Below are 40,890 nucleotides of genomic sequence, written 5' to 3' on the forward strand. Positions count from 1 at the left end.
CAGAAAAAGGCAATAGTAAACCCTTATCGATACAGCTATAACGGAAAAGAATTTCAGCATGAATTAAGATTAAACCTATACGACTACGGTGCCCGGAATTATGATCCTGCGATTGGTCGATGGCTGAATATCGATCCGCTGGCAGAAAAATCCAGGCGTTTTTCGCCTTACGTTTATGCATTGGACAATCCGGTCTATTTTATCGATCCGGATGGAATGTTAGCTACACCACCAGGAGATTTTTATGATAGGAAAGGTAATTATTTAGGAAATGATGGAAATAAAGATGGACGTATTTATCTTATGAATGCAGGTATGAGACCTAAGTCAGAAAATAAAGATGTTAATTGGGGCGGGACACTATCTGAAGCCCATTCAAATAACCTAAAAAATAATGCAACAGAAATTGGTGGTTTAATAGTATTAAATCGTACAGAAGAAGGTAAAGACTTTACAATTGGAGAATTTAAAACAACGGGAGACAAGCCTGTCACTGGTTATACAGTAGAACCAGGTGGTCCTGCAACAACTGAAAGTGGTAAAGATAAGAGAATACCAGAAGGGGTATATGACTTATCACCTCATGCAAGTACAAAATACCCAGGTTCATATAAAGTATCAAATGAAGAAGTTTCAAAAGACCGTGCAATTTTGATTCACGCAGGGAATAATGGAGCAAATACAGAAGGATGTATATTGCCAGGTACAAATAAAACCGATAGTGGAGTAAGTGCTAGTAAACCAAAATTGAAAGAAGTTTATAACTTTATAAATGAAAACAGTAAAGAATTACCCGTAAAATTAATTATCAATGAAAAAATCAAATAGAGTAATGCAAAATTTTGGGATATTGGTATTTATACTAACTATCACATTAAGTTGTAATTCACAAAATAAGAAAATGAATTTAGGAAGTATTCTCAAAGAATGTAAAAATCATCCATCAACAGAATGTAAAAAAACTTTTTTTTACAGTTTTCCTAAAACATATCAAGAGTTTCAAAAAGTATATGGATATGACGATGTTAAAGGTGAAGCTCCTTTCTATTCAAATTCAGAAGAGCACCTTGTTTTTTTCTTTGAAACTTCATTAGCTTTAAAAAAAGAAGTATTTATTGATAGGCTTATTAGCATAAGTAAAGACGGGAAATGGGATGCCGATTCTGTTAACTCTTTTCAAGATAAAATGCGAAAATATTTTTTCGCTAATAGTGATTTATTTTTAAAGCTGCTTAAAAATAAAAATGAAAATGAAATAAAAGGATTTTGGTACTTCTTTAGTGATGAGCCTCATTTTAATAATGAAGTTTCAAAAAGAATTTTGAAAATATTGGAAAAAGAAACTCAGATGAAGAACGTATATGTTGATGTAGTTGAAAAAGTGAAAAAAGACAATATTCATTGATTTCTAAAATAGAATAATCCGTTTTCAATATCATTCGCACAAGCTATATTATTTGTAGATGGACACCATATAATTATGCCTACAATAATTCTATTTACTTTTTGATCCTGAAGACTTTGCAACCTTAAGAATGGCGAAACGGGGAGCAATATTGATGTTATTGTTAAGCTTGGTGACAATAAACGAGGCTATGAATATACGGCTGGAAGTGTTTGAATAACACCATCGATAAGAGCTGAAGTAACAATTAGTGAAACTAAAACTTGGATTTTTATACTTTAAAGTGATGAAAGATTTTGAATTAGACACAAAGCAATTAAAAAGTATAACGTCTTTTTTAGTCGGTATTTTTATTGTAGGGATAATTGCTTGGGAGTTTTTTTATAGAACTGATGATAGGTTTTACAATAATCTTTTGGAATCAATTCGAAATGAAGAGTATAAAGGAATTGTAAACGAAAAATATTATGATAAAGAGAATCATAATGATCCTACTTTAGTGTTGAAAAGCGGTGAGAAAGTTTCTGTATATGGAATTATCTGGGGGAAAATATACCTAGGGGATTCCATCGTAAAAAATAAAGGAGAAACAACGTTAAGTTCTTTTAGAAATGATCAAAAATTGATTTTTGATAATAAAAGTATAATAGATGAGATTAGAAAATCTAAATAGTTTTATAATGACCAATATTGATATAAAAAAAGTTTTTAGTCTAATTTTTTGCTTAATACAAATCTAATCCAGATGGAATTATTGTTTATAAATATAAAGTTGAATATGAAAAAACAAATACTATTGAAGAGATTGGACTAATAAAAGAAAATTCAGCTGATTCATTTCATATAATCAGTTATAAGATTGAATAATCGCAATTATTAGGATTGAATTGCTGTTTAGAATTTAGGAATTTCTATCCATTAGAATAAAGCAATAGATGAATAATGGACAAATGATAAGAAATAAAACATAAAGTGGCCGGAATTTCTCCCAGCCACTTTTACTTTTATATAGTTCATGCAAATACTATTGCACACCGCCACCCAATGCTTTATAAAGCATGATGATGGCATTGTATTGTTTGTATTTGTTATTAATCAAATCCAGTTCGCTGCTTAAAGCAGAATCTTTAGCCGTTAACACTTCTAAATAGTTAACAAAACCCTGCGTTAACAACTCGTCAGAATAACTTGCTGCTTTGCGTAAAGCATCTACCTGTTTTTCGCGGATGACTAACTTGTCCGTTTCATTTTTATATTGTGCCAGCGCATCCGAAACTTCTTTTCCGGCATTCAGCAAAGACTGCTCAAATTGTAAATAGGCTTTTTCCTGGTTGGATTTTGCTACTTCATATTTGGTTCGGATCTGACGCTGATTGAAAATAGGCTGGGTTAATCCGGCAACAATGTTCGCAAACAGGGAATTGGTACTAAACCATTCTTTTAACTGCAAACTCTGGAAACCACCGGTAGCGGTAACCGTAAAGGACGGATAGAAATTACTTTTGGCTACATTGGTCAATTCGAAACTGGTAATCAGATTGTATTCTGCCGCAATAACGTCCGGTCTTTTGCTTAACAGCTCTGAAGGCACGCCAAAATCAACATCCACATTCATTTTCTGGGCTTCAAGAGTACTTCTTTCGATTTTCCCCGGAGCCTGTCCTAAAAGAATAGACATGGTATTCTCTAACAACGTGATGTTTGTTTTTAAATCGGCAATAATCAGGTCGGTTGCATATTTCTGTGCTTCCGTTTGTTTAACAGCCACCTCGTTTACATTACCGGCATCTTTTAACGCTTTAATCGTAACAATACTGTTATCGCGGTTTAAAAGCGTTTCCTGCGCTATTTTTAACTGCGAATCCAAAGACAGCAATTGGTAATAGGTAGCAGCAATACTCGCCAACAACTGTGTTTTAACTGCCTGGTTTGCGGCTACCGTTTGTAAATAGGAAGCATTTGCCGCTCTTTTATTACTTCTGATTTTTCCCCAGACATCTGCTTCCCAGGACAGGTTTCCGGAAAGCTGGTACTGATCCAGAGAACCGTTAAAAAACGATCCGAACTGACTGTTTTTTGCCAGTTCCTGGTGGGTCAGGTTAGCCCCTAAACTCAGGGTAGGAAAGTAGCCTGCTTTTCCTTGTTTCAGATTGGCTTCGGCAGCAACAATGGTTTGTATCGCAATACGGATATCAAAATTGTTTTGCAGTCCTTTTTCAATATGTCCCTGTAAAATTGGATCTGTAAAAAGCGTTTTCCATGAAACACTCGCCATAGAAGTACTGTCTTTAGCTGCCTGGTCTGTTCGGTACAGGTTTTCGGTAGCTACTTTCGGTCTTTCGTATTTTTTGGCGACAAAGCAGGACTGCATCACCGATGCAGCTGCTATGACAACCATTATTTTATATGATTTTTGATAGTTCATGTTCATGATTTTATAGTGCAACATTTTCAGAATCTTCTTCTGCCGCTTTTTGAGCTGCTGTTTTTCCGCTCATACGTTCCTGTAATCCCTGGAAGATGACAAACAATACCGGAATAAAAAATACCCCTAAAATAGTACCGATTAACATTCCTCCAACAGCACCCATACCGATAGAACGGTTACCTACCGCTCCGATTCCATTGGCTAATGCCAGCGGTAATAAACCGAAGATAAAGGCGAAAGAGGTCATCAAGATCGGACGCAGACGCGCTTTAGCACCTTCAACTGCCGATTCAAAGAGGCTCATTCCGTGCCTTCTACGCTGGATGGCAAATTCGACAATCAGAATGGCATTCTTCGCAAGTAGTCCGATTAACATGATCAGGGCGATCTGGAAGTAAATATTGTTTTCCAGTCCAACGAGTTTTACAAATCCGATGGCTCCTGCAATACCAACCGGTAACGATAGGATTACCGATAACGGAAGCAGGTAACTTTCATATTGTGCACTTAACAGGAAGTAAACGAATATCAAACTCAACAGGAATACACCAATCGCCTGTCCGCCGGAAGAAATCTCCTCACGGGTCATACCGGAAAACTCATAATCGTAATTGTTCGGCAAATGTTCGGCAGCCACTTCTTTAATCGCGTTAATCGCATCACCGGAGCTATATCCCGGATTAGCTTTACCGTTAATGTTAACCGATTTCAATAGGTTGAAACGGGTAACCGCTTCCGGACCATAGGTCTTTTTCAGACTCACAAACTGACTGATGGCTACCAGTTCGTCATTTTGGTTCTTGATATAAATCTTATCCAGACTTTGCTCTGTAGCGCGATCTTCGGGTTTTGCCTGGATCATAACACGGTATTGCTTACCGAACCGGTTAAAATCCGTTGTGTACAATCCACCGTAATACCCCTGTAGCGTATTGAAAATATCGGATACGGAAATTCCGGCATCTTTGGTTTTTTCAATATTGATATCCAGCTGGTATTGCGGGAAGTTCGGGTTAAAGTTGGTCATGGCATACTGAATCTCCGGTCTTTTGTTTAAAGCCTGTAAGAACTCGCCGCTAACTTTACTGATTGTTCCCCAATCGTCATCGCCTTTGGACTGTAACTTAAATTCGAAACCGTCCGCAGTACCGAATCCCTGTACACTTGGCGGCGTAAAGAACAATGCTTTTGCATCTTTAAAGTGTGCCGTTCTTCCGAATAGTTCCCCCACTACGGCTTCAATGGACTGATTAGCTTCTTTACGCTGTGACCAGTCTTTTAATTTGATAACGGTAAAGGCATAAGAACCACCGTTTACGTTGTTTAATAAACTGAATCCGACAACGCTCATACGGGATTCAATGATATCCATAGAAGCTAAAATAGAATCCAGCTCGTTAACGGCTTTCTGTGTTTTTTCTAAAGTTGTTCCCGGAGGCAGGGTTAAATCACCCATGATGATTCCACGGTCTTCATTCGGAATAAATCCGGACGGCGTGGATTTGAACAACAGGAAGGTGATCCCTACAACTGCTAATAAAGCAATTCCGGTGATCCATTTTCTTCTTACCAGGAAGTTTAGGGATCTACTGTATTTATTGTTCATCGAGTCGAATGCTGTATTGAAAGACGTAAAGAAACGGTCTTTCAAGCCTTTTTTGGCATGCTCGGAATCATCGTGTGGTTTCAGGAACAAAGCACAAAGCGCCGGACTCAGGGTTAAGGCATTAATTGCTGAAATTACAATCGCTACGGCTAATGTAATGGCAAACTGCTTATAGAATACTCCCGATGGTCCTTTCAGGAAGGATACCGGTACGAATACCGCCGACATAACCAGGGTGATCGAAACAATCGCTCCGGTAATTTCGTCCATCGCAGAAATGGTTGCTTTTTTCGCATCCTTGATACCGTGATCCAGTTTGGCATGGACCGCCTCGACGACGACGATCGCATCATCGACCACAATACCAATAGCCAGAATCATAGCAAACAGGGTTAGCATGTTAATCGAGAATCCGAAGAGCTGCAGGAAGAAGAAAGTACCAACAATTGCTACCGGAACCGCAATGGCCGGAATTAGCGTTGATCTTAAATCCTGAAGGAAAACGAATACCACGATAAATACCAATATAAAGGCTTCTACCAAAGTGGAAACCACTTTTGCAATGGAAGCATCCAAAAAGGTTTTGGAGTTATAAGGAATAACATAATCCAGTCCTTTAGGGAAAGTACCTTTGCTCTCTTCCAGGATATGCATTACTTCCGTCATGATATCCTGTGCATTTGAACCGGATGTCTGGAAAATACCAACGGCAACACCCTGTTTCCCCATGGCCATATTCTTGGCGCCATAGTTGAAAGCCCCTAATTCTACAGTGGCAACATCTTTTAAACGAAGGAAATTTCCGTTTCCGGTCGATTTGATAATGATGTTTTCATATTCTGAGATCTGGGAAAGACGGCCTTTGTATTTGATTACATATTCGTAAACCCCTTCTGCGTTTTCACCGAATTTTCCGGGAGCCGCTTCTAAGTTCTGTTCCCGTAAAGCGTCCTGGATTTCAGACGGAACCACTTTGTAGTTCGCCATTTTTTCAGGGTCGATCCAGATACGCATCGAGTAGTCTTTTGCGCCAAACACGTTTACCTGACCAACACCCTTAACACGTTGTAACTTGGGTACCAGGTTAATTCTGGCGTAGTTCTGGATAAAGGTTTCGTCATATACTTTATTGTCAGAATAAAGGGCAAAGAACATCAGGGCACTCGTCTGGCTCTTGATGGTGGTAACACCGGTATTTACTACTGCCTGAGGCAATTTACTGGTTGCTCTTGCCACACGGTTTTGTACGTTTACGGCAGCGATATCAGGATTAACCCCTAATTCGAAGAACACACTGATGTTTGCCGAACCGTTATTTGCCGATGTTGAAGTCATGTAGGTCATCCCTTCCACACCGTTAATTTCTTCTTCAATAGGTGTTACCACACTATTTAAAACGGTTTCTGCATTTGCTCCGGTATAGGTAGCACTTACCTGAACGGTAGGCGGAGCAATTTCCGGATATTGCTCTATAGGCAACGACGTTAATCCCAATATCCCGAGTATGGTAATGATAATGGAGATTACGGTTGAAAGAACCGGTCTGTTTATAAACGTTTTTATCATAATCTATTTTTTAGCTTGAGCATTAGGAGCCGGAGCGGTCTGGGCATTTTTACCAGCTTCCTGAGGAATGATTTCCTGGTTGTCTGTTAATTTGGTTACCCCTTCGACAACAACAATTTCATTAGGTTCGATACCGCTGGTAACGATGAAATTCAATCCGGATGTTCCGTTAGTCTCAATAATTTTGGAATGTACTTTATTGTCTTTGCCAACTGTATATACCATTTGTTTCCCCTGCATGTCGTACACTGCATTTTGCGGTAATAAAATCACGTCTTTTTCCTCTATTGGTAAACGGATGATCCCGCTGCCGCCGCTTCTCAATACGGCCTGAGGGTTTGGAAACTGCGCTCTGAATTCGGTACTACCGGTACGGGCGTTAACCAATCCGTTGATTGTTTCAATTTTTCCTTTCTGATCATATACCGAATTGTCAGCCAAAATCAGCTCAACAGGAGGCAATGCCTTGATCTTTTCAGCAGTTGTAGCGCCTTTAAAGGTTTTGTTGAAATGGATAAGCTGTTTTTCGTTCATCGTGAAATAGGCACGGATGTTACGGATATCCGATACGGTTGTCAGCGGATCTACTGTAGTAGAACCAACAAGGCTTCCCACTTTGTACGGTATGCTTCCGATAACACCATCTACCGGGCTGGTTATCGTCGCAAAATTGATATTGGAAGCAATACTGTTGTAATTCGCTTTCGCCTGAGCTAAATTGGCTTTAGCCGTTTCAAGCGTCACATTACTGATGATTTTGCGCTCCACTAAAGGAATCAGCCTGTTTACTTCCACCTGAGCAGCGTTTACAGCAGCTTTGCTGGCGTTTGCATCCTGCGAAAGGGTGTTGGTTTCCAGTTTAAACAGTATTTGACCTTTTCGTACGTTTTGTCCTTCGTCAACAAAGATCTTTTCAATAAAACCGTTTACTTTCGGTCTGATTTCAACATTTTGCTGTCCTTGTAAATTCGCAGAATATTCTTGATAGGTTATAGCGTTCTCTTTAACTACTTTTTGAACCGGGAAGGGCATCGGTCCATTTGCCTGCTGTTGTTGTGATTTCTTGTCGCCACACGATGCCAGAATCAGTGTAGTCACCAACATGCTAAAGATTAATTTATTCTTCATAAGATAACTATTTATATAATTGTAAATAAACTTTTAAAATTCGTCTCGGGATAGGGATTCTTCGGTAATGGATTTATTCAGTAATTTTTCAAACTCAAGCAAATATTTCATATAGGTATCAATTGCTTTTGTTACCATAGGGGTGTGTCCTTCGGCAGGATACCGGACTTCATAGTCCCGGACTCTCATCAGCATTTTCTTTTCGGAGTCAAGGAATTTCAGATGGTTTTGAATGCGTTCGCTGGGAGGAGAAGGGAGGAAATATTTTTTCCGGTCTCCGGGTTTGGTATAGTAGCTTATTTTGCCCAATTTCAGCAGGAGGTTGATATTGGTAGAGATCGTGCTTTTACTGGCATTTCCCTGTTCTACCAATTCTTCAAAAGTCAGCCCTTTGGTTCTGCTGTTCAGGATCAGGATCCCAAGCAGTCGGGAAGCACAAGGGGGTAAATTATAGTAGGTTTCAAAGTGAATACCGAACAATTCGATCAACTCGTCTTTTTCTTCTTGCTGCTTATCCATAGTATTCTTTTTGTTAAATTGGTTGCAAAGATACAATTAGTTCGGTTTGAACCAAACTAACCGAACTAGTCGGCACGTTAAAAAAAGCTTAATATTTTATGGCTTGGATGGCTTGGAAAAAAAAGAATCTGAATATTAGTAAGTTACCAATATTCAGATTCTAAATTCTTTAACTAATTTACAACAAAAAAGAATTAAAAAGACATTTTCCTGTTAAGAAATTATTTAATATTACTTTGCGTGTTAAAAAAATCCGGTCAGGGGATTAGTTTGCCACTTTTATTTCAAACATTTTATCCCAGTTTTTACCGGTTACAAAAATGGTTTTGGTCTTAGGATTGTAGGCAATTCCGTTTAAAACGTCCAGATCCGGATGTGCCGTTACTTTCGATTTCAGATCCGTTAAATTAATGATGGCTTCCACCGCACCGTTTTTAGGGTCAATGATCGCAATAGCATCTTTGGTATAAATATTTGCGAATATTTTCCCGTCGATCCATTCCATTTCATTTACGGCCTTGATTTTCGAACCGGCAGTATAGACATTAATATAATCGACTTCTTTAAAATCGGCAGGATTAACAAACCAGATTTTTTCAGTACCGTCAGACATTAAAAGGTTTTTACCGTCATTGGATAATCCCCAGCCTTCCATTTGCGGTTTAAAGTACGGGAAGGTTTTCTCTTTTTTAAAGGTATCGGCATTGTAAACGTATGCTTCGTTGTTCTGATACGTTAACTGGTATACTTTATTGTTCAGTACGGTAGCGCCTTCTCCGAAAACAGTTTGCGGAAGTTCTACAATTTTATATACTTTTCCGGTTTTATAATCGGTTTTACGCAAGCTTGAAATACCGCGCAGACCGGTTCCGTTTCCGGCACCGTTTCCGGTACTTTCAATTAAAGTATCACGGTAAAATTCCAATCCCTGTGTGTATGCCTTGATATCGTGAGGGTAGGTGTTTATAATTTTATAGTCTAAAAGTTTAGGCTGAATTGCCGAAACCAGTTCGACTCTTCCGGTGGCTTCATTATTTTCGCCTTCAAAATAAACCAGTGCCTTAATATTCTGATAACCCAGTTTCTGGTCTTTTAAGGCAAAACTGAATTTACCGTTTCCTTTTACAGCGCCAACTTTTTTATCGTTTACATAGTAAATAACCGAGTCAATCGCCTTGTTTTCGATGTTTGTTATACCCAAAGGAAGGGTTTCCTGAGGCTGATAAACCTCTTTTAAGCCCGTTGTATCAATGCTGAATAAAATTTTTTCATTATTTTTTTCTTTGTCACAGGAGAAGAAAAAACTGCTTAATAAAATGAATGCTAATGCATTATAATTTTTCATGATTACTAAAATTGATTACCACAATATACGATTGTATTTTATATCTCACAATTGCCTTGCAAAAATATAAAAAGATTGTATATTTGCACCGGCAAGTCCTACACGACCAGCTCCTGCAGACTCCTCCAGGGTGGGAACACAGCAAAGGTATGTGGTTGTAGCGGTGCGATGTAGGTCGCTTGCCATTTTTTACAAAATACACGAATTATCTCCTCTATGGAGATTTTTTTGTTTTAGGCCCTTTTTGGTTTTTATAAGCGTGCGAACTTCCTTATTTTAGCATGCTGAAAAGCAAATTAAACAATCAATTACAGTTCCATGAATAAAGTGGTTTTAATTACCGGCGGTTCTTCCGGTATTGGTAAAGCAATCGGAGAATTATTGTTCCGCAGCGGATATAAAGTTTATGGAACCAGCAGGAATCCGGAACGGGTACTGCAAAGTGTTTTTCCATTGGTAGCTTTGGATGTACGGGATGCCGTTTCTATCCGGAAGGTTGTTGCCGAAGTGATTGCCAAAGAAGGCAGACTGGACGTACTGATCAACAATGCCGGCGTGGGAATCACAGGGCCGCTGGAAGAGATTCCGGCTGAGGAAATCCGCAATAATTTTGAAACTAATTTATTCGGGCCGATAGAAGTAATGAAAGCCGTGCTGCCGCAAATGCGTCAGCAGCAATCGGGTTTAATCATTAATGTAACGTCTATAGCCGGTTATATGGGGCTGCCTTACAGAAGCGTATATTCGTCGTCCAAAGGCGCTCTGGAATTAATCACGGAAGCCTTGCGAATGGAAGTGAAAAAATTCCGTATTCATATTACAAATGTGGCACCGGGGGATTTTGCGACCAATATTGCTGCCGGACGTTACCATGCACCTGTTATTAAAGGCTCGGCCTATGAACTTCCGTATGGCAATACGCTAAAGGAAATGAACGAACATGTAGACGGTGGAAGCAATCCCGGTCAGATGGCGGAAGCGGTATTGAAGATCATTCAGAACCCGGATCCGAAAATCCATTATAAAGTAGGGGCTTTTATGCAGAAATTTTCCATTGTACTCAAACGGATCCTGCCGGATAAAGTATATGAAAAATTACTGATGAACCATTATAAATTGTAATTTTGTATTCCGTTTTTTAACACAACTATTATTAAATATATTTAAGATGAAATTTTTTATAGACACGGCTAATTTAGAGCAGATTAAAGAAGCACAGGCTTTGGGAGTATTGGATGGCGTTACAACAAACCCATCATTAATGGCGAAAGAAGGTATTACAGGAAAAGACAATATCTTAAAACACTATGTGGATATTTGTAATATAGTTGAAGGTGATGTGAGCGCGGAAGTAATCGCTACCGATTATGACGGAATGATCAGAGAAGGTGAGGAACTGGCAGAATTGCACGAGCAGATCGTGGTGAAATTACCAATGACTCAGGAAGGTATCAAAGCGTGTAAATATTTCTCAGACAGAGGCGTTAAAACAAATGTAACGTTAGTATTCTCTGCAGGTCAGGCATTGTTAGCCGCAAAAGCAGGTGCTACTTATGTATCGCCTTTCCTGGGAAGACTGGATGATATCTCTATGGACGGTTTGAACCTGATTGACGAAATCCGTCAGATCTATGATAACTATGCTTTCGAAACGCAAATTTTAGCCGCTTCGGTACGTCACACGATGCACGTTGTTAACTGTGCTAAAATCGGAGCAGATGTAATGACAGGACCTTTATCGTCTATCCTTGGATTGTTAAAACACCCGTTAACGGATATCGGTTTGGCGCAATTTTTAGCAGACTACGAAAAAGGAAACAAATAGTTTTCTACAGTTATACATTAAAAAAGGCGGTTTCTTATAAAAGTAACCGCCTTTTTCGCTGATTTAGTTTGTGTATTCTCTTTATTTAAGGTTCTTTTCAAAGTCGGCATCAAAAAGGCTTACAAAAGCATTTTTGATAGTCCCGTCCGGTCGCAGCAATATTGTCCGCTGGATTTTTGTAATTACCCAATGATCTTTTAAAGCTTCAAAATTATTGGACCGCAACTCGTTTGTATCTTCATTTTCAAACTGATATTGCGCTAAAATCTGTTTCCATTCCTGTTCGGAATCGTCTACATTGATCGATATAAAATTGGTTGCCGGATATTTCTTTTTAAGGGCACTTACTTTCTTGTGTACGGTAACCATATGTGCTTTGGCGTTTGACGTCCAGAAAAACAATACGGTTTGTTTGCCTTTTGTCAAGGCAGCCAGATCCACTTTTTCACCGTTCTGGTTGGAAAGGTCGGCCGGTGGTAATTTTTTTCCTTCAGTAAGCGACTGAATCGCATCACTTATTTTTTTGATCTCGTTATGATTGCTGTTGTCTGTAGACAATTGCGAATAACGGTCAAAGAATTTCTTTTTGTTATGCATGTTCTGGTCTTCCAGCAAATACATAAAAGCGATATTGTTTAAAACGCTGTTTTTGATCTTTTCGTTTTTAAACAAGGTATCGGCAATGTTCAGCTTTTTGATATTGCTTTCAATAGCGCTTTCTTCCAGGTTGAAATGATGATTCGGGTCGGAATAAGCAACATTGTTCAGCATGGCTGTTAAATAGCGTACAAAAGGAGAGTAGTTCGTTAGCTTCGCATTGTTGAAGTTGATTTCTTTACGGAAATCGTAATACTCTTTTGGCAGCTTGGTGTTTATTTCTTCTCCGGTGCGGCGTTCGTGTGCAAACGGATAAATTTCTTTTTTGGCAAGATGATTGAATTCCAGACTGGCTTTGGCAAATAAATCAAAGTTTTCATCCCAGTTGATTTCTGTTTTCTTTCTCAGATAAAATGCTTTTTTGCGGGCATAAATGGAATCAATGCTTTTGGAGAAACTGTTGTAATCCTTATCGAAAAGATTAAACATATTGTTTTTGTCCGATTCGTTTTTAAGATACATTTCCATCAGGAAATTGTTTTTCTGATCGCCGCGTCCGCAAAAAACGATAGAATTATCAAAATCACCGGAATTGATCCGCACCATTAAACTGTCGTTTTTATCAAAATACACATACTGGTATTCCGGATCATGGCGGAAGGTGTACATACCCGGCGTTAAGGAATCGAATTTCTTAAAGAATCTGTTTTTGTCATCTAAGGTCAGGGTATCAATAACCTTATTATCTTTACAGAAAAGCACGTAACGACTAAGGGGATTGATTACTTCGCCTCCAAAATATGCGGAATAATTGTCACTCTCAAATTTCTTATTGCAAGAAGTAAGGGAACAGATTAATATTGAGGAAACCGGAAGTATAAAATTTCTTATATAGGCAAACATTCAAACAAATTTATCTCTAAACAAAAGTATTTCTATATTATAGAACAGCCTGTTAATGTACAGTTAAAATAAAGCTTTATAGATTCTAAATTAGATAGTTCAAAACTGCACTATTTTTTCTACTTTTGCAACAATTTTATAAAAAATCAATTTCAATGTTAACAGTTTCTAATTTATCGGTTCAGTTTGGTAAGCGAATTTTGTTTGACGAGGTAAATGTAACTTTTACCCAAGGTAACTGCTACGGTATTATCGGTGCTAACGGAGCAGGAAAATCAACGTTTTTAAAGATATTATCAGGAGATATAGATCCAACGTCAGGTCGTGTAATCCTTGAACCGGGCAAACGTATGTCGGTTTTAAACCAGAACCACAACATGTTTGATGAGCATACGGTGCTTGAAACTATCTTAATGGGAAATAAAACCTTATTTGCCGTTAAAAAAGAAATGGATGAGCTTTATCTGGATTATAAAGATGAAAATGCAGACAGAATAGGGGAATTACAGGTTCAGTTTGAAGAAATGAACGGATGGAATGCCGATTCGGATGCAGCAGCAATGTTGTCGAATTTAGGGATTTCGGAAGAACATCACTATACTTTAATGGGTGAAATGGATGCTAAATTAAAAGTACGTGTCCTTTTAGCGCAGGCTTTATTTGGCAGTCCGGATGTATTGATCATGGATGAGCCTACGAATGACCTGGATTTCGAAACCATCGGATGGCTGGAGAATTTCTTAGCTAATTATGACAATACGGTATTGGTAGTATCGCACGACCGTCACTTCCTGGACGCTGTTTGTACACACGTTTCGGATATCGACTTCGGAAAAATCAACCATTATTCCGGTAACTATACTTTCTGGTACGAGTCCAGCCAGTTAGCGGCGAAACAACGTGCGCAGCAAAACAAAAAAGCAGAAGAGAAAAAAGCAGAATTAGAAGAGTTTATCCGTCGTTTCAGTGCGAACGTTGCCAAATCAAAACAGGCAACTTCCCGTAAAAAAATGATTGATAAATTAAATCTGGACGAGATCAAACCGTCAAGCCGCCGTTATCCGGCAATCATTTTTGACCAGGAGCGTGAAGCAGGTGACCAGATTTTAAATGTTCAGAACTTAAGCGCTTCTATTGAAGGCGAAACGTTATTTAAAAATGTAGATCTGAATATGGCAAAAGGCGACAAAATTGTTGTTTTTTCCAAAGATTCCCGTGCTACAACGGCATTCTATGAGATCTTAAACGGAAACATGACACAGGATTCCGGTACGGTAGAATGGGGAATTACGACAAACCAGTCCTATCTTCCTGCAGACAACCACAGTTTCTTCGAAAATGATTTAACATTAGTAGACTGGTTACGCCAATGGGCGAAAACAGAGCCGGAAAGAGACGAAGTTTATGTTCGTGGTTTCTTAGGGAAAATGATCTTTTCCGGAGAAGAGGCTTTAAAAACAGGACGTGTATTATCCGGAGGAGAAAAAGTACGTTGTATGCTTTCCCGTATGATGATGTTACGTGCCAACGTATTAATGCTGGACGAACCAACAAACCACCTGGATCTGGAATCGATTACGGCATTTAACAACTCGTTAAAAAACTTTAAGGGGTCGGTATTGTTTACCACACATGACCACGAGTTTGCTCAAACGGTTGCAAACCGCGTACTGGAAATCACGCCAAATGGTGTTATTGATCGTTACATGACGTTCGATGACTATCTGGAAGATGATAAGATCAAAGAATTAAGACAGAAAATGTACACTGTATAAATAATGAATCCCGCCTTACAGCGGGATTTTTTTATAACCGGATTATCCGGTATTGTAACCGATTACCGCGATTTTGTGTAAAATGCAATTCGCCTGATTACAATTGCCTATAAATGCTATATTTGACATCTATTCCAATTTTTATGAAACTATCGTTACAAATCTGTCTGTTTTTACTTTTTTCACTCAGGGCTTTCTGCCAGGATGTTAGTATCCCTTTTCGCGAAGGCAATGCTTTTGGAATATCGGATTATCAAGGCAAACTGCTTACTAAAAACCGGTATGATTATATTGATTACCAGCGGAAAATGCCCAAAGGCTATTTTTATTTTTCAGAAAAAGGAAACAAGGGAATTCTTTACAACGGCAAGCCGGTAGTTTCCGGAGCCGAATATGATGAATTTGGTATAGAACCGCATAAATTCATTATAGCCACTTTACGTGAAAATTCTAATACGTCCAAAACATATAAGGATGAAAAGGAATACCATTACTATAAGAAAAGAAGAACCGGACAGGCAATATTCAATTTAAAAGGCGAGAATCTTTATCCGGATAATTTCAAATATATCAGGCCAATCGATACGGTAGGCATAAGTGCGATCAATAAAAAAAGAGCCCGTTATGCTCTAATAGCGGTTACTGATTTTGATGACGCCTACAGTTTGTTTGTTTACGATTGTGATAAGCAGAAAATTTCAGAATGGCTTTTAAAAGATTATTATAAAGTAACGTTAGACAGGTCTTTATCGCTTCCCGGAAGAAGTATTTATTTAACAGCTTCCCGGCAGCGGTCTGATGCAAAAGAACCTATGAAAATCATTAATGATAACGGAAAGTTTACGTTACAGAAAGTACCCGTAAAACAGGAGGATGACGGGCAGGAAGTATATAGGGGAAGCGGATATGGCTCCGGAACGGGCAGAGGCAGTGGCGACGTTAAAGTTATGGATGGAGGCGATGTACCGGAACCGTATGCCTATATAAAAGCAGATGAAGGAAGTGTTACGTCTACGCCTAAGAAAATAAAAAAATACAGTACAAACAGTTTCGAAATTAAAGACGGGAAACTGTTTTTAAGCGAACGGATTGCCGGACAAAAAGAGGCTTCACCGGCCATAGAATTTCAAATGCCGGCAAGTGATAAACCGTATGCTTTTGAAAGCATCAGCTATGGAGGTGTTATTGAAGATACCGAAGAAAAACGCGTAAACCTAAAAAATATCATCCTTTATAAATCCGGTGACCAGTACGGAATCATTCTTTCCAGCGAACAGACAATCCCAAGCCGTTATGAGAGTATAACCCCGTTAGCATTCGATGTTGCCGGAAACCGGACGCTACTGTTTATTGTAGGTCAAAAAGACGTAAATACTCCACAAATAAAATACGGGCTGATCGATAAAACGGAAAAAGTGATCATCCCGATTCTGTATGACGAACTGGATCCTTTTGCGCTGTCAAAATATGCCACAAAGGAGTTTAACGTTTATATAAAATACTGGAGGGTTAAAAAGGATGGAAAATATGGCGTGATCACACCATTTGACGGTATGGTACTCCCGGTTAGTTATGACGAGATAGAAGCCAATAAAACAAACTACCTGCGCCATGATGATGATTTTATCAGTCTTAAAAAAGACGGGTTGTATGGTTTTGTAGCCGACTGGGATTTTACTGCGGAAAAGATTATCCAGCCGGTTTTCCCTTATAAAGTAGGCTTTTATGACCGGAATTATCAAAAAGAAAAACGATTACTGCTTTTGGGACTGGTTAATAATGAAGGGAAATTCTTTTGCTATGCGCGTAAAGACGGCTTCCTGTACTATAAAGAAAAATAATCCTGATAATTTAACACGGTTAACGGTAAGGTAAATAAATAGTGTAAAAGGGTAACGTTGTTTTAAAAGTGTTTGGCGGTGAGCAGAATACTTTTGCCACGTCTAACTAAACACACTATTCATGAAAAAAATTTACTTTTTGCTCTTCCTGATGGTCGGCCTGACCGTCAAGGCGCAAACGCTGTATCCGTATTTGCAGAATGTCACGCCGACATCCATTTACGTCACCTGGAAAACCGAAAATAACACCGAATCGATTGTAGAATATGGAACTGCTGCAACCGATCTGAATGTTACCGTTACCGGAAACACGAACATCTTTACCGATTCCGGTTATCCCGGAAACTATTATTACCACAGTGTAAAGCTGATTAATCTTGCGCCGAACACGAAATATTATTACAAAATAAAAACCGGCAGCAATACTTCTGCGGTTTATTCTTTTAAAACCCTGCCCAATCCCGGACAGGCAGCTACAGCCGACGGGCATATCCGCTTTTTTATCATGGGTGATAACCAGCTAAAGGCTGTTCCCCGTTATGATTCGCTGGTGGCGGCAGCCAAAAGAAAAGTTCAGGAAAAATGGGGCGCACCGGAAGACCATATCGCGATGACATTCATGGTAGGGGATCAGGTCGATGTGGGAACACTGGATCATTATGAACACGTACATTTTAAAAAGAACCGCTCATTATCCGGTAATGTACCGATTCAGACAACTGTTGGGAATCACGAAACTTACGGAACTTTAGGAATGCAGTCTTACTATGACCATTTCTATATCAGTGAACTAACGTATAAAGGGATTGCTTCAGGAACCGAAAATTACTATGCACAGCAAGCCGGAAACGTATTGTTTATCAGCCTGAGCTCGGAACACACCGGAGCAGCACAAATGAACTGGCTGCAACAGGTGGTAACGGCTGCCAATGCCGATCCTACGGTAGACTGGATTTTTTCATTAAGCCACAGACCGTATCAGGCAGAGCAATATGTGGGTGATATCTCCACATGGGTACGAAACTCGGCTGTTCCTTTATTGGCAACTTCATCAAAATACAGCATGCACATTGGGGCACACCACCATTTGTATCACAGAGGGCAGTTAAAGAACACACCAAATTACAATATTATTTCCGGAGGAACCGCCTGGGATCAGTATTGGGGAATGTCATCGGAGCAGGATTTTGATGACGTGCAGAAAACGATCTGTAACTGGATTTACCAGATTGTGGATATTGATGTTGTCAATGGCAAAATGGACGTGGAAAGCTATTCTATCGGAAGTGTGGACCAATGGAAAAACAACCAGCTGATGGATGAATTCCACCGTTATAAAAACAAACCGGCTCCGGAAAAACCATCCATTCAGAACACCTTTACCGGAAATACAACATTGCCGGTAACTATTGAAGGAAGTCCGTATACCACAACTGCTGCGGAATTATTAAACACCAGCCAGTTTGTGATTTCAAAAACATCCGATTTTAATATCATTACCAAAGAAGTATACCGTGATTTTGAAAACCTGTTTGGAATGTACCAGACACAAAAAGATTCAACAGCAGATCGCAATCTGGGTGTGGATATCACTAAAATGACACTGGCGTCTAATTCGATTCCGAACGGACAATATTATGTAAAACTGCGTTACAGGGATCGCAACCTAGAATGGTCACCGTGGAGTGCTATTAAAACATTTACGATTACCGGTAGTAATGTAGTAAATACAACCATCGTGACCGATTCTATTGCGTATGCTCAGAATGCGCCTATTAAAGTAAACTACAGCGATGCTCCGGCAAGTACTTCCACATGGATCGGTTTGTATAAAGAAGGGCAGACTCCGGGTTCGGCTTCACCTTCGCAGACCTGGCAATATACCAATGGAAACCCGACCGGAACGATAACTTTTGCTAACGGTCTGGCAACAAAAGGACGCTATTTTGCCGCTATATTTTCAAACGGAGGGTATACCGAAATTGCTCCGCGTCAGTTCTTTTATGTAGGTCCGGTTCCTGTAGTGGCAACCAGTCAGGAAGAATATCCGGTGGGAACAGCTGTGAACGTAACATTCAGTAACGGGCCGCAATTGCTGAAAGACTGGATCGGTATCTATAAAATGGGGCATATTCCGGGTGAAGTAACGGCTACAGCTTACCAGTATGTAACAACTACTTCCGGAAGTTTAACGTTCAATAACCTGCCTACAGGCTATTATTATGCGCAATATTATCTGCAGGACGGTTATAACGCCATCGGGAACAAAGCTTTCTTTAAAGTAGGAAACCTGGTAACCGATTTATGGATCAACAAACCGGTATATGATTTGGGAGAGCAGATTGTTGCTTCGTGGACCGATGCTCCGGGTATTGTAAAAGACTGGTTGGGGATTTACCATGAAGGGGAGAACCCGAATATTGATCCGTTATTGAGCTATACTTATTTTAACGGACAGGCAGAAGGTACCTTAGCCTTGACCGGAACGGCATTGCCAACAGCAACCGGGAATTATTTCCTGGTGATGTTTACCAACGATTCTTATAATGAAGTATCCAATCGTGTTTCTTTTGAAGTAATCGACGGAACTCTGGGAACCAATCCTTTTAAAATTGACAACGGTTTAAAAGTATATCCGAATCCTACCAATAATGTCAATCAAACGATTGTACAATCGGATTATCCTATTGATGAAATCGAGATTTTCAATACGGAAGGGAAATTAATGTATGCAACTAAAAATGTGAATAACAATAAATATTCCCTGATCACTCAGGATTTACCAACAGGTGTTTACATTTTAAAGATTCATTCCAGAAAATTGTTTACAGCAAAGCTGATTGTTAAATAGTGGATTATAAAGGTTCTGTAAACAACAACTCCCGCCAAAAGCGGGAGTTTTTTTATAATAATTGCGTTTGAAAAACCAGGAGTTGCTTTTTAGTATTAAAATAATGTTGCTGTACTAAATAGAGATAATTCCCCAGAACCGTAAACAAAATAGAAATATTGGCATCGTTGTAGTTATTGTTTGAAAAATAGACAATCTCTTCTGCCAGATAAGCTGTAATGTTTTCCTTAATTTCCGGAGTAATAATGCTTTGAATTCCAGGTGCATCCGTAACTTCTTTTAATTTAGTTCTGAAGTGACTTTCATTAATCCTGAAATTTTTCATATTTCTGTTAATTGCATCATATTCTAAGGTTTGAAAAACAAAGCTAAATGAACTATAAGTTGTGGTATAAACATTTATTAATTCATCATATTTTGAATCGGCACTAAAAAAACTGTGGTATAGCCTTGATAAATTGTCTTTATTTGTACGGTCTTCAGATTTGCAATAGAAAAATCTGAAAATGGCAATATCGTTTTTCAAAATAAGCTGTTCCAGGTCTTTTTGTTTGTTTTTCAACTCTGCAACCAATCTTCGTGTATCTCTTATTTTATATTTATTGCCATCATAATCAAACGTTTTGAGTTTAATGGTATTTTCATTTTCAATTATTTCTTCTAAAGTTCCGATATCTTTTTTCAGGCTGTAAAGCGACAAAATATTATCCATTTTAGAATCGTCAAATAATTCTTCAAAGGTTTTTGTACTTTCTGAAATACTGTTTATTTCGGAATCTACATTAAATGCCAATGGATTATAATTGTCATAATAACCGTTATATACTTCGGGAAAAGCATTTTTATCAAAATTGGACTGAAATTCCTGTTCGAAAGCATTTATATTTTGAATAGCCGGTGTTTGCTGATATTCAATAACTTTAAAAAGTTTATCGGTAATCCGTTGTTGTGTCATTTCAATATTTTCAAACAAGGTATTAGCAAAATTGTTTTCAATATTTACAGACGGAATATTTAATCTGTCAAAAGCTGCAATCCGTTCCTCTGAGGATGGGTGTGAAGCCCATTGATTTTTGATAACTAATTTTGATTTATTGAATCGATCTAAATTTTGAAAAGTAACATTAGGTATTCCATGCAGGTTTTCAATTTTATTTTTTGCGGCTAAAAAAGTCATTATAAAAAACTGTTTTGGAAAAATATTATCAGTTGTAATAGCTTCAGAAATTTTACCACTGTAAAAATTGAGTACTTCATTATAGGACTCATCTGCTAAACTCATTCGTAACATTGAATTTTTCATTGGTTCCGAACCAACAATATTGGCTGCAATTTCATCGGCATGGAATTCCATTTCCCGGGATAAGCTCATATAGCTGATATTAACAACGTCATACGTTTTTCTTAGAATCCATTGAATTCCACGTACGACTGTTATGGAAATTCCCATAAAGATGATTGAATAATTACTGGTATTAGCCCATGACTGAACAGACTTTTCATAGGACTCATTGTCATACAGCATATCGTATATAATCTTATTGACGTTATATACATAACTTCCTACTTTCATGGATTTTTGAGAGAAATGACCAAATTCATGTGCTAAAATCCCTTTAAATTCCGATATAGTGGTACTATTCACCAGGCCAAGCCCAATGTGTAAATTCTTTTTTACGGGTAAAAACATACTCCAAAAGCTGGAATTGTAAAATACGGAGGCGTTTACTTCTGAAGATAAATAGATTTTTTTAGGGAAATCAGTACCAATTTCAGAGACTAATTCCTGAAGCATGGCATGTAACTTAGGTTCCGATTTAATGTCAATTTCCGTTAAATGGGAATTATCGGTTTTATTCTTTTTGAATAAAAATTTGATAAGGAAATAGAGAATAAAAACACCAACACTGGCAATACCCAATCCCAGCATAAGGGTAATTAATGAAGGCCGGATAGCCACAACGGCTATTGCTCCATATATACAGGCAATAAAGATGCCTATAGCTAAAGCTATTAATAATAAATAAACAGTAATAAAGAATAAAATGGCAAACATGGCTTTGGTTGCCATTTGCTTAAAGCGTTTAGAAATTTTGACAGGCTGCATAATCTTAAAATTAACAGCCTCAAAGATATAGGATTCCTTTGTTTTTTTAAACAAAATACATTTATGGAAGTATTATATCACAAAAAAAGCCGATTATGATAACCGGCTTTGTAAATTACTGTTAAAACAACACATCGTGAAGATCCGGATTTTTTATCAAAAACGCTTATGGCAATACCTTACCATATTATTTCTTGTTTGTTGTTACTCCAATTATTACTCCAAAATTTCCGTCAGTTTGTGTCCAACTTTGTTCAGGCAAATAAGTTCTTGAAACAAACCCGTCAAGATACAAAGCGTTCTTACAACCTAATTTTTTAAAGTAGTCAGCAAAGTCGTAAAAATTTATTTCGCTCCTGGACATTGCAAAAATTAATTTGTTGTCTGGCAAAATTCCAACACCATTTCTAATGTTCAAATTGTTTGAGCCTTCTTTAAAAGCGGAATGAATTTGTCCGTCAATAACTAACATTGGTCCTGATTGTGTTGCATATTTTATTTGTCCTGTTTCTTTGTAGTCAGAAGTTTTACAAATTTTCGGCAAGTTGTCTGTTGTAATATAAAAAACACCATTTGGCATTAAATAGAAATTTCCGTTTCCTTTTGTAGTGTCCAACGCTATAATTTGTTTTCGATTGTCAATAAAAAGTCCTTGTGGTGAGTTGTCTTTTTTAAACATTCCGCCGTTCATAGCAAAATTCAATTTTTTGTTTTTTGTGTCAAGCCAATTTTTAAGGTTGTCAATACTTTTAAAAATTTCGCCTTTGTCATTTTTCCAATAAAATTTCAGGTCTTGTATTTTTGTGTCAACTGTGTAAGAAACAAATCTCTCATCGGTCTTAACTTTTGTCTGTCCAAATAGAAAATACCCAACTGTCAGAAGGGCAATAAAAGTTAGCAATATTATAATTCTATTTCTGTTCACAGATCATTTCTAATGGTTGCAGACAACGTCCCGGAGGATTGATGAAGTTTCGCTTCGCGTATCAAGCGGATGGAATCCGCCGGGATAGCGCTAACTTACAAATAAAAAGCGAATGTGGAATACATTCGGGGGGGGGGGAGTACCAAAGTTCAATTCAGACTTAACCCCGCATTTTGCCAATGCTATCTTAGTGGTAGTTATTTTTTGTCTTTCCAATTCCGCCATTTTAGTTTTTTACTATCTTGTCGTTGGTGTTTCTGCAAAATATACCGCACACCTAAAAACATAAAGTAAACACCTCTCTGTTGCTGTCATTACAGTTTTACGTTGTCATTTTCGTCAAGTTTCCAAAACGGATTGTAAGCAACTTCAAACAAATGTCCGTCCAAGTCTTTGAAGTAACCACTATAACCGCCCCAATAAACCTTTTGTGCAGGTTTTACGATTGTTGCACCAAGTTTCGCAACTTTTTCTAAAATTTCGTCCACTTCTTTTTCCGATTTTGTGTTGTGTGAAATTGTTAGTCCCGAAAATGTTGTTGGCTGATATGTCAATGTTGTATCGTTTACAAGTTCGTGTATTGGGTGCAACGCTAAAATAATTCCGCCTAAGTCAAATAGCGCTAAACTGTCCGTACTTTTGTCGGATTTTTTCCAGCCAAGTCCATTTTCGTAAAAGTTTAATGATTTCTGAAAATCATCAGTTCCAAGTGTTATTAAGTTTAGTTTTTGTCGCATTCGTTGATTTTGTGAAGTTCGGTTGTATAATTGCAGAAACTTTGTATCCGTTCGGGCGGGATTTCCGCACAAACTTTCAAATCCCGACTTTCCCCCGCCTGACAGCAAACCGTTTGTTAACAGTAGGCATTTTGTTATGCTACTTGTTATTTGTTTTGATATGTACCTTCAAGTTTTTTAGATAAGTAAATCTGGCTTTTAGTAATTATATTGATTGTCTATATTTTTCAGTATATACAACGAAGATATTATTTTTCATTATTTTCAAAATAGCCGAGATGTAAATTTATTTGTTCAACATGCTGATATTAAAATTTACTATATTTCAAATTACTTAAACTCCAAATTGTCTCAAATGATGGTCAAAATGTTTCCATTGTACGATTGCCCATTCATTGGGTGTCAATTTTCCAAAAAAAGGATGAGGGTGTTTAGTGCATTTTTCTGGACCATTTTCATAAAACTGTTTAATAAGTAAGATTGCTTTACTCTTTTCTTTTTCAAAATCTTTTTGGTCTATAAAAGTATAGTTTTTACTTGTTGGTGAGTTTTTTGAAAATTGCTTTTTACTTACATAACGGTTTTTAAAAAATCTACCTATAATTTTCCCAATTAACATTCTTTCTTGGCAATTACTGTCCAATGCAGTTTCTATAAATGCATTTAAATGAGCCAGCATTTGCCCAATGCTCATTTTTCCCCATTTTCTTTGTGTGTTAGGTGTTAATTTTTCGACACGGTTTAAAATTTCATCAACATCTATTTTGTTATATAGGTTTTTCATTTTTTTTGAAAAATTATTATTTAGTGATATATTGGAATTGCTTTCCGCTAACACTCAAATATACGAAAATTTTTTAGCTTCAAAAAAACAGAATATACGTGTAACAATTTATAAATCAATGTTTTGATTTATTTTTAATTACTCGTAAGTACTTACAAATAACATTCAATTGAATTCACTTTATCTAAAATGTGAAAGAGGTCAATCTCGTAGAAAGTTTAGGTATCAATTTTTTTATTTTCCGTGAAAAACGAAAAGGTGTTTTAATCACAGGAAAAGATTGTGTTGTTAAAGATGGTCCTATTTGGAATCCATAAAAATTGATTATTCCAATCCGATCAACCTGATAAAATTAATTCTACAGTATACATAATAACTATTTAGACAGTAATTAAACCGAAAGATTATAGTCTAAATAATTTTAAGATAAGAGGATCTATTTTTAAATCGGGGCGAAAAATCTGGATTCCTTTAATAAAGTGCTTTTGAAGTTCCAGTTCATTACTGATATCATTCCATAATAGATTAGTCTCTATTCTTTTTACATTATTCAACCTTTGCAAGTTGATATTTGCTGCCTCAAGGTGAAAATAAATTCCTCTTTGCATCGGATTAAATACCGTAAATTCTTTTGATGATCTATAGTATCTCCTTTCCAGTTTTATACCAATATCATAAGTAAGTCCGGAGCTACATAGGCCGGTATATAATACTTTATCCACAAGTTCATCATCGCCATTATAATAGAAAACACCATTTTTATTAACAATTATTTTTTTAATCATTGGCTTTTTCTTACTTAGCTGTACTCCGAAAAAGAGTAATAGTGCAAAAAAAAGAACCAATACGATTAACCCAGGATTATAAGCTCCTATCCAAAATAGAAAAAGAGAACCAAATAGAGGAATGCCCAAAAAGCAGGTAAACATTAAAATCTTAATGCTAATATTAGCATATTTACACGGCTTTGATTCAACACTGATAAATTCTTTTCTCATAAACTTGTGTTTTGTTAAGGATTCGTGTTTCTCTTCTTCTTTTCTTTTAATTCTTTTTCAAAATCTGTTTTACCAAGGTTTGCAAACATATTTGGATGGATTTCCTCAATATTCTTAAAAAGAAAATTCACTTCATTTTTAAGGCTATCGGGATTTAATCTTTTTTCTTGAGCGTTCAAACTTTTCGCAAAAAACAAACAGATAGTTAGAATTATGAATTTTATAATATTTCATTTCAATATTTCTTGCGTTTTGTATGTTAACCTTATAGCTACCGAGCCGCAGCTTGGCGACAGTGACGGATAAGAAAGCCTAAACTTTCAATAGCGCACTAATCTAAGCAACGGCCTTTTATAAGCATTGGAGCTAAGGTAAAATCATCGGGCCCAAAATGATCATCCATATAATATAGCCTGATATGCTACCCAGAACACCGGAAAAAATAAAGGTTAATCTGTACTTTAAAGGAACTATTTTGAGTATTAAAAAGGATATAATGCATAATCCGATGCTTCCTGAAATAATAGAAAACGTTCCCTCATAGCATCCCAAATGATTAGAAATTTTTAGTTCATCTCCCCAAAAGTAATTTCCTTTATTAAAAAAGATACCGTTGATAATTCCTTTAAAAAAATTAAAAACTTCTCTGGACCAGAACAAGGACAGAAAAATAAGTCCCCATTTCATAAATGAAGTTGTATTTGTCGCTTTATAATACTGGAATAGCAATATCACAAAACCAGCTGTACCAATAAAGACGGTTAGCAAAACACCTCCTAAAGTTATAAATAGCTCATCGGTATTTATTTTTTGGATCTTTATAACATATTCATTTTTCTGTTTAAAAGGCAAATTGTTTTCAATTTCAAAACGATACCTGTCGTATGTTTTTAAAACATCGCTTTTAAAATCATTGGACCATTCCATACTGGCATAATGCAGTGTATTTTGATAACCTAAACATTTGGCAACGGCTATATGACCGTATTCATGTGTAATAGTTCCCAAAATAGTCAACAGTATAAAACAGCCTGACAAAAGAAACAACATACGTTTATAAAGAATAAACATATAAAAAGCATTATAATCAGTTAGGATAGACCGATATATCGTTTAACTTGTTCCTAATAGCAGTAACAACCGGTAACATTAACGAAATTATTTTTTTCATGATTTCAGATTTTAATTGTTAATAGCACTTACTATTTTATCTATACTGTTGCCTGTAAGTGTATTACTTAAATTTACCAGTACGAAATTGTATATTATTTCTGCTAAAACCAAAAAATCAGCTACGCACTTATACTCATACTCAATAATTATCCCGTTTTAAGTGTTAATTCGTTATTAGGTTATCTGCTTATGATAATCAATATATTTCTATTTTAAAACAGCACATCATGAAGATCCGGATTTTTATCAAAAACGCTTTTGGCAAAAGGACATAACGGTAAGATCTTAATATTGCTTTTTCGGGCAAAAGCCACTGCTTCCAGTACCATATTTTTACCAACGTTCTGTCCCTTAAAATCCGGATTTACTTCGGTATGGTCTATTATTATTTTATCAGTACCAGCCCAGCTGTAGGTCATTAATCCGGCTTCTGTGTTAGTATCTACGGCTTTAAAATAGCCTTTGTTGCTTTCGTTTACTTGTTCTATTTTCATTAAAGTATCATTTAATCTGGTTATTTTTTAGTGTATTCCATACGGTACAGATCAAAACCTGCTGCCCAATAATCTTTTACAATTTCTTTTAGCTCAAAACCGTTTTTTTCGTAAAAAGCATATACCAGTTGGGATGTTCTTACCGTAATCAGCTGTATATGGTTTAAAGCTTTCAGTTTTTCTATACGATGTTTTAAAAGCATCCCGCCAATACCTTTGCCCTGGTATTCCGTATGCAGTATATCCCAGCTGATTTTTCCGGTTGTAAGGTCTTCTGAAAAATTAAACCCGCCGGAACCAATGATTTTATTGTCATATTCCACAACAAAATACTGTTCGATTTCATTATCGAGGTAAAAAATCAGATCGGCTTCTTCTTCCGGAGAAAAATATTGCGGCGTGTTTAGCTGCAACAAGGCAATAACCGCTGGTTTATCGGTATTTTTATAATTTCGGATGCTAATTTCGGTATGCATGGTGGTTTGCCGGTTAATTTTCAAGAGTTTTTAGCTGCTTAACAGCAAGAGTGCTTCAAACGCTTCATTAAATCAAATATAAAAAAAATCTGTCAGTTTTTTTGAATCCGACAGATTTAGAATGCTGGTAAACCCCCGAATTATAATAGTTCTTTTGCCGCACTAATGATAAAATCGGCAATTTCATCCGGTTTTGAAGCCATAGAGGCATGTCCGGTATGTAACGAGATTGTTTTGGCTTTCATTCTTTCCGCAAAGAAATGCTGTGTTTCCGGCGGAATCATATTGTCGTTTTCTGAAACCTGGTACCATACCGGCAGTTTTTTCCAGCCTACTGTTGTTGGCTTTTCTTCAAAACATTTTCCGGAAGTCGGTTTTTGGGCCGCAGCCATTACCAAAGCTTCTTCTTCACTGCAATCCTGGGCAAAACTTGCCCGGAATAAATCTCTTTTAATCCATAGGAAACCGTATTTATCCGGGTAAAGACTTGCTGCGCCTGTAGGCGGTTTTGTCCTGCCTAATAGCTCCCCGAGATTTTCCGTTTCATCCGGTGCAAAAGCGGCAATATACACCAGCCCGACTACATTGGGGCATTTTGCAGCGGCTTCGGTTATGATAGCGCCACCATAGGAATGACCTACTAAAATAGTTTGTCCTTCCAGTGATTCCGCCAGCCTTTTTACGGTTTCGGCATCATCTGTGAGTGACGTTAAGGGATGTTGTGAGGCCACTACTGTATAACCGGCTTTTGCGATTATCGGGATAACTTTTCTCCAGTGAGAACCGTCTCCCCAGGCTCCATGTACCAATACGATGTTTGACATAAGTTTTATTTTAAAGTTAGAAATCCTAAGCAATATTTAGTGATGCATTCCTGCTGCAGCACTATTATCCGGGGCAACTTATTCAAAAATGGAAACTTTGTTTTTTGGAGCAATCTAAGTTACAAAAATAACGGACACTAAAATCTAAAATGATAGCAATCAGTATGTTGTAACATTTTTATAACAGGCGCTATAAAGAACCGGCCTGATTTTTTGTAAACTAGGCCGGTTCATATATTATAATATGGTCGTTGTTATGGCTATCGGATTGGATAAGGCTTTGTGAATAGGACAGCTGTCTGCAATTACCCGCAAACGGGCACGCTGCGCTTCATCAAGATTACCGGTAAATTCGATTTTGCGTTCCAGCTTAGTAATATTGGCAGGAATATCCCTTTCGAAAGTCACTTCGATTTTCACATCGGTTAAATCCCAGCCTTTACGGTCGGCATACATGCGCAGGGTAATAATGGTACAGGCGGCAAGAGAAGATGCAAACAGTTCCTGTGGGGCAAAGCCAAGGTTCTGTCCGCCCATGCTTTCCGGTTCGTCTGCTAAAAGGGTGTTCGTGCCGGCAGTAATCATGGTTTTATAAAGTTCTTTTCCGATATGTGCGTTGATCGTATCCATACGTTTAAAATTTAGGAGGTGGTGGTAAAGGGACAAATTCTGTTTCACCGGGTACTTTCGGGAATTCCTGTTTTTGCCAGCGCTCTTTCGCTTCTTCAATCAGTTCTTTACTGGAAGCTACGAAGTTCCAGAAAATAAAACGCTCTTCGGGAAATGCCTCACCGCCAAAAATATATACGGTTGTATTGGCTGCCATTTCAAATTCACACAGGGTGCTGTCTTTGGCAATCAGGATCTGTTTGGGTTCAAAAACAGTACCGTCACTGGTAATGCTGCCTTCCAGGATGTATAGCGCACTTTCACCAAAAAGGTCTTTTCCGATGTTTACTTTTTGTGCTCCGGTACTTTTAATTTCAATAAAGTACAGCGGACTGTAAACCGGTACAGGCGATTTTTTACCAAAGGCTTCCCCGGCAATCAGCTTTATCGATAATCCGCCTTCATTCCAGTGTGGCAGGTCCTCTTTGTCCACATGTACAAAAGAAGGTTCCATCTGTTCCAGATCCTTAGGCAGAGCCACCCAAATTTGCAATCCGTGCAGCATTTTGTCGGATGTTCTTAAATATTGCGGCGTTCTTTCGGAATGTACGATACCGTTTCCGGCGGTCATCCAGTTCACAGCACCCGGTTGGATTTCAATATCGGAACCCAGACTGTCTTTATGCTGTATACTGCCTTCAAAAAGATAGGTCAGCGTAGACAATCCGATATGCGGATGCGGCGCAACATCAAGATTCTGATAATCTTTTAAATGTGCCGGTCCCATGTGATCGATAAAAGCAAAAGGACCAACGGTTCGCTTTTCACGAAAGGGAAGGAGACGCCCTACCATAAAGTTGCCAATATCGGCAGCACGCTCCTCAATAATTAATTTGATGTTTGACATAGTCTGTATTTTAAAAAATTAGTCTTCCAGATACCCGAACCGTCCCATGTTTACATCTTCAAATGCCTGAATGATCTCTTCACGGGTGTTCATTACAAACGGTCCGTGAGCAACAATGGGCTCATTGATCGGTTCACCGCTTAAAACCAGTACGATAGCATTTTCAAGGGCTTCAATCGTAAATGTTTCGCCTTTGTTTTCAAACAAAGCCAGATGATCGGTAGGAACAACTTCGCTGTCGTTTATTTTAATGCTTCCTTCAATTACCAGTAAAGCAGTGTTGTAATGTGCCGGAAAGCTAAAAAGAGCTTTTCCGCCTTTATTCAGTTTGGCATTTTGCAGGTTTACCGGCGTAAATGTCGAAGCAGCACCTTTAACATCCTGATATTGCCCGGCAATAACTTCGATAATTCCGGCATTATCCGGTAATTCAAATTTATTGATGGCATCATTCGTGATCCCCTGATATTTCGGCTGGGACATTTTATCTTTGGCCGGAAGGTTTACCCACAATTGGACCATCTGAAAATCACCGCCGGTTTTGCTGAATTCTTTTTCGTGGTATTCTTTGTGCAAAACACCGGAGGCTGCGGTCATCCATTGTACGTCGCCTTCACCAATTACACCGCTGTTGCCCGAACTGTCATGGTGTGCCACTTTTCCTTTATAGGCAATGGTTACCGTTTCAAATCCCCTGTGCGGATGAACTCCGACACCTCTTGGAATTTCGGTAGGTGAAAAATGATATTTCGAATTGTAATCCATCATGATAAACGGACTCATGCGTTCCATATCCAGATGGTAACCGCTTGGGATAAAGTTGTGAACTCTAAAGCCGTCGCCCACAAAGTGCGGAGCTCTTGGCGCTACTACTATTTCAATATTTTTTGTTGCCATTTTGTTTTCTTATTTAAAAGTTACAGTACAAAATTACCATCATAGCAATTGCTGTACATTGATGTATGGTAAGAAATCAATACGGCTTAAAATTCCGTTTGGCCAGTTCTTTCCGTACACGGCTCAGGCTTTCGGGTGTAATGCCCAAATAGGAAGCGATCATCCATTGCGGAACGCGCAGCATCAGGTCGGGGTAAAGCCGGATAAAATCCAGATAGCGCTGTTCTGCCGTGGCGCCTAATAACAGGTTGATTCTTTTTTGTAAATGACGGATATGATTCTGCAGGGCTTTTTCATTGAACAAGCGAAACGACAGGCTAATTTCGGAAGCTTTATTGATAAACTCCTGGTCGAGAAAAATAAAAGTTGTTTCTTCAATGGCATCGATATAAAAATCGGATGGTTCGTTAAAAAAGATACTGCTGCGGTCACTGATGATCCAGTTTTCGGAAGCAAACTGAATAATATGTTCCTTTCCGGAATGGTCAATGGTATAAGAGCGCAACAGGCCGTTTTCTACAAAAAAGGAGTGATGGCAAATTTCTCCCGGATTTAATAAAACGGTTCCTTTGGCAATTGTTTGGGTTTTTATCGCATCGGTCAGCAATAAAAACTGATCGGCTGTTATGCCTGCTTTTGCCTGTAAATAGGTTTTAAAATTGTTGTTTGCTGGTACCATGCAGTAGGGCTCTAATAGATACTCTCAAAGGTACGGAGAATTTTCGGGAGAAAAAGAATCCGGTAAAAACGGAGTGGGTAACAGAACCGATTTACTTTGTTAAAAAATGATTATTAGCGGTATAAATTTTAAATTTTTCAAATGAGCAAATTCTGTGATTAACAAATTTATTGTACTTTTACCACCCAAACACAACACTTCATTATGAGTCAAAAAATATTGCTTACTTCGAAAGAAGTCAATATCATTCTGCATCGTTTGGCCTGTCAGTTAATCGAAAAACACCTTGATTTTTCAAATACAATTCTTATTGGGATTCAGCCGAGAGGTAAATATTTAGCAGAACGAATCAAACAACTTTTAGAAGAAGAATACCACGTAAACCATGTTCCGCTGGGATTTTTGGACATTACCTTTTTCAGAGACGATTTTCGTAGAAATGAAAAACCGCTGGAAGCCAACAAGACCCAGATTGATTTTCTGGTAGAAGATAAAAAGGTCGTTTTTGTAGACGATGTTTTATTTACCGGACGCAGTATCCGTTCGGCTTTGACCGCTATTCAGTCTTTTGGCAGACCGTCAGAAATTGAACTACTGGTATTGATTGACCGTCGTTTTAGCCGTCATTTGCCAATACAGCCGGATTATCGCGGCCGTCAGGTAGATGTAATCAACAACGAAAAAGTAATCGTAAACTGGAAACAGAACGAAGGAGAAGATGAAGTACTTTTAGTGTCTAAACCTGTAACTAACAACTAACTAACCCGCAACAACACAACAATGAAAGAGTTAAGTGTCAATCATTTACTTGGAATAAAATATATCAACAAAAACGATATTGATTTAATCTTTGAAACGGCAGATCATTTTAAAGAAGTTATCAATCGTCCTATCAAAAAAGTACCGTCTTTACGGGATATAACCATTGCCAATATCTTTTTTGAAAACAGTACCCGTACCAAATTATCTTTTGAATTAGCACAGAAAAGACTATCGGCAGATGTGATCAGTTTTTCTGCTGCACAGTCCTCGGTTAAAAAAGGAGAAACGCTAATCGATACCGTAAACAATATCTTATCGATGAAAGTGGATATGGTGGTGATGCGCCACAGCAATCCCGGTGCCGCCCATTTTTTATCCCAAAATGTAAAAGCGAGTATTGTGAATGCCGGCGACGGTGCACACGAGCATCCTACGCAGGCTTTACTGGACAGTTTTTCTATCCGGGAAAAATTGGGAGAAGTAGGCGGAAAGAAAGTGGTGATCGTAGGGGATGTTCTGCACTCCCGTGTAGCCTTATCAAACATTTTTGCTTTGCAGATGCAGGGTGCAGAAGTTAAAGTATGCGGACCGAAAACCCTGATTCCGAAATATATTGAAAGTCTTGGAGTAACCGTTGAACCAAACCTGCGTAAAGCATTAGAATGGTGTGATGTAGCAAACATGCTTCGGGTGCAAAACGAACGTATGGATGTGAACTATTTCCCATCTACAAGAGAATACGCACAGCAATATGGTGTTGACAAAGCCTTACTGGATTCGTTAAATAAAGAGATTATCATCATGCACCCGGGACCAATTAACCGCGGGGTGGAAATTACATCGGATGTTGCCGATTCGCAGCAATCCGTAATTTTAAACCAGGTAGAAAACGGGGTTGCTATCCGAATGGCGGTTATCTATTTATTAGCCTCAAAAATCAAATAATACATAATGAAAAAATGGCTGGTTTTACTTCTAATCCCTTTTCTGTTTTCAGGATGTACGCTGGCAGAATTTTTCTGTATTAGAAATTATACCAACAAACCCATATTAATAATGTTTCCCCGGCATGTTTTCCATAACGGCTATGAAATATTAATAAAACACAGGCTCATTGATGAAACGGAGATTAAAAGTGATTTGTTTTTAAAAGGTTTTATAACGCATAAGACTGACATTAAAAATAATAAGATTACTTTTATTATTCCGGAAAAGAGTACTGTTTACCTGGAAAGGTTTAAAAAAAGTTTTAAGCATATAACGATTAAACCGGCTGCAGCCAATAAAGACTATATTGTTAAAAATAAAAAACAGATTTACAAACCTAATATGATGAGTGCTGTATATTGCACAGATATAGAGGAGGTTAAAAACTAAAGGAACTTATTTTGTTTTGATAATGAATGAAGATAATAAGAAAAAAATTGCTTTAGGCTTTATTTTAGGATTTGCAGTGATCTTTACGATAATCATTGGCGTAAAATACCTGATGAAGCCTTCTATCGATAATGATCTGATATCCATGTCGCATGAAGTGAACCGGAAGTGTCCTGTTTTTGTTGACAAAGAAACCCGTCTGGATAATGCCAATGTTTTACCCAATAAAGTCTTCCAGTATAATTACACCCTGGTCAACCTGGTTAAAGAACAGGTAGATGTAGACGAAGCACAGAAAGTTATTGCCCCTAATCTGATTAATAGTGTAAAAACCAGCCCTGATATGAAAAAATTCAGGGATAATAATGTGAAACTTATTTATGCTTACCGGGACAAAAACGGTAAATCCCTATTTAAAATATTCATCACTCCGGAAATGTATAATGATTAAAACGCCCGGAGTTCATAAAAAATAGTAATTTAGCAGTTGTATTGATATAAAAGACTCATTTTTATAAGCACATGAAAGTAGACGAAAAAGGACATACTATAATTATTAAAGACACTGAAGGGGAAGTAAATACCTTTTTAGAAAAGGTGAGCAGCCAGCACAATAATTTTAAAGATTTTAACCTGGTTTTAGATGTAACACAGGATAAAAGTGTCGATTTAAAAGCGATTAAACTGTTTACGCCTTTGTCTAAAATACATAAAAAAGGAAAGAAATCCTTTGTGATCGTAGCGGAAAATATCGATTTCAATGATGTTCCGGCTTCGCTATTAGTGGTTCCGACACTTTTAGAAGCGCATGACATGATTGAAATGGAAGAGATAGAGCGCGATTTAGGATTTTAACCGCAAAACTGCCGATGAAACTGACCATATTGGGCTGTTATGCCGCAACACCACGAACAATTACCAATCCGACAGCACAGGTTCTGGAAATTAAAAACCGGATGTTTCTGATTGACTGCGGTGAAGGAACACAGGTACAGCTTCGGAAAAATAAAATAAAATTCTCCCGTATCGAGCACATCTTTATTTCCCATTTGCATGGCGACCATTTCTATGGCCTGGTGGGACTGATTTCTACCTTTATGCTGTTAAACAGGGTGAGCGATTTACATGTTTACGGACCAAAAGGAATCAAGGAAGTTATTTTACTGCAATTGCGGCTTTCCGGCTCTTTTACAGGCTATAACCTGTATTTCCATGAATTGGAAAGCACGGAGAGTGAAGTTGTTTATGAAGACGAAAAAGTTATTGTGAAAACAATTCCTTTAAAGCACAGGGTTTATACCAATGGCTTTTTGTTTCAGGAAAAAAATAAAGAACGCAAACTCGATATCAATACCATATTAAACTACAATATTGAACAGTGCTATTACCAGAAGATCAAAAACGGTGGTGATATCACTTTAGATGACGGCACGGTGATCCCTAATGCCAAACTTACATTTGACCCGGAACCGGAAAAAAGCTATGCGTTTTGCTCCGATACCGTTTATGATGAAACCATAGTACCGTATCTTAAAAACGTAAGTGTTCTATACCACGAAAGCACCTTCCTGGAAACGGAAGCACATCTGGCAGGAAAAACCATGCATACCACGGCAAAACAGGCAGCAGCGATTGCAAAGCTTGCCAATGCCGGTCAGCTGGTTATGGGACATTATTCCACGCGGTATGAAAGCATAGCGCATTTTAAAGAAGAAGCACAAACCATATTTCCGCATATTTTATTGGCAGACGATGGTAAGTCGTTTGAATTCTAATGGTTAACCATCCTTATAAAACAAGGGTTTTTCCGTTTGAAAAAGCTAAAAACGCAGTAAATTAGTGCTCTGAAATTTTTTACTTTAAAGTCATGAGTGATTTAAGCAACTATAGAAAATCCTACGAAAAGAAAGCCTTAGTGGAAACGGATATACCGGAAGATCCGATTAACCTGTTCCAGAAGTGGTTTTATGAAGTAGAAGAGTTTGGTGGTATTGAAGAAGTAAATGCCATGACGGTTGCGACTATCGGTTTGGACGGATTTCCAAAATCGAGAGTCGTTTTATTAAAAAAATTCAACGAAGAAGGCTTTATTTTCTTCACCAATTATAATTCCGAAAAAGGGAAAGCCATTTCCCATAATCCGCATATCTGTCTGTCTTTCTTTTGGCCCACAGCCGAGCGCCAGGTAATCATTAAAGGCATAGCCGAAAAAACATCGGAGCAGGTTTCTGATGGTTATTTTGACAGCCGTCCGGACGGAAGCAAACTGGGTGCCATTGTTTCGGCCCAAAGTGACGTAATTCCATCACGGGAATACCTGGAAGAAAATCTTAAAAAACTGGAACAGGAATATGAAGGAAAAGAAATTCCGCGTCCACAACATTGGGGCGGTTTCTTGGTTCGTCCGGTAGAAGTGGAATTCTGGCAGGGAAGACCCAACCGCCTGCACGACCGCATACGCTATAAATTGCAGGAAGATTACTACTGGAAAATAGAACGGCTTTCGTCGTAAAGCCCATTTTAAGGTTTAAGTGTTAAAATTTAAGGTATTTTATCGATTTTTTTTGCAGGTAATCGATATTAGGATACTTTTGTACCTGTTATTTGCTGTTATATAGACAGTTATAACATGCCCCAATATTACATACTTAAACTATTAAATGTATATGAAGCTATTTCGTTGCACATTACTTGTGTGCTTTTTTATGATGTTGATTTCCTGTTCAACGGATAGTGCTAATGAGACGATCGACACGCCTAAAGTTGTAAATGATTTTACCTATAATCAGGAAGAACTTCAGATTGAACAAAAATTAAACAGTTACAGAGCCAGTAAAGGACTGGCACCTTTGAGCAGAATCAATCATATATCGCATGTTTCGGAAGGACATGACAATTATATGATTTCAACTAAAACAGTTGACCATTCGTATTTTGAAGAAAGAGAGCAGAACTTAAAAGCCACATTAGGAGCGAAAAGAGTAGGCGAGAACATCGCTTACGGTTACAGCACTATTGATGCCACTTTTAACGCCTGGCTAAACAGCGATCTTCATAAAATGAATATCGAAGGGGATTATACCAATTTTGGGGTTGCTGTGCGAAAAGATGCAAACGGTGATATGTATATCACCAATATGTTTATCAAAAAATAACCAACCAGGAGTATACAATACAAAAGCATCCTTTTTGAAGGGATGCTTTTGCTGTTAATAGGGGGGCTTTATTACATTTTTATAACAATAAATTCACTGCGTCTGTTTTTCTGATGTTCGGCTTCCGAGCAGGGAACACCATCCGAACAACCGTTAACCAATCGGGTTTCGCCATAACCTTTAGCCGTTAAGCGGTTTCTTTCGATACCGTTTTTAACCATATACTCTAAAGTCGATTTGGCTCTTCGGTCGGACAAACGTTCGTTGTACTGGTGTGTCTGACGGCTGTCTGTATGGGAACGGATATCCACGACCATAGTCGGATGTTCTTTCATCACGGCAATTACTTTTTGTAAATCTACAGCGGCATCCGGACGGATATTCCATTTGTCCAGGTCAAAATAAATGATTTCGATATCCAGTACTTTTGCCAGATCGGTTCCCACTTCAATCGGGATAACGCGTTTTTCAAGGGCAATATCCACAACCGTTTCCCCGGATTTGGCCGGTATGGTTACATTTACTTCTTTGGTTTCATAATCGGTATTTTCAGCCCTTACATAATATCTCTTATCACAATCGATGGTTTCAAAAGTATAATGTCCGTTGCTATCGGTCATCCTGCTGCCCATTTCCTTCATATTGGAATCAAACAGGGTGACTTTGGCATTCAAGAGCGGTAAACCGCTTTCTTTATCGGTAATCGTACCTTTTAAAATCTGGTCGCATCGCAGTTCCCGGAATTTATAAATATCATCCGATCCCATTCCGCCTTCACGGTTCGAGCTGAAATATCCCATTTGTGCCCGGGTATCCACGATATAAGCAAAATCATCTTTAGGACTGTTCACGGGACTTCCCAGATTTTCCGGAGCAGAAAAACTGCCGTCAGCATTCATTTTAGATTTGAAAACATCCAGTCCGCCAATGCCCAAATGACCGTCGGAGGCAAAGTACAGCTCATTTTTCAGCGATACAAACGGAAAGGATTCCCTGCCGGTAGTATTGATTGTTTTACCGAGGTTTTCCGGTTTACCATAGGTTCCGTCGCTATTGATGGCTACTTTATAAATATCTGAAGCACCGGATGTTCCCGGCATGTCTGATGAAAAATAAAGTGTTTTTTCATCCGGGCTTAACGCCGGATGCGCCACACTGTAATTGTTGTTGTTAAACGGCAATTCTTTAATATCGTCCCATTTTCCGTTCACTAAAGACGCTTTATAGATTTTCAGCTTGATAATGCGGTCGCTGCTTTTTCCTTTTTTACCATCGTTATAATTGTTGCGGGTAAAATACATCGTGTTTCCATCTTTGGTAAATACCGGGGTCGATTCATGAAAACGGGTATCTATCGAGCTTGAAAATTTTACGGCAGGATCTAAAAAACCTTCTCCTGCAATCCTGGCCGTATAGAGTTTTGTAAAATACTGGTTGGTCCATTTGTGTTTTCTTTGAAACACGCCGCCGGTATCGCGGGCAGAAGCAAATACCACATCTTCTCCGTAGAAAGCTGATCCGTAATCGGAATATTTCGAATTCGTACCGGAATTTTCAACCTGGTAGCGTCCGGAATCTTTGGATAACCGCTGGATATAATCGGGATTAGCCAGCAGCTCCTTACCGATAGGATCATTTGTTTTCTGGGAGAACGTTTGCAGCATCTTATCGGCTTCATCATATTTCCCTACAGATTTCAGTGCCTGGGAATATCGGAAATAATATTCCGGATCCACAGCCTGGTTAAGGGCAAAAAGTTCCCGGTACCATTTTTCAGCTTTATCCAGTTCTCCGTTGAAATAATAGGCATTTCCAAGTTTTTCAAACAGATTAACGGATTTATATCCTTTATCGGCTACTTTTTCATAAACGGCAATAGCATCAATATAGGCATATTTGTCATATTTCTTATTGGCATTATTGAGCCTCGAATTCTGAGCAAATCCTGAGAGCATACCAATAAAAGTAAATAGAAGTATAGTTTTGATTTTCATGACGTCAGGGTTTTAAAAGAATCGGGGTGTTAACACTCTGTTGTAGTTGTTCAAAAATTCAAATCGCAGGAATATTTCATGGGAACCGGAGTTGTAATTTGCCAGGCGGGTTGTTTCCGCATCATAGGCATAACCGATAAACCAGGAATCTGTGATTTGAAATCCGGCCAAAGCACTCACTGCGGCATCCCATCTGTAGGCTACGCCAAGAGTTAACTTATCAGAGATCAGGAAGTTTCCGGAAACATCCACTTGTAATGGTGCTCCTTCAACAGCTTTTACCAATAAAGCAGGTTTGAATTTTAATTCCGTGCTAAAGTCAAATACGTGACCGGCAATGAAATAATAATGCAGACGCTCTTTGGTTACAGAAACCGAATTGTCTTTATAATGTTTGGTTTCCAGAAAGTTCGGAACAGACAAACCGAAATAAGTATTGTCAGAGTGAACGTATATTCCGGTTCCTACATTCGGACTAAAGTCCATGTTAAGGTTCTGGAACTGCGGATCACCCTGGTGCTGAATGTTCAGTTTGTTAACATCGATGCTAAACAGGTTTGCTGTTGCTTTTACGCCAAAGGAAATTTTATAATCCCCGGAAGTCTGGATAGTATAAGATACATCAAGAGAAATATTGTTTTCTGTGGAAGGACCGATTTTGTCATTTAAAAAGGAAAGTCCAAGTCCTACATTAGAATTGTTGATAGGTGTATTGATGGAGGCCGCACCGGTGGTGGGCGCTCCATCTAATCCTACCCATTGTCTTCTGTACATCCCATAAACACTCATTACACCACGGGAACCGGCATAACCAGGATTTATGTTAATGGTATTGTACATATACTGAGTATATTGAGAGTCTTGTTGTGAATAACCTGTCACACTGATCAATATAAAAACGAATATTATAATTTGTGTTTTCATGTACACCGTAATTTAAATTGAACTAAAAAATTGATACGGAACTATCTATTAAGATATAAATAACCTGCTTTATCGAAGTTGGTTCCTTTTTCATCTTTATATTTTAAAATATAATAATACGTTCCGTCCGGTAATTCTGCGCCTCTGTCAATAGTGGCACGACCTTCAGATACACCAGCAAATACTTTGGTGGTATTGTTATAACCATCTGTACTGAACACTAATATACCCCATCTGTTGTAAATTTCAACATTATTTTCCGGATAACATAAAATTCCGTCAATAAAGAAAACATCGTTATAACCGTCATTATTTGGCGATACCGCATTGTAAACCGTGATCGAACAGGCTGGTAATACAATACATCTGTCGTGTACTTCAATATTTATTTCAAATACTTTAGGACAGTCTCCATCCGAGATAGTATAGCGGACAATATAGTTTCCTAAAGCGACCTGATGCGGATTGAAGATACTTCCTTCCAGTGCTGTTCCGGCATTCGGACTTGACCAGGTGCCATTTTGAGCGGTGCCTTCCGGCAGTAATGTGAAAAGATTAACGGGTTCATCATTGATACAGATTGTTTTCGCAATTACGGTTAACGGATTCTCAATACTAACAGTAACCGTTTGGGTAAAAGTAGCTGTATTAAAACAAGTATCGCTTACCGTCCATGTTCTGATAATAACATAAGAGCCGGCGGTTTGATTGCCTGTATTTTCAGAATATACTACCGTTACCGTTGCACCACAATTGTCTGTAAATGTCAATTCCGGAACAGGTGGAATAGCGGTACAAACAGCATTTACTTCCGTTTCTAATGCCGAAGCTAAAACCGGAGCGGTATCATCAGAAACCGTTATCAGCTGTATGCTGTTTGAAGTATTGCCACAGGTATCGGTAAATGTCCAGGTACGGGTAATGATATACGAATTAGGACACTCACCTTGTGTGGTACTATCCTGTCCTTGTACGGTAATTTCACCGGAACAGCTGTCATTCGCAGTCAGACTGATCATTTCCGGAATTTGTCCGCCGCAAGATACAGTTACATCAGCCGGAGCCGTTGGAGCTACCGGAGGAATGGTATCGCTTACATTGATGGTTTGCGATACGGAAGCACTGTTGCCACAGGCATCCACAAAGGTCCATGTTCTGGTAATGCTATAAGAACCGGGACAGTTACCGGGAACAGTGGAATCTTGTCCCTGTACGGTAATTTCACCGGAACAGTTATCATTAGCGGTCAGGCTAATCATCGCCGGAACATCAGTACTAC

Annotated in this window: 38 protein-coding genes and 1 other RNA gene; 16 read left to right on the forward strand and 23 right to left on the reverse strand. The window is 38.2% G+C overall.

From position 1 onward, the window contains the following. The 3 genes from BGO42_RS15180 to BGO42_RS15190 all read left to right on the forward strand — a co-directional run. On the forward strand, window positions 1-828 hold an 828-nt coding region (locus tag BGO42_RS15180), incomplete at its 5' end, for a DUF5675 family protein (RefSeq protein ID WP_286749473.1). Further along, window positions 812-1,405, forward strand: coding sequence for a hypothetical protein (locus BGO42_RS15185; protein ID WP_273245924.1), 594 nt, complete (start codon window positions 812-814; stop codon window positions 1,403-1,405). The genes BGO42_RS15180 and BGO42_RS15185, both read left to right, overlap by 17 nt. Before the next feature lie 286 nt (window positions 1,406-1,691). Then, window positions 1,692-2,078 carry a hypothetical protein gene (locus tag BGO42_RS15190; protein WP_273245922.1) on the forward strand — a complete coding sequence of 129 codons (387 nt, stop codon included), beginning with the start codon at window positions 1,692-1,694 and terminating at the stop codon, window positions 2,076-2,078. 351 nt (window positions 2,079-2,429) lie between these two features. Here BGO42_RS15190 and BGO42_RS15195 read toward each other — a convergent pair whose 3' ends face one another. The 5 genes from BGO42_RS15195 to BGO42_RS15215 all read right to left on the reverse strand — a co-directional run bounded on the left by BGO42_RS15195 (window position 2,430) and on the right by BGO42_RS15215 (window position 9,997). Continuing rightward, window positions 2,430-3,830 (reverse strand): efflux transporter outer membrane subunit, encoded by a 1,401-nt coding sequence (locus BGO42_RS15195; RefSeq protein ID WP_177736335.1) that lies wholly within the window; start codon window positions 3,828-3,830, stop codon window positions 2,430-2,432. A gap of 10 nt (window positions 3,831-3,840) precedes the next feature. Continuing rightward, a complete protein-coding gene (locus BGO42_RS15200) occupies window positions 3,841-7,005 on the reverse strand; it encodes an efflux RND transporter permease subunit (RefSeq protein WP_177734356.1) in 3,165 nt (1,054 codons plus the stop codon). A 3-nt stretch (window positions 7,006-7,008) separates the two neighbouring features. Further along, complete coding sequence (locus BGO42_RS15205) at window positions 7,009-8,133, reverse strand: efflux RND transporter periplasmic adaptor subunit (RefSeq protein WP_273245919.1); 1,125 nt, start codon at window positions 8,131-8,133, stop codon at window positions 7,009-7,011. A 33-nt stretch (window positions 8,134-8,166) separates the two neighbouring features. Then, the gene (locus BGO42_RS15210) at window positions 8,167-8,652 is read right to left on the reverse strand and encodes a GbsR/MarR family transcriptional regulator (protein ID WP_177734358.1); all 486 of its coding nucleotides are present in this window, start codon (window positions 8,650-8,652) and stop codon (window positions 8,167-8,169) included. A gap of 265 nt (window positions 8,653-8,917) precedes the next feature. Beyond that, the gene (locus BGO42_RS15215) at window positions 8,918-9,997 is read right to left on the reverse strand and encodes a glutaminyl-peptide cyclotransferase (RefSeq protein WP_177734359.1); all 1,080 of its coding nucleotides are present in this window, start codon (window positions 9,995-9,997) and stop codon (window positions 8,918-8,920) included. A gap of 89 nt (window positions 9,998-10,086) precedes the next feature. Between BGO42_RS15215 and ffs the strand changes: the two genes are divergently transcribed. The 3 genes from ffs to fsa all read left to right on the forward strand — a co-directional run bounded on the left by ffs (window position 10,087) and on the right by fsa (window position 11,822). Then, window positions 10,087-10,184, forward strand: an RNA gene (gene ffs / locus BGO42_RS15220) — signal recognition particle sRNA small type. A 131-nt stretch (window positions 10,185-10,315) separates the two neighbouring features. Next, window positions 10,316-11,119, forward strand: coding sequence for an SDR family oxidoreductase (locus tag BGO42_RS15225; RefSeq protein ID WP_273245917.1), 804 nt, complete (start codon window positions 10,316-10,318; stop codon window positions 11,117-11,119). A gap of 46 nt (window positions 11,120-11,165) precedes the next feature. After that, window positions 11,166-11,822, forward strand: a complete 657-nt coding sequence (fsa, locus tag BGO42_RS15230) for a fructose-6-phosphate aldolase (protein ID WP_177734361.1) — start codon at window positions 11,166-11,168, stop codon at window positions 11,820-11,822. A gap of 81 nt (window positions 11,823-11,903) precedes the next feature. On the opposite strand, the gene BGO42_RS15235 is transcribed toward fsa, so the two are convergent. Continuing rightward, window positions 11,904-13,322 carry a TlpA family protein disulfide reductase gene (locus BGO42_RS15235; protein ID WP_273245915.1) on the reverse strand — a complete coding sequence of 473 codons (1,419 nt, stop codon included), beginning with the start codon at window positions 13,320-13,322 and terminating at the stop codon, window positions 11,904-11,906. Between the two features lie 155 nt (window positions 13,323-13,477). Here BGO42_RS15235 and BGO42_RS15240 point away from each other — a divergent pair, with 155 nt between their 5' ends. The 3 genes from BGO42_RS15240 (at window position 13,478) to BGO42_RS15250 (ending at window position 19,789) form a co-directional block, all read left to right on the forward strand. After that, on the forward strand, window positions 13,478-15,097 hold the full coding sequence (locus BGO42_RS15240; RefSeq protein WP_177734363.1) for an ABC-F family ATP-binding cassette domain-containing protein: 1,620 nt from the start codon (window positions 13,478-13,480) through the stop codon (window positions 15,095-15,097). A gap of 143 nt (window positions 15,098-15,240) precedes the next feature. Further along, window positions 15,241-16,938 (forward strand): WG repeat-containing protein, encoded by a 1,698-nt coding sequence (locus BGO42_RS15245; RefSeq protein ID WP_273245912.1) that lies wholly within the window; start codon window positions 15,241-15,243, stop codon window positions 16,936-16,938. Window positions 16,939-17,059: 121 nt separating this feature from the next. Then, on the forward strand, window positions 17,060-19,789 hold the full coding sequence (locus BGO42_RS15250; RefSeq protein ID WP_273245910.1) for a fibronectin type III domain-containing protein: 2,730 nt from the start codon (window positions 17,060-17,062) through the stop codon (window positions 19,787-19,789). Window positions 19,790-19,841: 52 nt separating this feature from the next. Here BGO42_RS15250 and BGO42_RS15255 read toward each other — a convergent pair whose 3' ends face one another. The 14 genes from BGO42_RS15255 to BGO42_RS15320 all read right to left on the reverse strand — a co-directional run bounded on the left by BGO42_RS15255 (window position 19,842) and on the right by BGO42_RS15320 (window position 31,399). After that, complete coding sequence (locus tag BGO42_RS15255; RefSeq protein WP_273245908.1) at window positions 19,842-21,860, reverse strand: M48 family metalloprotease; 2,019 nt, start codon at window positions 21,858-21,860, stop codon at window positions 19,842-19,844. 223 nt (window positions 21,861-22,083) lie between these two features. Then, window positions 22,084-22,821 carry a phosphodiester glycosidase family protein gene (locus BGO42_RS15260; RefSeq protein ID WP_273245904.1) on the reverse strand — a complete coding sequence of 246 codons (738 nt, stop codon included), beginning with the start codon at window positions 22,819-22,821 and terminating at the stop codon, window positions 22,084-22,086. Window positions 22,822-23,135: 314 nt separating this feature from the next. Further along, window positions 23,136-23,558, reverse strand: coding sequence for a VOC family protein (locus BGO42_RS15265; RefSeq protein ID WP_177734369.1), 423 nt, complete (start codon window positions 23,556-23,558; stop codon window positions 23,136-23,138). A gap of 334 nt (window positions 23,559-23,892) precedes the next feature. Next, complete coding sequence (locus BGO42_RS15270; protein WP_273245902.1) at window positions 23,893-24,342, reverse strand: DUF1569 domain-containing protein; 450 nt, start codon at window positions 24,340-24,342, stop codon at window positions 23,893-23,895. Between the two features lie 404 nt (window positions 24,343-24,746). Then, window positions 24,747-25,340, reverse strand: coding sequence for a hypothetical protein (locus tag BGO42_RS15275; protein WP_273245901.1), 594 nt, complete (start codon window positions 25,338-25,340; stop codon window positions 24,747-24,749). 14 nt (window positions 25,341-25,354) lie between these two features. Then, window positions 25,355-25,519, reverse strand: a complete 165-nt coding sequence (locus tag BGO42_RS15280; protein WP_273245899.1) for a hypothetical protein — start codon at window positions 25,517-25,519, stop codon at window positions 25,355-25,357. A gap of 187 nt (window positions 25,520-25,706) precedes the next feature. After that, window positions 25,707-26,348, reverse strand: coding sequence for a hypothetical protein (locus BGO42_RS15285; protein ID WP_273245897.1), 642 nt, complete (start codon window positions 26,346-26,348; stop codon window positions 25,707-25,709). A 377-nt stretch (window positions 26,349-26,725) separates the two neighbouring features. Continuing rightward, window positions 26,726-27,007 (reverse strand): GNAT family N-acetyltransferase, encoded by a 282-nt coding sequence (locus tag BGO42_RS15290; RefSeq protein WP_177734373.1) that lies wholly within the window; start codon window positions 27,005-27,007, stop codon window positions 26,726-26,728. Window positions 27,008-27,027: 20 nt separating this feature from the next. Further along, window positions 27,028-27,483 carry a GNAT family N-acetyltransferase gene (locus BGO42_RS15295; RefSeq protein WP_273245895.1) on the reverse strand — a complete coding sequence of 152 codons (456 nt, stop codon included), beginning with the start codon at window positions 27,481-27,483 and terminating at the stop codon, window positions 27,028-27,030. Window positions 27,484-27,623: 140 nt separating this feature from the next. Beyond that, window positions 27,624-28,307: an alpha/beta fold hydrolase gene (locus BGO42_RS15300; protein WP_273245893.1), complete on the reverse strand. Its 684-nt coding sequence runs from the start codon at window positions 28,305-28,307 to the stop codon at window positions 27,624-27,626. A gap of 237 nt (window positions 28,308-28,544) precedes the next feature. After that, window positions 28,545-28,937 (reverse strand): OsmC family protein, encoded by a 393-nt coding sequence (locus tag BGO42_RS15305; RefSeq protein WP_273245891.1) that lies wholly within the window; start codon window positions 28,935-28,937, stop codon window positions 28,545-28,547. 4 nt (window positions 28,938-28,941) lie between these two features. Then, window positions 28,942-29,823, reverse strand: coding sequence for a pirin family protein (locus tag BGO42_RS15310; protein WP_273245889.1), 882 nt, complete (start codon window positions 29,821-29,823; stop codon window positions 28,942-28,944). Between the two features lie 18 nt (window positions 29,824-29,841). Then, window positions 29,842-30,720, reverse strand: a complete 879-nt coding sequence (locus tag BGO42_RS15315) for a pirin family protein (RefSeq protein WP_177734378.1) — start codon at window positions 30,718-30,720, stop codon at window positions 29,842-29,844. A 76-nt stretch (window positions 30,721-30,796) separates the two neighbouring features. Beyond that, window positions 30,797-31,399, reverse strand: a complete 603-nt coding sequence (locus BGO42_RS15320; protein ID WP_177734379.1) for a Crp/Fnr family transcriptional regulator — start codon at window positions 31,397-31,399, stop codon at window positions 30,797-30,799. Between the two features lie 204 nt (window positions 31,400-31,603). Between BGO42_RS15320 and pyrR the strand changes: the two genes are divergently transcribed. From pyrR to BGO42_RS15355, 7 genes are all read left to right on the forward strand, one after another. Then, the gene (gene pyrR / locus BGO42_RS15325) at window positions 31,604-32,158 is read left to right on the forward strand and encodes a bifunctional pyr operon transcriptional regulator/uracil phosphoribosyltransferase PyrR (protein ID WP_273245887.1); all 555 of its coding nucleotides are present in this window, start codon (window positions 31,604-31,606) and stop codon (window positions 32,156-32,158) included. Between the two features lie 21 nt (window positions 32,159-32,179). Next, on the forward strand, window positions 32,180-33,106 hold the full coding sequence (locus BGO42_RS15330; protein WP_177734381.1) for an aspartate carbamoyltransferase catalytic subunit: 927 nt from the start codon (window positions 32,180-32,182) through the stop codon (window positions 33,104-33,106). A gap of 454 nt (window positions 33,107-33,560) precedes the next feature. Then, entirely contained in the window at window positions 33,561-33,989 is a 429-nt protein-coding gene (locus BGO42_RS15335; RefSeq protein WP_273245884.1) for a DUF8479 domain-containing protein, read from the forward strand. A 71-nt stretch (window positions 33,990-34,060) separates the two neighbouring features. Then, a complete protein-coding gene (locus BGO42_RS15340; protein ID WP_177734383.1) occupies window positions 34,061-34,393 on the forward strand; it encodes a ribonuclease Z in 333 nt (110 codons plus the stop codon). A 14-nt stretch (window positions 34,394-34,407) separates the two neighbouring features. Beyond that, a complete protein-coding gene (locus tag BGO42_RS15345) occupies window positions 34,408-35,313 on the forward strand; it encodes a ribonuclease Z (protein WP_273245883.1) in 906 nt (301 codons plus the stop codon). 92 nt (window positions 35,314-35,405) lie between these two features. Further along, window positions 35,406-36,050, forward strand: a complete 645-nt coding sequence (gene pdxH, locus BGO42_RS15350) for a pyridoxamine 5'-phosphate oxidase (RefSeq protein WP_273245881.1) — start codon at window positions 35,406-35,408, stop codon at window positions 36,048-36,050. 154 nt (window positions 36,051-36,204) lie between these two features. Then, the gene (locus BGO42_RS15355) at window positions 36,205-36,693 is read left to right on the forward strand and encodes a CAP domain-containing protein (protein WP_177734386.1); all 489 of its coding nucleotides are present in this window, start codon (window positions 36,205-36,207) and stop codon (window positions 36,691-36,693) included. A 71-nt stretch (window positions 36,694-36,764) separates the two neighbouring features. On the opposite strand, the gene BGO42_RS15360 is transcribed toward BGO42_RS15355, so the two are convergent. The 3 genes from BGO42_RS15360 to BGO42_RS15370 form a co-directional block, all read right to left on the reverse strand. Then, window positions 36,765-38,687 (reverse strand): OmpA family protein, encoded by a 1,923-nt coding sequence (locus BGO42_RS15360; RefSeq protein WP_273245879.1) that lies wholly within the window; start codon window positions 38,685-38,687, stop codon window positions 36,765-36,767. Between the two features lie 12 nt (window positions 38,688-38,699). Beyond that, complete coding sequence (locus BGO42_RS15365) at window positions 38,700-39,611, reverse strand: PorP/SprF family type IX secretion system membrane protein (RefSeq protein ID WP_177734388.1); 912 nt, start codon at window positions 39,609-39,611, stop codon at window positions 38,700-38,702. Window positions 39,612-39,652: 41 nt separating this feature from the next. Beyond that, on the reverse strand, window positions 39,653-40,890 hold a 1,238-nt coding region (locus tag BGO42_RS15370; protein WP_286749477.1), incomplete at its 5' end, for a T9SS type B sorting domain-containing protein.

Origin of the sequence: Flavobacterium sp. 40-81 (assembly GCF_001898245.1) — a bacterium.
GTDB classification, from domain to species: Bacteria; Bacteroidota; Bacteroidia; order Flavobacteriales; family Flavobacteriaceae; genus Flavobacterium; species Flavobacterium inviolabile.

What these genes read in the sequence shown, in the direction of transcription:
- BGO42_RS15360 (WP_273245879.1), bottom strand. Translation starts at nt 38,687, where the DNA reads ATGAAAATCAAAACTATACTTCTATTTACTTTTATTGGTATGCTCTCA.
- BGO42_RS15365 (WP_177734388.1), bottom strand. Translation starts at nt 39,611, where the DNA reads ATGAAAACACAAATTATAATATTCGTTTTTATATTGATCAGTGTGACA.
- BGO42_RS15345 (WP_273245883.1), top strand. Translation starts at nt 34,408, where the DNA reads ATGAAACTGACCATATTGGGCTGTTATGCCGCAACACCACGAACAATT.
- BGO42_RS15265 (WP_177734369.1), bottom strand. Translation starts at nt 23,558, where the DNA reads ATGCGACAAAAACTAAACTTAATAACACTTGGAACTGATGATTTTCAG.
- BGO42_RS15245 (WP_273245912.1), top strand. Translation starts at nt 15,241, where the DNA reads ATGAAACTATCGTTACAAATCTGTCTGTTTTTACTTTTTTCACTCAGG.
- BGO42_RS15330 (WP_177734381.1), top strand. Translation starts at nt 32,180, where the DNA reads ATGAAAGAGTTAAGTGTCAATCATTTACTTGGAATAAAATATATCAAC.
- pyrR (WP_273245887.1), top strand. Translation starts at nt 31,604, where the DNA reads ATGAGTCAAAAAATATTGCTTACTTCGAAAGAAGTCAATATCATTCTG.
- BGO42_RS15295 (WP_273245895.1), bottom strand. Translation starts at nt 27,483, where the DNA reads ATGCATACCGAAATTAGCATCCGAAATTATAAAAATACCGATAAACCA.
- BGO42_RS15210 (WP_177734358.1), bottom strand. Translation starts at nt 8,652, where the DNA reads ATGGATAAGCAGCAAGAAGAAAAAGACGAGTTGATCGAATTGTTCGGT.
- pdxH (WP_273245881.1), top strand. Translation starts at nt 35,406, where the DNA reads ATGAGTGATTTAAGCAACTATAGAAAATCCTACGAAAAGAAAGCCTTA.
- BGO42_RS15205 (WP_273245919.1), bottom strand. Translation starts at nt 8,133, where the DNA reads ATGAAGAATAAATTAATCTTTAGCATGTTGGTGACTACACTGATTCTG.
- BGO42_RS15270 (WP_273245902.1), bottom strand. Translation starts at nt 24,342, where the DNA reads ATGAAAAACCTATATAACAAAATAGATGTTGATGAAATTTTAAACCGT.
- BGO42_RS15340 (WP_177734383.1), top strand. Translation starts at nt 34,061, where the DNA reads ATGAAAGTAGACGAAAAAGGACATACTATAATTATTAAAGACACTGAA.
- BGO42_RS15305 (WP_273245891.1), bottom strand. Translation starts at nt 28,937, where the DNA reads ATGGATACGATCAACGCACATATCGGAAAAGAACTTTATAAAACCATG.
- BGO42_RS15190 (WP_273245922.1), top strand. Translation starts at nt 1,692, where the DNA reads ATGAAAGATTTTGAATTAGACACAAAGCAATTAAAAAGTATAACGTCT.
- BGO42_RS15215 (WP_177734359.1), bottom strand. Translation starts at nt 9,997, where the DNA reads ATGAAAAATTATAATGCATTAGCATTCATTTTATTAAGCAGTTTTTTC.
- BGO42_RS15185 (WP_273245924.1), top strand. Translation starts at nt 812, where the DNA reads ATGAAAAAATCAAATAGAGTAATGCAAAATTTTGGGATATTGGTATTT.
- BGO42_RS15310 (WP_273245889.1), bottom strand. Translation starts at nt 29,823, where the DNA reads ATGTCAAACATCAAATTAATTATTGAGGAGCGTGCTGCCGATATTGGC.
- BGO42_RS15225 (WP_273245917.1), top strand. Translation starts at nt 10,316, where the DNA reads ATGAATAAAGTGGTTTTAATTACCGGCGGTTCTTCCGGTATTGGTAAA.
- BGO42_RS15335 (WP_273245884.1), top strand. Translation starts at nt 33,561, where the DNA reads ATGAATGAAGATAATAAGAAAAAAATTGCTTTAGGCTTTATTTTAGGA.
- BGO42_RS15240 (WP_177734363.1), top strand. Translation starts at nt 13,478, where the DNA reads ATGTTAACAGTTTCTAATTTATCGGTTCAGTTTGGTAAGCGAATTTTG.
- BGO42_RS15315 (WP_177734378.1), bottom strand. Translation starts at nt 30,720, where the DNA reads ATGGCAACAAAAAATATTGAAATAGTAGTAGCGCCAAGAGCTCCGCAC.
- BGO42_RS15235 (WP_273245915.1), bottom strand. Translation starts at nt 13,322, where the DNA reads ATGTTTGCCTATATAAGAAATTTTATACTTCCGGTTTCCTCAATATTA.
- BGO42_RS15275 (WP_273245901.1), bottom strand. Translation starts at nt 25,340, where the DNA reads ATGAGAAAAGAATTTATCAGTGTTGAATCAAAGCCGTGTAAATATGCT.
- BGO42_RS15300 (WP_273245893.1), bottom strand. Translation starts at nt 28,307, where the DNA reads ATGTCAAACATCGTATTGGTACATGGAGCCTGGGGAGACGGTTCTCAC.
- BGO42_RS15320 (WP_177734379.1), bottom strand. Translation starts at nt 31,399, where the DNA reads ATGGTACCAGCAAACAACAATTTTAAAACCTATTTACAGGCAAAAGCA.
- BGO42_RS15195 (WP_177736335.1), bottom strand. Translation starts at nt 3,830, where the DNA reads ATGAACTATCAAAAATCATATAAAATAATGGTTGTCATAGCAGCTGCA.
- fsa (WP_177734361.1), top strand. Translation starts at nt 11,166, where the DNA reads ATGAAATTTTTTATAGACACGGCTAATTTAGAGCAGATTAAAGAAGCA.
- BGO42_RS15355 (WP_177734386.1), top strand. Translation starts at nt 36,205, where the DNA reads ATGAAGCTATTTCGTTGCACATTACTTGTGTGCTTTTTTATGATGTTG.
- BGO42_RS15255 (WP_273245908.1), bottom strand. Translation starts at nt 21,860, where the DNA reads ATGGCAACCAAAGCCATGTTTGCCATTTTATTCTTTATTACTGTTTAT.
- BGO42_RS15200 (WP_177734356.1), bottom strand. Translation starts at nt 7,005, where the DNA reads ATGATAAAAACGTTTATAAACAGACCGGTTCTTTCAACCGTAATCTCC.
- BGO42_RS15290 (WP_177734373.1), bottom strand. Translation starts at nt 27,007, where the DNA reads ATGAAAATAGAACAAGTAAACGAAAGCAACAAAGGCTATTTTAAAGCC.
- BGO42_RS15250 (WP_273245910.1), top strand. Translation starts at nt 17,060, where the DNA reads ATGAAAAAAATTTACTTTTTGCTCTTCCTGATGGTCGGCCTGACCGTC.